The 47,827-nt window shown below is 54.9% G+C and carries 57 protein-coding genes, 6 tRNA genes, 1 other RNA gene, 1 pseudogene and 1 riboswitch; of the genes and pseudogenes, 5 read left to right on the top strand and 60 right to left on the bottom strand.

Going from position 1 to position 47,827, the window contains the following annotated elements; genetic code table 11:
• The 16 genes and pseudogenes from NWF31_RS13640 to yabG all read right to left on the bottom strand — a co-directional run.
• A partial coding sequence (locus tag NWF31_RS13640) for a FapA family protein (protein ID WP_258361049.1) occupies window positions 1-1,457 on the bottom strand: 1,457 nt, incomplete at its 3' end.
• A 6-nt stretch (window positions 1,458-1,463) separates the two neighbouring features.
• Complete coding sequence (locus NWF31_RS13635) at window positions 1,464-1,784, bottom strand: STAS domain-containing protein (RefSeq protein ID WP_258361048.1); 321 nt, start codon at window positions 1,782-1,784, stop codon at window positions 1,464-1,466.
• Window positions 1,765-2,502, bottom strand: a complete 738-nt coding sequence (locus NWF31_RS13630; protein WP_258361047.1) for a PP2C family protein-serine/threonine phosphatase — start codon at window positions 2,500-2,502, stop codon at window positions 1,765-1,767. The genes NWF31_RS13635 and NWF31_RS13630 overlap by 20 nt, the downstream gene beginning before the upstream one ends.
• A complete protein-coding gene (locus tag NWF31_RS13625; RefSeq protein WP_258361046.1) occupies window positions 2,503-2,832 on the bottom strand; it encodes an STAS domain-containing protein in 330 nt (109 codons plus the stop codon).
• A 25-nt stretch (window positions 2,833-2,857) separates the two neighbouring features.
• Window positions 2,858-4,117, bottom strand: coding sequence for an ATP-binding protein (locus tag NWF31_RS13620; protein WP_258361045.1), 1,260 nt, complete (start codon window positions 4,115-4,117; stop codon window positions 2,858-2,860).
• A gap of 37 nt (window positions 4,118-4,154) precedes the next feature.
• A complete protein-coding gene (locus NWF31_RS13615; protein ID WP_340674384.1) occupies window positions 4,155-4,421 on the bottom strand; it encodes a Spo0E family sporulation regulatory protein-aspartic acid phosphatase in 267 nt (88 codons plus the stop codon).
• A pseudogene (locus tag NWF31_RS13610) lies at window positions 4,413-4,859 on the bottom strand (HD-GYP domain-containing protein); the annotation flags it as partial. The gene NWF31_RS13615 and the pseudogene NWF31_RS13610, both read right to left, overlap by 9 nt.
• 160 nt (window positions 4,860-5,019) lie before the next feature.
• Window positions 5,020-5,107, bottom strand: a riboswitch (cyclic di-GMP riboswitch).
• A gap of 104 nt (window positions 5,108-5,211) precedes the next feature.
• On the bottom strand, window positions 5,212-5,472 hold the full coding sequence (locus NWF31_RS13605; protein ID WP_258361044.1) for a hypothetical protein: 261 nt from the start codon (window positions 5,470-5,472) through the stop codon (window positions 5,212-5,214).
• Window positions 5,473-5,726: 254 nt separating this feature from the next.
• Entirely contained in the window at window positions 5,727-5,966 is a 240-nt protein-coding gene (locus NWF31_RS13600; protein ID WP_258361043.1) for a ferritin-like domain-containing protein, read from the bottom strand.
• Entirely contained in the window at window positions 5,914-6,150 is a 237-nt protein-coding gene (locus NWF31_RS13595; RefSeq protein WP_258361042.1) for a ferritin-like domain-containing protein, read from the bottom strand. The genes NWF31_RS13600 and NWF31_RS13595 overlap by 53 nt, the downstream gene beginning before the upstream one ends.
• Window positions 6,151-6,233: 83 nt before the next feature.
• Window positions 6,234-6,512, bottom strand: coding sequence for a ferredoxin family protein (locus tag NWF31_RS13590; protein ID WP_258361041.1), 279 nt, complete (start codon window positions 6,510-6,512; stop codon window positions 6,234-6,236).
• Complete coding sequence (locus NWF31_RS13585; protein WP_258361040.1) at window positions 6,512-7,810, bottom strand: FAD-dependent oxidoreductase; 1,299 nt, start codon at window positions 7,808-7,810, stop codon at window positions 6,512-6,514. The genes NWF31_RS13590 and NWF31_RS13585 overlap by 1 nt, the downstream gene beginning before the upstream one ends.
• A gap of 67 nt (window positions 7,811-7,877) precedes the next feature.
• Window positions 7,878-8,906 carry an electron transfer flavoprotein subunit alpha/FixB family protein gene (locus tag NWF31_RS13580; RefSeq protein ID WP_258361039.1) on the bottom strand — a complete coding sequence of 343 codons (1,029 nt, stop codon included), beginning with the start codon at window positions 8,904-8,906 and terminating at the stop codon, window positions 7,878-7,880.
• Between the two features lie 13 nt (window positions 8,907-8,919).
• Entirely contained in the window at window positions 8,920-9,729 is an 810-nt protein-coding gene (locus NWF31_RS13575) for an electron transfer flavoprotein subunit beta/FixA family protein (protein WP_422880288.1), read from the bottom strand.
• A 98-nt stretch (window positions 9,730-9,827) separates the two neighbouring features.
• Window positions 9,828-10,103 (bottom strand): Veg family protein, encoded by a 276-nt coding sequence (locus NWF31_RS13570; RefSeq protein WP_258361038.1) that lies wholly within the window; start codon window positions 10,101-10,103, stop codon window positions 9,828-9,830.
• Between the two features lie 144 nt (window positions 10,104-10,247).
• Entirely contained in the window at window positions 10,248-11,156 is a 909-nt protein-coding gene (gene yabG, locus NWF31_RS13565) for a sporulation peptidase YabG (protein WP_258361037.1), read from the bottom strand.
• A gap of 233 nt (window positions 11,157-11,389) precedes the next feature.
• Here yabG and NWF31_RS13560 point away from each other — a divergent pair, with 233 nt between their 5' ends.
• Window positions 11,390-12,169 (top strand): LysM peptidoglycan-binding domain-containing protein, encoded by a 780-nt coding sequence (locus tag NWF31_RS13560; protein WP_258361036.1) that lies wholly within the window; start codon window positions 11,390-11,392, stop codon window positions 12,167-12,169.
• Between the two features lie 96 nt (window positions 12,170-12,265).
• Here NWF31_RS13560 and NWF31_RS13555 read toward each other — a convergent pair whose 3' ends face one another.
• The 4 genes from NWF31_RS13555 to NWF31_RS14700 all read right to left on the bottom strand — a co-directional run bounded on the left by NWF31_RS13555 (window position 12,266) and on the right by NWF31_RS14700 (window position 15,885).
• Entirely contained in the window at window positions 12,266-12,742 is a 477-nt protein-coding gene (locus tag NWF31_RS13555; RefSeq protein ID WP_258361035.1) for a ribonuclease H-like YkuK family protein, read from the bottom strand.
• A 5-nt stretch (window positions 12,743-12,747) separates the two neighbouring features.
• Window positions 12,748-13,629 (bottom strand): 16S rRNA (adenine(1518)-N(6)/adenine(1519)-N(6))-dimethyltransferase RsmA, encoded by an 882-nt coding sequence (gene rsmA / locus NWF31_RS13550; RefSeq protein WP_258361034.1) that lies wholly within the window; start codon window positions 13,627-13,629, stop codon window positions 12,748-12,750.
• A gap of 177 nt (window positions 13,630-13,806) precedes the next feature.
• A complete protein-coding gene (locus NWF31_RS13540; protein WP_277999047.1) occupies window positions 13,807-14,808 on the bottom strand; it encodes a resuscitation-promoting factor in 1,002 nt (333 codons plus the stop codon).
• Between the two features lie 90 nt (window positions 14,809-14,898).
• A complete protein-coding gene (locus tag NWF31_RS14700) occupies window positions 14,899-15,885 on the bottom strand; it encodes a 3D domain-containing protein (RefSeq protein ID WP_277999046.1) in 987 nt (328 codons plus the stop codon).
• A 198-nt stretch (window positions 15,886-16,083) separates the two neighbouring features.
• Here NWF31_RS14700 and NWF31_RS13525 point away from each other — a divergent pair, with 198 nt between their 5' ends.
• From NWF31_RS13525 to NWF31_RS13515, 3 genes are all read left to right on the top strand, one after another.
• The gene (locus NWF31_RS13525; RefSeq protein WP_258361033.1) at window positions 16,084-16,215 is read left to right on the top strand and encodes a hypothetical protein; all 132 of its coding nucleotides are present in this window, start codon (window positions 16,084-16,086) and stop codon (window positions 16,213-16,215) included.
• A gap of 103 nt (window positions 16,216-16,318) precedes the next feature.
• Entirely contained in the window at window positions 16,319-16,459 is a 141-nt protein-coding gene (locus tag NWF31_RS13520) for a hypothetical protein (protein WP_258361032.1), read from the top strand.
• 98 nt (window positions 16,460-16,557) lie between these two features.
• Window positions 16,558-17,685 carry an AAA family ATPase gene (locus NWF31_RS13515; RefSeq protein WP_258361031.1) on the top strand — a complete coding sequence of 376 codons (1,128 nt, stop codon included), beginning with the start codon at window positions 16,558-16,560 and terminating at the stop codon, window positions 17,683-17,685.
• Here the strand turns inward: NWF31_RS13515 and NWF31_RS13510 are convergent, their stop codons facing one another.
• Window positions 17,686-18,456: a TatD family hydrolase gene (locus tag NWF31_RS13510; RefSeq protein WP_258361051.1), complete on the bottom strand. Its 771-nt coding sequence runs from the start codon at window positions 18,454-18,456 to the stop codon at window positions 17,686-17,688.
• A 198-nt stretch (window positions 18,457-18,654) separates the two neighbouring features.
• Window positions 18,655-20,610: a methionine--tRNA ligase gene (metG, locus tag NWF31_RS13505; RefSeq protein WP_258361030.1), complete on the bottom strand. Its 1,956-nt coding sequence runs from the start codon at window positions 20,608-20,610 to the stop codon at window positions 18,655-18,657.
• A 184-nt stretch (window positions 20,611-20,794) separates the two neighbouring features.
• On the opposite strand from metG, the gene NWF31_RS13500 reads away from it, so the two are divergent.
• Window positions 20,795-21,052 (top strand): AbrB/MazE/SpoVT family DNA-binding domain-containing protein, encoded by a 258-nt coding sequence (locus NWF31_RS13500; protein ID WP_258361029.1) that lies wholly within the window; start codon window positions 20,795-20,797, stop codon window positions 21,050-21,052.
• 59 nt (window positions 21,053-21,111) lie between these two features.
• On the opposite strand, the gene rsmI is transcribed toward NWF31_RS13500, so the two are convergent.
• From rsmI to NWF31_RS13310, 38 genes are all read right to left on the bottom strand, one after another.
• A complete protein-coding gene (gene rsmI, locus NWF31_RS13495; RefSeq protein WP_258361028.1) occupies window positions 21,112-21,951 on the bottom strand; it encodes a 16S rRNA (cytidine(1402)-2'-O)-methyltransferase in 840 nt (279 codons plus the stop codon).
• Window positions 21,944-22,261: an initiation control protein YabA gene (locus NWF31_RS13490; protein ID WP_258361027.1), complete on the bottom strand. Its 318-nt coding sequence runs from the start codon at window positions 22,259-22,261 to the stop codon at window positions 21,944-21,946. The genes rsmI and NWF31_RS13490 overlap by 8 nt, the downstream gene beginning before the upstream one ends.
• Window positions 22,251-23,060, bottom strand: coding sequence for a PSP1 domain-containing protein (locus tag NWF31_RS13485; protein WP_258361050.1), 810 nt, complete (start codon window positions 23,058-23,060; stop codon window positions 22,251-22,253). The genes NWF31_RS13490 and NWF31_RS13485 overlap by 11 nt, the downstream gene beginning before the upstream one ends.
• A 58-nt stretch (window positions 23,061-23,118) precedes the next feature.
• Window positions 23,119-24,012, bottom strand: a complete 894-nt coding sequence (holB, locus tag NWF31_RS13480; RefSeq protein ID WP_258361026.1) for a DNA polymerase III subunit delta' — start codon at window positions 24,010-24,012, stop codon at window positions 23,119-23,121.
• Window positions 24,012-24,659 carry a dTMP kinase gene (gene tmk / locus NWF31_RS13475; protein ID WP_258361025.1) on the bottom strand — a complete coding sequence of 216 codons (648 nt, stop codon included), beginning with the start codon at window positions 24,657-24,659 and terminating at the stop codon, window positions 24,012-24,014. The genes holB and tmk overlap by 1 nt, the downstream gene beginning before the upstream one ends.
• 27 nt (window positions 24,660-24,686) lie before the next feature.
• Window positions 24,687-26,117 carry an aminotransferase class I/II-fold pyridoxal phosphate-dependent enzyme gene (locus NWF31_RS14850; RefSeq protein ID WP_258361024.1) on the bottom strand — a complete coding sequence of 477 codons (1,431 nt, stop codon included), beginning with the start codon at window positions 26,115-26,117 and terminating at the stop codon, window positions 24,687-24,689.
• A 50-nt stretch (window positions 26,118-26,167) separates the two neighbouring features.
• Window positions 26,168-26,944: a polysaccharide deacetylase family protein gene (locus tag NWF31_RS13465; RefSeq protein ID WP_258361023.1), complete on the bottom strand. Its 777-nt coding sequence runs from the start codon at window positions 26,942-26,944 to the stop codon at window positions 26,168-26,170.
• 110 nt (window positions 26,945-27,054) lie between these two features.
• Window positions 27,055-28,350: a (Fe-S)-binding protein gene (locus NWF31_RS13460; protein ID WP_258361022.1), complete on the bottom strand. Its 1,296-nt coding sequence runs from the start codon at window positions 28,348-28,350 to the stop codon at window positions 27,055-27,057.
• An 18-nt stretch (window positions 28,351-28,368) separates the two neighbouring features.
• The gene (locus tag NWF31_RS13455; RefSeq protein ID WP_258361021.1) at window positions 28,369-29,727 is read right to left on the bottom strand and encodes an FAD-binding oxidoreductase; all 1,359 of its coding nucleotides are present in this window, start codon (window positions 29,725-29,727) and stop codon (window positions 28,369-28,371) included.
• 13 nt (window positions 29,728-29,740) lie between these two features.
• Entirely contained in the window at window positions 29,741-31,135 is a 1,395-nt protein-coding gene (locus NWF31_RS13450) for an FAD-binding oxidoreductase (RefSeq protein ID WP_258361020.1), read from the bottom strand.
• Between the two features lie 316 nt (window positions 31,136-31,451).
• Window positions 31,452-32,375 (bottom strand): methionyl-tRNA formyltransferase, encoded by a 924-nt coding sequence (gene fmt, locus NWF31_RS13445; protein ID WP_258361019.1) that lies wholly within the window; start codon window positions 32,373-32,375, stop codon window positions 31,452-31,454.
• A 300-nt stretch (window positions 32,376-32,675) separates the two neighbouring features.
• Window positions 32,676-33,086 carry a putative toxin-antitoxin system toxin component, PIN family gene (locus NWF31_RS13440; RefSeq protein WP_258361018.1) on the bottom strand — a complete coding sequence of 137 codons (411 nt, stop codon included), beginning with the start codon at window positions 33,084-33,086 and terminating at the stop codon, window positions 32,676-32,678.
• Window positions 33,083-33,370 (bottom strand): type II toxin-antitoxin system Phd/YefM family antitoxin, encoded by a 288-nt coding sequence (locus NWF31_RS13435; protein WP_258361017.1) that lies wholly within the window; start codon window positions 33,368-33,370, stop codon window positions 33,083-33,085. The genes NWF31_RS13440 and NWF31_RS13435 overlap by 4 nt, the downstream gene beginning before the upstream one ends.
• A 140-nt stretch (window positions 33,371-33,510) precedes the next feature.
• Window positions 33,511-33,624, bottom strand: coding sequence for an isochorismatase family protein (locus tag NWF31_RS13430; protein WP_258361016.1), 114 nt, complete (start codon window positions 33,622-33,624; stop codon window positions 33,511-33,513).
• A 72-nt stretch (window positions 33,625-33,696) separates the two neighbouring features.
• Window positions 33,697-34,308, bottom strand: a complete 612-nt coding sequence (locus tag NWF31_RS13425) for a DedA family protein (RefSeq protein ID WP_258361015.1) — start codon at window positions 34,306-34,308, stop codon at window positions 33,697-33,699.
• 253 nt (window positions 34,309-34,561) lie between these two features.
• A complete protein-coding gene (locus NWF31_RS13420; RefSeq protein ID WP_258361014.1) occupies window positions 34,562-34,867 on the bottom strand; it encodes a 4Fe-4S dicluster domain-containing protein in 306 nt (101 codons plus the stop codon).
• A 72-nt stretch (window positions 34,868-34,939) separates the two neighbouring features.
• On the bottom strand, window positions 34,940-35,536 hold the full coding sequence (locus tag NWF31_RS13415; protein ID WP_258361013.1) for a 2-oxoacid:ferredoxin oxidoreductase subunit gamma family protein: 597 nt from the start codon (window positions 35,534-35,536) through the stop codon (window positions 34,940-34,942).
• Window positions 35,526-36,314, bottom strand: coding sequence for a thiamine pyrophosphate-dependent enzyme (locus NWF31_RS13410; protein WP_258361012.1), 789 nt, complete (start codon window positions 36,312-36,314; stop codon window positions 35,526-35,528). Before NWF31_RS13410 ends, NWF31_RS13415 begins: the two co-directional genes overlap by 11 nt.
• Before the next feature lie 41 nt (window positions 36,315-36,355).
• The gene (locus tag NWF31_RS13405) at window positions 36,356-37,447 is read right to left on the bottom strand and encodes a ferredoxin oxidoreductase (protein ID WP_258361011.1); all 1,092 of its coding nucleotides are present in this window, start codon (window positions 37,445-37,447) and stop codon (window positions 36,356-36,358) included.
• Window positions 37,448-37,474: 27 nt separating this feature from the next.
• The gene (locus tag NWF31_RS13400; RefSeq protein WP_258361010.1) at window positions 37,475-37,966 is read right to left on the bottom strand and encodes a hypothetical protein; all 492 of its coding nucleotides are present in this window, start codon (window positions 37,964-37,966) and stop codon (window positions 37,475-37,477) included.
• A 393-nt stretch (window positions 37,967-38,359) separates the two neighbouring features.
• Window positions 38,360-38,635, bottom strand: a complete 276-nt coding sequence (locus NWF31_RS13395; RefSeq protein ID WP_258361009.1) for a pro-sigmaK processing inhibitor BofA family protein — start codon at window positions 38,633-38,635, stop codon at window positions 38,360-38,362.
• A 68-nt stretch (window positions 38,636-38,703) separates the two neighbouring features.
• Window positions 38,704-38,922, bottom strand: a complete 219-nt coding sequence (locus NWF31_RS13390) for a YaaL family protein (protein ID WP_258361008.1) — start codon at window positions 38,920-38,922, stop codon at window positions 38,704-38,706.
• A gap of 67 nt (window positions 38,923-38,989) precedes the next feature.
• Window positions 38,990-39,589, bottom strand: a complete 600-nt coding sequence (recR, locus tag NWF31_RS13385; RefSeq protein WP_258361007.1) for a recombination mediator RecR — start codon at window positions 39,587-39,589, stop codon at window positions 38,990-38,992.
• A 2-nt stretch (window positions 39,590-39,591) separates the two neighbouring features.
• Window positions 39,592-39,906, bottom strand: a complete 315-nt coding sequence (locus NWF31_RS13380; RefSeq protein WP_258361006.1) for a YbaB/EbfC family nucleoid-associated protein — start codon at window positions 39,904-39,906, stop codon at window positions 39,592-39,594.
• 20 nt (window positions 39,907-39,926) lie between these two features.
• Window positions 39,927-41,636, bottom strand: coding sequence for a DNA polymerase III subunit gamma/tau (dnaX, locus tag NWF31_RS13375; RefSeq protein ID WP_258361005.1), 1,710 nt, complete (start codon window positions 41,634-41,636; stop codon window positions 39,927-39,929).
• Window positions 41,637-41,730: 94 nt separating this feature from the next.
• Window positions 41,731-41,995: signal recognition particle sRNA large type (gene ffs, locus NWF31_RS13370), an RNA gene on the bottom strand.
• A gap of 20 nt (window positions 41,996-42,015) precedes the next feature.
• Window positions 42,016-42,111, bottom strand: a tRNA-Ser gene (locus NWF31_RS13365).
• 132 nt (window positions 42,112-42,243) lie between these two features.
• Window positions 42,244-42,339 (bottom strand) — tRNA-Ser (locus tag NWF31_RS13360).
• Window positions 42,326-42,781, bottom strand: a complete 456-nt coding sequence (gene tadA, locus NWF31_RS13355) for a tRNA adenosine(34) deaminase TadA (protein WP_258361004.1) — start codon at window positions 42,779-42,781, stop codon at window positions 42,326-42,328. Before tadA ends, NWF31_RS13360 begins: the two co-directional genes overlap by 14 nt.
• Window positions 42,782-42,804: 23 nt before the next feature.
• Window positions 42,805-42,881 (bottom strand) — tRNA-Arg (locus tag NWF31_RS13350).
• A 12-nt stretch (window positions 42,882-42,893) separates the two neighbouring features.
• A tRNA-Arg gene (locus tag NWF31_RS13345) sits at window positions 42,894-42,970 on the bottom strand.
• Between the two features lie 161 nt (window positions 42,971-43,131).
• Window positions 43,132-43,226 (bottom strand) — tRNA-Ser (locus NWF31_RS13340).
• 20 nt (window positions 43,227-43,246) lie between these two features.
• Window positions 43,247-43,337, bottom strand: a tRNA-Ser gene (locus NWF31_RS13335).
• A gap of 138 nt (window positions 43,338-43,475) precedes the next feature.
• Window positions 43,476-43,991 (bottom strand): DoxX family membrane protein, encoded by a 516-nt coding sequence (locus NWF31_RS13330; RefSeq protein WP_258361003.1) that lies wholly within the window; start codon window positions 43,989-43,991, stop codon window positions 43,476-43,478.
• Between the two features lie 116 nt (window positions 43,992-44,107).
• The gene (locus NWF31_RS13325; protein ID WP_258361002.1) at window positions 44,108-44,773 is read right to left on the bottom strand and encodes a response regulator; all 666 of its coding nucleotides are present in this window, start codon (window positions 44,771-44,773) and stop codon (window positions 44,108-44,110) included.
• Window positions 44,745-46,208, bottom strand: coding sequence for a sensor histidine kinase (locus NWF31_RS13320; protein WP_258361001.1), 1,464 nt, complete (start codon window positions 46,206-46,208; stop codon window positions 44,745-44,747). The genes NWF31_RS13325 and NWF31_RS13320 overlap by 29 nt, the downstream gene beginning before the upstream one ends.
• Before the next feature lie 11 nt (window positions 46,209-46,219).
• Window positions 46,220-47,497: a serine--tRNA ligase gene (gene serS / locus NWF31_RS13315; protein ID WP_258361000.1), complete on the bottom strand. Its 1,278-nt coding sequence runs from the start codon at window positions 47,495-47,497 to the stop codon at window positions 46,220-46,222.
• A 122-nt stretch (window positions 47,498-47,619) separates the two neighbouring features.
• The coding region (locus tag NWF31_RS13310; RefSeq protein ID WP_258360999.1) for an ACT domain-containing protein at window positions 47,620-47,827 on the bottom strand (208 nt) is incomplete at its 5' end.

The following is a 47,827-nucleotide window of genomic DNA, read 5'->3' as shown; positions in this document are numbered from 1 at the left end:
ATTATAATGTCGGCCCCACCTTGAGGCGGTGTATTAACCTCATCCCGCCAGGCTATAATTTCTTTCAACATTGATTCCAGTTGCTTTAAACTATTGATGGTTAATGGTGTCCTTACCAGGCGTTCCAGATCATTCATCAATGCCGTCAAACCATTCATTGATATAGCAGGAAGGCTGTGGGCTTCCTTTTTTAGTAATTCTACAGCCGCAGGAAGATCGCGAAATTTCTTCTCTAAAAGCAATAATACCAGGGGACCAATACCACCTTTAAGGTCATCCTTTTTGAAGGAAGGATGATGGAAAAGCTGGGTAGCAGCGGCAACAAATTGCTCCAGGATGGCAGCAACCCTGGCAAGTATCGAGCCGAATTTCTGCTGCAAAGCCACCGTACTCCCGGCGGCCAGCAGGGAAGAAAAAACGTTTCCGCGTACCTCAATTAAGCCCCCGGCCCGGACCATAGCCCTGGATACAGCTCCCGCTATATAAATATTACCACCAGCTTCAACACTCATCCCTTCTTCAACCTGGCCGGCAATCATTACATCGCCGGTGAAAGAAATGTTTCCCGAGGTAATATCAACATTACCAGTATGCATAAGGGCAGAAACCACACTGATAATAACCCGCCCTTTCCCCCCCTTTGCTACAGGGCGGCCAGCTGTAGTAGCTATGATCTCCAAACCATCATCGCTTAAAACTGCCCCGGAACCGGCTGTAATTTCAATATCCCTGGGCTCGGGGGGCATGATTATTTCCCCAGTTACCGCCTTCCCCGGCTGCCCAACTTCAGCCGGGTGTTTCCTGGCCAGGACCATTCCGGCTTCAACAGCGGTGAAACGAAATCTTTCCCGGAAGTTCACCGTCTCTTCTTCTCCGACTGTTACTGGAACCTTTTGCTGGGTAGTAAAGAATAATTCTACCGAGGCGTCTTTACCTGGTACGGGTGGTTGCCCCCGGGCAATGGTTAAAGTACCCTCAGTTGAGGCTTCCAGTCCCCGGGCACAGGCCTGCCAGTCGATACCATACTTGATACCCTGGCGCCCCATCTCCCGGGTTAAATCTTCCAGGGTAAAAGGTTTATAGAAATCTTCGTGCTCCAGGACCTCCAGGTATAAAACCCGCGCCGGTGGCAGGTCCCGCACTTGCCGCCGGACTAATACCCAGGGTTTTACCTGTAAAAGTGCCTCCTGTTTATCCGCACTAACCTTTACCTGCCAGTATCCTTCCCGCCTTTCATCCAGGACGATTATTTCCACCCTGTCCTTCTCATTTACAGGCGTCGGTTCGCTTCGTTCTTCCCCATTTACTACCAGGCGCAACCCCGGGCAGGGCACTATCACCGGATAAGGGCCTCCGGGCGGGTGTTTTATTACCAGCTGCCCGTCTATAATGGCCGCCCGGGATGCCGCGCCGTATTCCCCGGGCTGCTCAAGGGCACCAGCCTTTAAAGATTCCATCTGCAATCACTCCCCTCCACTTTGAGGGGCGCCTTTAAGGGTTTCTAAGACGCGGAAAAAGCCGATTATTTCCAGGTCATGGCGAATATTTTCGGGTATATGGGTAATTTTCAAAACGCGGTTCTGCCGGCTCAACAACCTGGCCTGGCTGAGAAGCATCCCGGCACCGGAGGAATCCATGAACTGCAAGTCCTTAAGAACTACCTCCACCAGGGGAGCCTCCTGCCTTTCAATCTCTTGCTGCAACTGGGCAACATTGCTATAATCCAGTTCCCCCGCTACCAGCAGGGTGGCCTTTTCCTTTTCATTATTTACCCTGATCTCCATGACACTCACCCCCCCTTTCCCGGTCTTTCTTAAGTATTACCAGGGTTACATCATCCCTTTGCTGCCTGCAGCCGGTAAAGGTAAATAAGTCATTTAAGATAACCTCCTGGAGTTCAACTGCATCCAGGCAGGTATTGGCGGCAACTATCTCTTTGAGGCGATTTAAACCATAATTTTGACCGTTGGCATCGCGGGCTTCTACCAGGCCATCGGTATACAGGATAACTACATCGCCGCGAGACAGGACAACTTGTTCTGGTCGAGTACCCTGGTATTCCTCCAGGAAACCCAGGGCCACCCCCCTTACCCGGGGTACGTGGATATTACGGCCTGAAAATATTACCGGAGACGGGTGTCCGGCGCTGAGGCAGGTTAAACAATTATGCTGCTGTTCATAAGAAATAAGGCACAGGGTGGCAAAGGAACCGGCGCGATGCAGCTGCTTTCCCCCGGTTGCAGCTAGCTGATTTATGATTTCTAATAGGGACAGATCTTTACTGGTACAGGCATGTAAGATTGTACAAAGCTCCTTCATTTGCCCGGCAGCACGCATACCTTTACCCATTACATCTCCGATAGCAACAATAAGTTGATCTTCCCCCAGGGGAATAAAAGCAAAAAAGTCGCCGCCTTCCAGGCCTGCTGGAATACTACACCCGGCACCCTGTATACCGGCATGTATTATTTGTTTCCCCTTGCCACCGGTATCCAGGGACATTTAATATTCACCCCCGGTTGCCTTGCTCTGGTCACTACAATCTAAAAGTTCTTCCATACCTACGAGCCGGAAAACTTCGGCAATCTCCGGACAGGGGTTAATAACCCGTACCTCACCTCCCTTCATTGACCACCGGCGCTGTATTTCTAATAAACCCCTGAGACCTGTAGAATCTATAAAGGATACCCCTGCCAGGTTTATTTCCAATTGCCCCTCTCCTTCCTGTACTTCTGCTGCTCGCTCCAGCGTGGCCAGGGTTTCCATGTCTAACTCCCCTTTAAGGTTTAAACAGCGCCCATAATCGCCCTTGGTTACAGAGATTGCCAGCATAATAGCGCTCCTCCTCTTTCTTTACTTAAGAAGCTGGAGAACAGATTTCTTCACCTGCTGATTGATGGAAATCCAGGACCAGGGTGGTTCCCCTGGAACCGGTAGTTAGATAAACTTGATCAGCATAATAAAGCATTAAAGTAAACCCGCAACCAAGAGAATTTTGGGTGGAGTAATGTCGCATTAAAGCCGCTTTGGGTAAATCTTTTATCTTAATTCCCTGGCCCTGGTCTTGAATAATTACCCGGATGGCCTCATCCGTCTGCCGGACCACCCATTCACCACCCGTAGCATGTTTTAAAGTATTGGTCAAAGCCTCAGTTAAAGATACGGCCATCCCGTACGCGCGGGCGCTAAAAGCCGCGGGTAGCAGACTGCACAACTTGCTGCGAGCTAAAGCTATGTCAGCAGCCTTGTTAACTACTCCCCGTGCCAGTTCCTTCCCCTGGGATAATACAGCTACCATTTCTCCTGAAGTCAAAAGCTGCAGGCGCCCATTGGTGACGGCAGCCACGGCTTCCCGGTAGGCCTGCATCTCCTGGCGGCGCATCTGCCTTTCCTTTTCAACAATTTCGGTAAGATCAAAGGCCAGCAGGCCCCCTGACCGGGAGTCAAGGGGTATACCGTGCAGGTCAAAAATCCTTTTACCGTCATCACTTACTATCACTTCCCGGCAGTGGGTTCCCCGGTGTATTGCCTGGCGCATTAAATTTTCTATTGCCGGCAGGGGCAGTTCCAGGTCAGCCTGTCCTGTCAGATGGCGAAAACGCCCCTTTTCGTAACGCATTACCTTGCCCAACCGCATGGCATTGAAAATCTCCGAGCTTTGTAACTCCGCAAGTAGGCGTTCTTTAACCAGGTCCTGTAAATGGGCGGGAACTAATTGGGATACTTGCTCGATGAAGTCCCCAGTACTACCCGTCAGTAAACGGTATTCTTCATTACCCAGACGGCTGGCTGTTTCCTCACCCCGGTAAACGGCTATGATATCAAAGAGGTGGATGTTACCCTTGCCCTTTGTCGGTACCCCTGCTACATCCAGGCTAAGATGCTGCTTTAAATAAATCCGGTATTGACCGGGAACGGGAGCTTTGGTTTCCAGGCCCAGTTCCATGGTATTCAGTACGAGAATACGGCCGGCATAACGTTTCCCATCGGCGGCAACCAGGCTAATGCCTATGGGCGCCGGTGGCTTGCGGCGTAAAGGGCCGGGACTCATGAAATAATCGCAATCGACACAAGAACGATTTGGGGTCTTGCGGGTACACTGGCTGCACTCTTGCATACCTGCCCCCCTCTACTGCTCTGGCTTTAAACCAGGTTTAAAGATTCTCTTTTTCCCATAAAGAGAGATTTTTCCATCGTTTCCCTTCTTGTAACTTATAACTACTTACTATCAACTTATCCAACCAGTGACTTTGGGCAATTACTAAAGGATGGACAAGATCGCCGTAAATCTTAATTAACCTCGCGAGCCATTCTTTTTCTACCTGGATTTGCCTGGCAAGGGTGCGGGGATCCTGGTAGGTTGCCGGTTCGTAGGTGGCCTTTTGACTTAAGACGGTTATTATGTCTGGGTCAAATTGCAATCCTTTCCCGCTATATATTTCCATCAGGGCTTCACTAACCGCAATCGCCTTACGGTAGGGTCGCGACGCCGTCATGGCATCTAAGGCGTCGGCAATTGTTACTATTCTGGCCAGCAAGGGAATCTGTTCATATTTAAGGCCGGCATAACCGTTTCCATTCCACCATTCATGATGGTAGCGAATAACTGCTACCACCTCATCGTTGCCCCCTCTTTGCTCCACCCAGTCCGCCCCTTAGTCGGTATGCTTTTTTATTTGCCCCCATTCCGCCTCTGTCAGTGGCCCTGGTTTCGTCAATATCTCATAACGTACATGCATTTTGCCGGCATCATGCAAGAGGGCACCCCTCAACACATCCCGGCAATGACGGTCTTCTATTCCTAGATCCATGGCTATCCTTAAAGCAAAGTTGGCCACCGCAGCTGAGTGTAAGTACAGTACCGGCCAGTATTGCCGAATCTCCAGTTAAATTTTAGTAACCGTATCCCTTTGCATTAACCCGCCCCCCTTCGTTCCATCTAGAAATAGCAGAGGCAGCCACGAGTATTTTGCATGGCTGCCCTTTAAAAGTTAAGGTAAAATTAAAAACCGACTTTAAAGTGGCAGCCTGGCAGTCATACCAGCATAGTGGCTACAGACCCATGGCTTTGCGTCCCACCCTTTCGAGTGGTTTGCCCTTAAACACTTTAATTTATTTGCTTAAGAGATAGATATCTCTTAGGGAACCCTGAGAGCGGGGGAAGGAACGGTGACGTTAGTCCAGTCACCCCCGGATATTTTTCCCAAAAAATTACATGGAGATTCTCGTTCCTGGAGGTGTTATAGAAGGTAGCACTAGAGAGGTTGGAAGGAGTGTTATTGGCAATAATTTTAAGGGGGCCAATAGAGGGGAAGTTTCTTTCCAATTATTTACAATCAAGGCATATAATCCCCCCCCCCCCCCCCATTGGCTATTTTTGTTTTTTATGTTAATTTCTGTTATGCCCTTTGCCGGCACAGGAATTATCCTCCCATAATTTGCTATAATATTTTTATATTCGACCCCGCTCAACAAATTCCTTCTCTCAGGTAAAAGTAATGGTTAATTTACCCCTGCCGCAATTACCAGATGCGCGGGTTTTCCAGGCCGGCCGGGCGCCAAGGCTGCGGGGACGTTATCATCGACAGGGCTATAGGTCGAGTCCTGGGCCGTGGGGTCATAATAAATGGTGGACAAAAAACGCCATGGAAACTGGCAGCATTATCCATGGCATAGGTGCTCTTTAGGCAACGGGAAAGCGGGTCGCGGGCGTGTTAAAAGTAGTGTTATCTTACCTTCTGGATACCCAAGGACTTTTCCAGGTCGATAATGTGTCCTTGCTCCACCAGCGCTATTTCCCTGATGACCTGGGCGACGTCGTACAATTTCAAGGCTTCCAGTTGCTCAATACGCTGCAGGTACCGGTTCAGAGCCTCATACTCGGCTTCCAGGTCCTGGCGCAGCATTTCGACGTTATTGAGGGAAGTCTTGATTTCCTGCACCTGGACGGTAGGGATGCCGCCCATGTACTGGATCTTGTCGCTTTACGGCATGATCGTGCTCATCCTGGGCATGCTGGAGTTCTTCATCGATAATAGCAAAATACTGGGGGCCGGTAAGCATGCTGGCGTGCTGGATGTACTGGATCATGGCGGCGTATTCCCAGGACAGGTCCAGGTTGAGGAGCTTGATTACTTGCTCGATGGTCATAAGCCTCCAGGAGTATGCTTATACTACATAATATTAGTTTTCCTGGTAAGTGTGCCCATACAGAGTAAGTCCAGGTATGGGTTTTAACCATACTTATACAGGATGCCGAAGCCGCCGCGGGGATAACGCCAGTCAATGTTGTCGTGGGCGCAGCCGTAGCGGCAGGTACCGCATTCCACGCAGCCCTCGTAGGCCGTCTCGATCCGTTCCTCCCCCTCATTCCAGACATATACCCGAGCCGGGCAGATAAAGGTGCAGGGCCTGCCGTCACAGTGGCGGCAGACCTCCCGGTCCTTAATGCGCAGGTGAGGGTGTTTATCTGTCTGGTACCGGTTAAGAAAAAGCTTATCTTCCAGGCGCATCAGCCCATCACCCTCCAGAAGTGGTAAAGGTCCCCGGCCAGTTGTATACGGCTGCGTTCGGCCGTAATTTCCCTCCAAATGCGCTTCTGTTTTTCCCCCTTGGGTACATTATCGACGGTTAAGAACTCCCTGGCGGCCCGGGAAAGGAGCTGCGGGTAAAGGGTAAAGAAGTGGGGATTTTGGTCAAAGAAAAAGGGTGCCCGCTGGTACTTCTGCAAGTCCTGCAAGACAAAGCTCTCTGCCAGCATCTCCCGGTAGGGCGCCAGGTTAGCCGCGCTGTAGTCGCCCTTTTCCCGGGCGGCCAGGATGGTCTTGGCTGCCAGCAGGCCGGAGGTCATGGCGAGATTCGACCCTTCCCGGTGAATCCCGTTGACCAGCATGGCGGCGTCACCGGCTACCAGGACGCCGTTACCATAGAGTTTAGGAATGGCCCGGTAGCCGCCTTCGGGAATCAGATGGCCCTGGTATTCCTTGCTCTCACCCCCGGTTAGCAGCCGCCGCACCATGGGGTGACTTTTCAGGTGCTCCAGGAGGTCGTTGGGGTTCAAACGGCGGCGGACCAGGCTTGACAGGAGGACGCCCACGCCCACAGAGAGGGAATCCTTGTTGGTATAAATAAAGGCCGTTCCCATCATGCCTTTAGTAGCGTCACCCAGGAGTTCAATGGTGCAACCCTGCCCTTCCTCCAGGTTAAAGCGGTCCTCGATCTTTTCCCGGGGCAGGGCAATGATCTCTTTGACGGCCACGGCCAGCTGGTTGGTATTGATGCCGTCCTTTTTCAGGCCGGCCTTCTGGGTTAAAAGGGAATTGGCGCCCTCGGCCAGGATGACTACCTCCGCCCGGACGTCGCCCTCAGCCCGGCCCGCCCTTACCCCGACGACGCGATCCTTCTCCCAAAGGAGGTCCTCGACGACGGTTTCATTAATCAGCAAGGCCCCGGCCGCCACGGCCTGTTCCGCCAGCCAGCGGTCAAAGCGGGCTCTCAGCACGGTAAAGGCATTGTAAGGCTCGCCGGCAAAGGTCATGCTCTTATACCCCAGGGTAAGGGCCGCTTCATCGGTCAGCAACCACAAACGCTGCTCCACCACCGGCCGCTCTAAAGGGGCCTCCTGGTAAAACCTGGGAACTATCGTTTCGGTGGGGTGGCGGTAAAGGACCCCGCCCATGACGTTTTTGCTCCCCGGGTGCTCGCCGCGCTCAAAGATAATTACCTCCACCCCGGCCCGGGCCAGGGTTATGGCCGCCGCCAGCCCTGCCGGCCCGGCGCCCACTATGACGACTTCAAACCTTAGCGCCATCATAATGCCCCCATACAAACTTAACATCAACCAGTGCTAATAACCACCCTGAGCTGCTCTTCCAGGCCTACCCAGGCCCCGGGGCCAGCTGGCGGTGAAATTCTGCCGTTAAAGCCGGGACCACTTCCCGGAAATCGCCGACGATACCATAGGTGGCAATTTTAAAAATAGGGGCCTGCGGGTCATTATTAACGGCTACGATAACGTCTGCACCCTGCATGCCCACTAGGTGCTGGATGGCCCCGGAAATGCCGATGGCAAAATAGACTTTCGGCCGCACGGTAGTCCCTGTTTGGCCCACCTGGTACTCCGGAGGCAGCCACCCGGCCTCCACCGCCGCCCGCGAGGCGCCCAGGGTGCCGCCCAGGACCCCGGCCAGTTCTTCCAGGAGGCGAAAGTTTTCCTTCGACCCCACGCCGCGGCCGCCGGCAACGATGATCTCCGCCCGGTCGAGGTAGATGGCTTTGTTTTTTTCTTCGATGATCTCTATAACCTCAGCCCGGGCCTCGGCTTCATTGAAGGCCATATCCACCCGCACCAGTTCTCCCCGGCGGTCCTCCTGGCGGGACGGCATGGGCATGACCCGCGGTCTCACGGTAGCCATCTGGGGCCGGTGCCGGCGGCAGAGGATGGTGGCCATGACATTACCGCCAAAGGCCGGCCGGGTCTGCTCCAGGAGGCGCGTCTCCGGGTCAATGGTGAGACTGGTGCAGTCTGCCGTCAAGCCGGTCCCCAGGGAGGTGGCCACGGCTCCTGACAGGTCCCGGCCCAGGCTGGTGGCTCCCAGGAGTAGTATCTCCGGTTTGTACTCTTTTACCAGTTGTACCAGGGCCCGGGCATACGGGGCCGTGCGGTAGGGTCCCAGGACGGGGTCCTCGACCAGGTAGACCTTATCCGCCCCATAGGCCCACGCCTCGGTAACCAGGCCGGCCACCCCCTGGCCCAACAGGACCCCGGCCAGCTCTACCCCCAGGGCGTCGGCCAGCTGCCGCCCTGCCCCCAGGAGTTCCCAGGAGACAGGGGCCACTTCTCCCCCCACCTGTTCAATAAAGACCCAGACGCCGCGATAACCGGTATTTGCTGTATCAGCCGGCATGGGTATGCCTCCATTATTTATCAGCTATAATTTTCATCTGCACCAGCCTGGCTACCAGGGTTGCCGCCGCTGCCCGGGGCTCGCCGGGAATTATCTCCCCGCCCGGCCGCGCCGGCGGGGCAAAGATGCGCCGGACGGAAGTAGGGGAGCCTTTGAGGCCAATTTGCGCCGGGTCAAGGTCCAGGTTATCCTTGTTCCAGGTGGTGATGGTTGCCAGGGCCGCCCTGATTAAGGCCGGCAGGGAAAGGTAACTCAGTTCATTCAAGTCCTTAACCACCGTTAACAGGGCCGGCAACCGGCCGCGGATGATTTCCCGCTTTCCTTCCAGCTTGCGCTGGACCTGGATGTACCCCTGTTCCAAATCTACGGCGTCAATGGCCATACAATAGGTCAGCTGGGTGAAACCCAGCCGGGTGGCAATCCCCGGCCCTACCTGGGCCGTATCGCCATCGATAGCCTGCTTGCCGCAAAAGACCAGGTCAACCGGTGTTTCCCGGCTAAGGGCTTCGATGGCCCGGGCCAGGATATAGCTGGTGGCCAGGGTATCGGAACCGGCAAAGGCCCGGTCGGTGAGAAGGATAGCCCGGTCGGCCCCCATGCCCAGGGCCCGCCGCAGGACCTCTTCGGCCTGGAGCGGTCCCATGGACAGGGCCGTAACCCGGCCGCCGTACTTTTCCTTTAGCCGGACCGCGGCCTCGACAGCATGGGCATCAAAGGGGTTGATAATGGCCGGTACCCCGGCCCGGACCAGGGTATTGGTCCGGGGGTCAATCCTGACCTCAGCCGTGTCCGGCACCTGCTTGACACAGACCACCATCTGCAACAAAAAAACCCACCCCTGCTGCTAGTATGGGGTGGGGTAACCCAAAATATGCAATTATTGAGGATAAAAAAAGCTATCAGGTTTGGCCTGATAGCTTTTTAATGTTTGGTACCCAGTTTTTTAATACCGCTCTCACCCTCAACCATTAATTCTACTGTATTGGTAAGGACATCGGTATAGCTGAAGGATATCCGGCGTTCCGGGCTTTTACTCTCTTCCAGTCGGATCACAAAGATGTTGGGGTAAGTCTTTTCCAGTATACCGGTCCTCTCCAGGATCTTTTTTCGTCCCCGGTTGGCCCTCAGCCTTACCTTCTGGCCCACACGGGCCTCCAGGTCCTCTCTGATAGTTGCCAGTACTTCCTTGCCCGCCAAAAAAGACCACCCTCTTTCCGCGTATACTTTATTATACAACAGCAGGAGGGTGGTGTCAAGTTATTCATTTTATTTTACTAAAGAGACAGGTATATTGTCAAGGGGAATATTGGTATAATTTTGGTCGTTGTTATTAAGATATCTTCAATAAGGGGAAGTAGGGAAGCCAAGGCGCAGTTTGCCTTTGATCTCTATGCCTCCTATACCCTCATTACCGGTGACGGTATCTTTAATTATATCTGCAGGGCCCAGGGTCTTTTCAATTGTTGTATAGGCAATACGCTCCACAACAAAAACCGGATCATAGGCATGAATTAAAACCCGGCGGGGCGAACTGGCAAAGGTAGCGCCGGCCTTAAGGAGGGCTTCATAATGGGACTGGCAGGCCCCGGCAAAAATAACAAGGTCGTCATGGGTAGGCCTTAATGTCCTGGCCGCCCTTACTGCCGCTGCAAAGTGTTTTGAATGGCGGTAGCTGTCAAGGTTGGCATAATCGCCGCCTTCCCTTAACAGGCCGTCATGACCCGTAAGAACCAGGATATCGGGTGTGTATTCCTTTAAAAGAGCCTCCACCTTCGCTGCCTGCTGTTCTTCAGGCAGGCACACACCCTGGGCCGGTATTTTCAGCTGCTTGTAAGCATGAAGGCATTTATCAAGGTATTCTTCGTCGCCGTCAATATGCAGCACCCGGCCCGGTACCTCAAAAAAACCCTCTCCGGGAATGCCTTCCCTCTTCTCCGGTTCCCTTTCTTGCCGGTCTGGCCTTTCACCTCGTAGCAACAAAGCCTCCCTTTCGGCTTCCCGGCGCTGCAAAATTCGCCGGAAACAATGTATGTGCTTCTGAATGTCGCAGTGACGATAACGCAGGACTTCCTCCGCCGGCTGCAGTTCCAGGTCCTCAAGGGGGGCATCAGCCACCAGCCTGACATCCAACCCCCTTAAGATAGCTGTAGTTTCCCCTGTATCATTTATGATAAGAGATTTTACTTTAAAGAAAATATCTTTCCCATATTTTTTCCGCGCCACGATGTCCCCGGGCTTAATGTCATTCAACCTTCTCCCCTCCCCATAAGCCCTGTATCAATCTATTTTATGCCCCGGGACTTATGGAGGTGAGGACCGTACTGGACGCTAATCCTTTATCCCGTCCTTGATATTATGTTTAGTTTCCATAATGCTCCGGTACTGGCAACTATTTTGCAGTGACGGGCTATTATAACTAAATGTATAATGGTTGACAGCTGGATGACAGGCCCGAGAAATACAAAAAATACTCGAAGGAGTTGATGGCAATTTCTAGGACAATCTGTCCCGGCCTGCGATTATTTTGCCTGGCTTTGCTCCTGCTAACCGGTATTCTCGCCTTTACCAGCACGGCGAGTGCCGCCACTTACACCGTCCAACCCGGTGATACCCTCTATTTAATCGGCCTGCGCTACGGGATCAGCGCCTGGGATCTCCAACAAGCAAATAACCTGAGCAGCACATGGATCTATCCCGGCCAGACCCTCTGGGTGCCCGACCGGGGAGGGAATACTTACGTCGTCCAGCGGGGCGATACCCTCTACCTTATAGGTCAACGCTACGGCCTGTCTTACCAGCAAATCATGGCTGCCAACAACCTGACCAGCGATGTTATTTACCCCGGACAAATCTTACGCATCCCGGCAGGATCCTACCAGCCCGTAGCTTCCCGGGAGGCAAGTTACAGTGCCGGCGATCTGGACCTGCTGGCCCGTCTGGTCTACGGCGAAGCCCGCGGGGAACCCTATGCCGGCCAGGTAGCAGTGGCAGCGGTAGCCATTAACCGTGCCAAAGACGCGCGTTTTCCCAGCACCATTGCCGGTGTCATCTATGACCCCGACGCCTTTACCTGTGTTAACGACGGCCAGTTTTACCTGACTCCCGACGCAACTGCCTACCAGGCAGCCCGTGAAGCCCTGCGGGGCTACGATCCCACCGGCGGGGCCCTCTATTTCTGGAATCCGGCGTTAGTACCCGCAAACTCCTGGGTTTGGACCCGTACCATTATTACCCAAATTGGCAACCACGTATTTGCCCGTTAAAACACCATAAATAAATTAAGGTGGCGGCCTAAAAATCAGGCCATGCCACCTTTTTTACATAACTACACTACCGGAAGAAAAAACAAACCCGTGCTTTTAACCACTCTTGGTATATTTGTCGGCTACCTTGGAGGCCCCGCAGGAATAGGGTTTAATCCTGGCCGCAAAACCGCTGCCCACTACCATACCGACAATTTCCCGGATTAAGTCCCTGGTATCACCGTTGGGCCCGATGTCCAGATGGATCTCCAGGTTAAGGTCCGCATGGCCGCTGGCTGATAGCTTCTGGGCGATAAAGGTAGCCGTTTCCAGGCTTAAAGCCGTTTCATAAAAGATCTTCTGTCTTAGGGAAGTAATCTTGCGCTGGTATCTCTTCCTGTAGTAGTAACGTGCGCCCCTGCCGACCTGGTGAACTATTACCGCCGTAACAAAGCAGGTGCGGAGCCTGGCCTGGGAATCCGTACCAATAATGATTTTATACTGGGCTTCAGGATTGGCCTCAACAAACTGCATCATATCAGCAAACATTTCTTCAGCCGTCAGGCGACCCCTGGTAGGATTGATATAATACACCGTTTTCACCTTCTTTCTATTTGTTGCTGCAATATTTTACTTAGTACCGCGAAATCTTCAATCGACAAGGTTTCTCCCCTTCTCCGGGGATCGATTCCGGCAGCCATCACGGCGTTCAACAACTGCGGGCGATCCAGCCCCAGGCTCCCCAGGGCGTTTACCAGGGTCTTACGTCGCTGGTTAAAGGCGGCCCGGACCACCCGGAAAAAGAATTCTTCATCCTCTACCTGTACCGGAGGATCGGTGCGGCGGGTCAATTTTACCACCAGGGAATCAACTTCCGGCCGCGGGTAGAATACAGTGCGTGGTACCTTAAAGATTATGGCCGGCTCCGTATAATACTGGACTGCCACACTCAAAGCTCCGTAATCCTTACTTCCCGGTAGAGCCAGCATGCGGTAGCCCACTTCCGCCTGGACCATTAGCACAGATTCCGTAATATTAAATTTGCCGGTCAGTAAATGCATCAGGAGGGGAGTGGTTATATAATAAGGAAGGTTGGCCACAAGTTTATAAGTGGGCAACCTTCCTCCTTCTTCTCCCTTATATCGGGCAACTAGCTCGTCAAAATTTATTTTTAAGGCGTCACCGGCCACCAGGCGCAGGTTATCTTTATCCTTTAGATTTTCTTCTAAAGCAGATATTAAATCCCCATCGATTTCAACGGCAATTACCATACCCGCCTGTTTCAGCAGCTCCTGGGTAAGGGCTCCCAGGCCGGGTCCTATCTCGATAACAATATCATCAGGGCCAAGGCCGGCGGCCACGGCTATCTTCCTTACGATGTTGCTATCCACAAGAAAATTCTGCCCCCGGGATTTCCGGGGTACCAGCCCTTTTTCCCGGATCAGGGCCAGGGTTTTACCTGGCGTAGCAACCGAATTCACCCCAATCCCTCCACTAGAGTATTATACTACATCTGTATTCGCGATACAAATATCTGTAAATGGAAAAGCCCCGGGAGATGTGGGAAAGTAAAAATAAACACCACCCCGCCGGAATGGTGTTTATTTAGTCCATTTATGCCACCTACCCCGGGAGTAAACCGGGGTCGTTAAAAGCATTTATTTTAAAACGTAAACCTTCACCCGGCGGACGCCCCAGCGGATCGTAGCCGCCTCCGTGTCCAGGAAGACATCAATACGGTTACCCTTGATAGCGCTGCCTACATCCTGGGCAACGCCAAAACCGTAGCCTTCAACGTAGAGCCTGGTACCCAGGGGAATTACGCTGGGGTCTACAGCTATCGTCCCAACCCGCGGGTAAACCCCAGTCGCCGTAAGTTTGCCTGTATGGGTATATGCCGTCGCGACGGCGTAAATAACCCGCTCAAAGCGAAAACTCTGGCCCCCGCGGGAAGCTGTATCCAGGGTTCCTGCAGCTATTATCTCCGGTACGGGTTCTTTAACCACCCTGGTTGCTACCAGCTCGCGGCCGGTTTCTTGCCCGTCTTCATATATAATCCGGTATGTTTCTTCCTGGATACCCTTCTGCCCTTTCTGTACCAGGCGGGTGATGCCTTTTTCTATTTCCCTGTCCGGGCGACGCTCCACCCGGTAATCAATTTCCCTCTTAACCGTTTCTGTTTTATAAGTGACCCTGGTAATTTTAATTATATCCCCTGCCTTAACGGTAGCAGCAAGATCCGGGGTAACCCGGTCTTGGGACTGCAGGGTTAAACCCGATTTAGCTAAAACCTCGGCCACCGTCACCGGGGGAGTCCAGATCTCCCTTTCCTGTCCGTCGGCGACTATCTTTACCGGAACGGCCCTTTTGACCGTTATCACCATACCTTTAATTACCGGTGCATCCAGGGCGGGTTCGACAACGTCCTCCAGACCGAGGGTAACCTGCTGCTCATTTAAAAACTGGCCTACCTGCCCGGCAAAGGTCCGGGCCTCTATTTCCTGCCCATCTACCTGCAGGGTTACCTGTTTCCAGGCAACGTTAATAACTCCCCAACCGGTACCGGTAAAAAGCAGCAATAGCGCCACCAGCAGCCAGGGCCAGGTCCGGCGGCGCCACCGGTAATCCTTCCGGTGCCAGTTAGCTATCCACCCGTCCATGGGTCACCTCCCATTAGTCATTATAACTATGAAATAAAAACTTCGACGCGGGAGCAGGATTTTCCTGCCCCCGCGTCTGGTAATTTTAGCTTATTGCCCTAAAATGCGTACAGTTACCTGGCGCCGGCCCCACTGGATGGCTTCGGCTTCACTATCTAAAAAAACGTCAATGCGGTTGCCTTTAATCAATCCGCCTGTATCCTGGGCCACGGCATAGCCGTAGCCTTCCACATAGAGCCTTGTCCCCAGGGGAATAACCCGGGGGTCAACGGCTACTACTCCCCGGTAAGGCCAGATACCTGTGGCCGTCCGGTTGCCGGTATGGGTATAAGCCGTAGCAATTACTTCCAGGGTATCCCCGGCCCGGGCCGCCGTGACCGCCGGGTAGGCCCGGCTGCCGTAGGCCACTATCTGCGGCTGGGGCTGGACTTCGATCCAGGTATCCAGAAGCTGGCGTTCTATTTCGACGCCATTCTCTTTCTTGACCTGGTATTTATAATAACGTACGCCAGGCTGGCCTTCCTGAACCACCTTTTCCTTTCCCGGCTGTAAAGTCCGATCCGGCCGGCGCACCAGGGGAGGCGGTACCGGTTCCTGGCTCACTTCAATAACGTTTTCTACCCTGACGACCCGTACGTACTGGTATGGAGTATCGCTGCCCAGATTGCTTTCAATCCGGTCTTCAGGCCCCAGGGTTATCCCTTCCTGGACCAGGATCCCAGCTACTAAGGGTAATGGTACCTGGGACCATAGCTCCTTCCCGGCAATCTCAGCCGCTAACGGCACACCGCCGGCCATTATCAGTTTTAAACCCGGCCAGAACCATGCGCCGGGCAGGGGTAAAACCCAGTCACCGGTTCCCGGCCGGCTGCCATCAGGGTCCTGGCCTTCCCCAAAGAACCACTGGCTGGTAACCACCTGCCTGGCGCTACCATCGACAAAAATATCAACCCGGTTACCGGTCCAGCCTACCAGCAGCAATGACTGGAGCCCCAGCAACAAGCAGACCAGCGCCAGCAATAATTTTCTCCGGCCAGGACAAGGCCGCTGGCCGGAAGGGAGTAACAACTTGAACATGGGGTCACTCCTTCCATATCATGCCAGCTATAGCCTTGCCAGAATATTCCTCTTTTATACTCGTAAAAAAATCCTGCCCTGGAGGCAGGAAGGATTATACTTATTTCAAGCGGTATGCCTCTATTTCCTGGAGCGAGTTTTGGGGGTTAAAGCCAGGCTATCGTTCCGACCGGGGGTAAAGCCGGCGGGTAACCAGATATGGCCTTCAAAATCGAGGCCAAAAGGGCAGAAAAGCCCCGCTTTAACGGCATGATGCTCTATGATGAACTGGTCAAAGATGGAGGGGTACTCATGATAAGGTTTCTCTATCAACCTTTTACCGTTATTTGAACCAGCATCCCTGTCCGCCCTCTCCTGCCGAAGCCAGCCAGGAAAAAAGGAAATTAAACACTTTTCTCACCAGCGGGTGAATGAGCTCTGACAAGGGGATATCATGTACCGCCCTTACCTTAAGGTAGGCCGGGGTAAAAGGCAGACTTACCTCATCGCCTTTATCGATGACGCCTCGCGCCTCATCACCCACGCCCAGTTCTTCTATGAGCAGAACTATACCACCGAGCGGCAAGTTTTATGAAAGGTTTGTCGGGACAATATTGCTTTATTACGCCTTGTGTAATATAATATTACATAATAAGTAATAATCATAGATAATAATATCTAGGGGCGTTGATAATGCCAGGTAAGCTATTTCCCATCGGCGGTCCTGTTGCGGAAGAAGATATCGTCGACAGGGAGGACTTCATTACCTCCCTTATAACTAGGCTCTCTGAGGGTCAAAGCGTCATGCTTTACGGCCCACGGCGCATAGGAAAAACCTCATTGGCTCATGAGGTGCTAAGGCAGCTAAAGATAAAAGGTTTTTATATCGCTTCAGTTGATCTTTTCCGGCTTTCCAGCAAGCGCGATCTGGCCGTTGCGCTGATTAACGCTTGCCTGGAAAACAGGACTGGCATTCGCAAGACAATCGACGCGTGGAAAGACCGGACTAAAACCATTGTCGGCACTGCGAAACTGGCAATTAAGCTCCAGGACCTTGAGCTCGATTTGGGGCTTTCGCAAGGCGACCAAAGTGATGAAGCCTTGCTTGACTATGCGCTGAACTTGCCCGGGGTGTTGGCCAAACGGGATAAAAAGCCGGTAGTTATCCTGTTCGATGAATTTCAAGATGCTTCCCGGGTAGCAGGGACGGAAATCTATAAAAAGATGCGTTCCTATTTTCAAAATCAAGAAGATGTGGCCTACTTGTTCCTGGGATCAAAAGGGGGCATGATGAAAACCCTATTCGCTGACAAAAAGGAAGCCTTTTACCGGTTCGCCACCATTCTTCCCATACCCTCGATTCCCGAAACGGCCTGGGTGGAATATATTGCCAAAAAGTTCCGCACCAGGGGAATAACATCTACCCCGGAAGCAATACAGGAGATTACCCGGAAAACCGGAGGGCACCCCCAGGACACGATGGTTGTATGTTCCGAACTATACTACGCATTGCTTGAAGCCGGGCAGGACACCATATCTCTTGAGATTGTACGCTTGGGATATGATCGCGCCCTGCTGACTCTTGCACCCATCTACGATGAATTACTGGACGATCTAAACCTGAGTTTCACCGGACGCCAGGTATTAAAGCGCATTGCCACAGGAACCAGCATTTATAGCATAGAAAACGCCAATCCTAATGAAATTAAGCGGACGATAGATCATTTGCTGGCTAAAACAGTGATCGAGAAGAAGGGGCGCGGGTCTTATGCATTCGTTGAGCCGATGTTCCGTGATTATGTGCTGCGGGAATTTTTTTGATCAAATCCCAAACAGGCGCCGGGCGTTGGCCGCGGTGGCTTCGCCAACGGCTTCCGGCGCCAGGCCGCGGGCGGCAGCGATGGCCGCGGCCACCAGGCCCACGTAAGCCGGCTCGTTGCGCCGGCCGCGGTAGGGCTCCGGGGTGAGGTAGGGGCAGTCCGTCTCGATGAGTAACTGCTCCAGGGGTACCCTTACAGCTATTTCCCGCAGCCTGGTAGCGTTTTTAAAGGTCACCGGCCCGGCAAGGGAAATATAAAAGCCCATCTCCAGGCACTCCCGGGCCATTTCCCAGCTGCCGGAGAAACAGTGGAGGACGCCGCCGGCCGGCAAAGGCCCAGCCTTTTTTAAAATCCGCAGGGTATCTCCATGGGCGTCGCGGTCATGAATAATTACCGGCAAGCGCAAAGAACGGGCCAGCTCCAGGTGCCAGCGAAAGACCTCCTGCTGGCGCTGCCGGGGCGATAGGTTGCGATAGTAGTCAAGGCCCGTTTCGCCAATGGCCACTACCCGTCCGTCCCTCGCCAGGCCACCGATGACCGCCTCTGCTTCGGCATCGAAAGTAACCGCATCGTGGGGATGGACGGCCACGGCAGCGTAGATGAAGGACCAACCGTGGGCCTGCTCCACCGCCCGCCGCGAAGAGGCTATATCATAACCCACGTTGATTACGGCCTTTACGCCGGCCTCCTGCAAACGGGTCAGGACCGCCTGCAGGTCGTTGGCAAAAGCAGGGTCGTTAATGTGGGCATGGGAATCAATAAGTCCTGTCATCAAAAACTTCCTTCCCCTGCCGCCCGGGGTGTAACCCGGGCACCTGGAATTTCAGGTTAAAACCCGGGAATCTTTGCCGGCGGTACTCCGCCTTAAAGCATCATTTACGGCGGCGCGCCGCCGGCAAGTATATAATAGCCAGCATTATAATAAATGTCAGCGTAAATTCCCCGAAAGAGTACCTGTGCCGCCGGCGGTCTACCTTACCTGGGCGCCGTCTTTAATTACCCGCTCTGGCGTAATCAGGCTTAAATTCTCGCCGTCCACGGCAGCCAGGACCATGCCCTGGGAGACAATACCCCGCAGTTTGGCCGGCTTCAAGTTGGCGACGATGATCACCTTCTTGCCCACCAGTTCCTCCGGCCGGTAGTGGCGGGCAATGCCGGCCACTATGGTGCGCCGCTCGTCACCGACTTTAACTTCCAGCTTCAGTAGCTTATCGGCGTTGGCCACTTTTTCGGCCGCCAGAACTTCGGCCACCTTTAGTTTAATGCGGGCGAATTCCTCGATGGATATCTCTTCTTCCCCGGGGTTAATTTCTGTGCCTTCTTTAACTCCAGCCGGCATCGCCGCCGGCTTCTCCTGTACTGCCACCGGTCCCTCTCCTTCCTGTTCGTTAAGTTCAATGCGGGGGAAGAGGGCTGGACCTCTTTTCACCCGGGTACCGGCAGGGATGCCCCCCCAGGTGGCCAGGCTCTCCCAGGTGAGGGCAGCGGGGACATCCGAAAGCCCCAGTTGCTCCCACACCCGGGCCGGTACGCCAGGCATAAAGGGCCCCACCATGATAGTAGCCTGGCGCATGGCCTCGGCCAGGTTGTAAAGGACCGTCTGCAGGCGCGGTTTCTTTAAGGGGTCTTTCGCCAGGGCCCAGGGAGCCGTCTCTTCAATGTATTTATTGGCCCGGTTCACCAGGCGCCAGATGGCTGCGAGGGCCCGTGCAAACTCGAAATTGTTCAGGGCTGCGTCTACCTCATCAGGTACGGCCCTGGCCGTGGCTATTAATTCCTCGTCCAGGGGCTCCGGTGCTCCAGGTGCGGCAATCACCCCGCCGTTGAACTTTTCAATCATGGCCGTCGTCCGGCTGAGGAGGTTGCCAAAGTCGTTGGCCAGGTCGGTATTAATACGGGTGATTAAAGCCTCTTCACTGTAGTAACCGTCGGCGCCGTAAGGCATTTCTCGCAGGAGGAAATAACGGATGGCGTCGGCGCCGTAGCGGTCGATGAGCACCATGGGATCGACGACATTGCCCTTGGATTTGGACATCTTGCCCCCGTCTACCAGGAGCCAGCCATGGCCGAAAACCTGGCGGGGCGGCTCAATGCCTGCAGCCATGAGGATGATGGGCCAGATAATGGTATGGAAACGGACGATATCTTTACCCACCAGGTGCACGGCCGCCGGCCAGTATCTATGGAAAAGGTGATCGTCTTCCGTACCGTAGCCCAGGGCGGAAATGTAGTTGGTAAGGGCATCAAACCAGACGTAAATGACGTGCCCGGGGTCCATGGGTACCGGTATGCCCCAGTCAAAGGTGGTCCGGGAAATACACAGGTCTTCCAGCCCGCCCTCGATAAAGCTGATCATCTCATTGCGGCGGGAAACCGGCAAAATAAAATCAGGGTGTTCTTTTATATACTGCAGCAATTTGCCGGCATACTTGCTCATCCGGAAGAAATAGCTTTCTTCCCTTACCAGTTCTACCGGCCGCCCACAGTCAGGACAGCTGCCGTCCTTGAGCTGCCGTTCCGTCCAAAAGGTTTCACAGGGGGTGCAGTACCAGCCCTCATAAGTGGACTTATAGATATCACCCTGATCGTAAATTTTCTGCAACAGCTGCTGGACTACACGCGTATGGCGCGGCTCGGTGGTGCGAATAAAATCGTTATAAGAAATATTAAGACGGCGCCAGAGTTCCTGGAAAGTGGCCACAATCCGGTCCACATATTCCTGGGGCGGCAGGCCTGCTTCCCGGGCTTTGCGCTGGATCTTCTGGCCATGCTCGTCGGAACCAGTGAGGAAATAGACATCGTAGCCCCTTAAGCGCTTGTAACGGGCCAGGGTATCGGCCATGGTGGTCGTCAGGGCATGACCAATATGCAGTTTATCGCTGGGGTAATAAATAGGGGTGGTAACGTAAAAAACCTTATCCCCCATCCTAGTCGTCCCCCTTCGGCAAATTCAGGAGTATTATATTAAAAAAAAGAGCAAGTTGTCAAGTTTTGGCTCTAATGGCGCGAGAAGGCTAATTTTTTGTCCAAAATATGGTTGACTTTTACTGGAAACACTGGTACCATATAGACAGGTTGTCGAAACATGTTGAAATAGGGAGGGGAAAGCCATGATTAAATCTACAGGCGTTGTACGTAAAGTGGACGAGCTCGGCCGGGTAGTTATTCCCATCGAGTTACGGCGTACCCTGGGCATCGATGAAAAGGACGCCCTGGAAATTTACGTCGATCACGAGAAAATTATCCTGAAAAAGTATGAGCCCGGCTGTATTTTCTGCGGCAACGCGGAAGATGTCGTCAATTTCCACGGCAAGAACGTCTGCCGGGTATGCCTGGAAGCCATGAGCCAGCAGGCTAAAGCTGTTTAAAAAAATAGCTTGGGCAGGATAGCAAAGTAAAAAACAACAGGGGCGCCTTCAGGCGCCTTTTATAACTTTGACTCCCTGCTATTAAGGCAGGCACGGTAAATCTCCCGCCGGGGCTGGCCGTAACGCCTGGCTACCCTGGCCATAGCCGTCTTGCGGTCAACGCCCCTCGCCTCCAGTTCCGCCACTTCCGCCACCGCCCGGGCCGGATCATAAGCCGGCAGGGGAGGCGGCCCGGCGCCGGCAACTACCAGGGTAATCTCTCCCCGCGGTGGATTGGCCTGGAAATGGGCTACTGCTTCCGGGAGCAATCCCCTCCAAATGGTCTCAAATTTTTTGGTCAGTTCCCGGCCAACGGCAACCCGCCGTTCTCCCAGGGCTGTCGTTAAATCTTTGAGGGTCGCCACCAGGCGATGGGGAGCCTCATAGAAAATCAGGGTCCTTTCCTCGGCTACCAGGGCAGCCAGACGTTCCCGGCGTTCCTTCCCGGTCCGGGGCAGAAAACCCTCGAAGGCGAAACGGCCGGCCGGCAATCCTGAAGCCACCAGGGCCGCAAGGGCAGCGTTGGCGCCGGGAACGGGTACTACCGTGATGCCGGCAGCTATCGCCTGCCGCACCAGCTCTTCGCCAGGGTCGCTGATGCCCGGCAGGCCGGCGTCGGAGACAATGGCAATCTCCTTGCCTTCCTGGAGCATCCTTAATAAATAAGGAGTTTTGCTGGCCTGGTTGTGCCGGTGATAACTGGTCAGGGGCGTGTGCAGGTCATAATGGGCGAGGAGCTCCCGGGTACGCCGGGTATCCTCGGCAGCGATTAAGTCGACCGCCCCCAGGACCTTGAGGGCCCGCAGGGTAATGTCTTCCAGGTTGCCAATGGGGGTTGCCACCAAGTACAAGCTAGCCATGGGGAGGTAATCCCTTCTTCTCCAAGAAGCTCAGGCAGAAAAGGCAGCCATCACTATCCCGCACCCGGGCAAAATGGGGCGGGCAAACGTGAAAACCCTCCTCGTAAAAGCGTAAGAGCTGCTGGTGCCCCCCTTCCCCGGCCTGTCCGGAAAACATAATCGTCCTGAGGCGCTGGTTTTCTTCCTCCAGGGCCCGCGCCAGGGCCCGGAGACGCCGCACTTCCTTTAAAACCTCGCCCAGGCGCCCTTCCAGTTCCGCCAGGTTTATGGCCAATGTGTCACCCCGGGGATCTGCGAAATTACCGCTCATGTTCTTCTCTCCCGATACTTTTCAGGGGAAATTCCATAGTACCTTGCTCGGGCAGCTCGACTATTACGGTTTCCTTAAGGATATTGTGCCCTGTAACCCGGCCTTGCCCCGCCGGTGTCTGGACCATCACGCCGTAGGGTGGGAAGAAGCGACGCGCTTCTTCATATACCTCATTCTCATAACGCAGGCAACACATAAGCCGCCCGCACAGGCCAGAAATCTTCGTAGGATTTAAGGAAAGATTTTGTTCTTTGGCCATGCGAATGGAAACCGGATCAAACTCACCCAGAAAAGTTGCACAGCAAACCGGCCGGCCGCAACAACCCAACCCGCCCAGGGTCTTGGCTTCATCCCGGACACCAATCTGGCGTAGTTCTATCCGGGTACGAAAGATAGCTGCCAGGTTTTTTACCAGCTCGCGAAAGTCGACCCGTCCTTCGGCTGTAAAGTAGAATATGATTTTGCTCACATCAAAGGTAAACTCGACGTCAACTAATTTCATGGGCAAACCGTGTTCGGCGATTTTTTCCCGGCATATGGTAAATGCTTCCTTCTCTTTCTGGCGGTTGATATGCGCCTGTTCGGTATCTGCCGCCGTTGCCCGGCGGACAACCGGCCGCAACGGCTGCACCACCTGGTCTTCCGCAACCTGGCGGGGAGGGATAACTATCTCCCCGTATTCCAATCCCCGGGCAGTCTCCACTATAACGTGGTCACCCCTGGCAAGCTCCAATTCGCCAGGGTCAAAGTAATATATCTTCCCTGCCTTTTTAAACCGGACGCCAACAACAGTAACTATCTTCTTTCACCTCCCTGTTTTTCACCCTTTTTAATAATTACGATGCTATAGCCAGGTATCACGAGGAGCTACCACTCCAACCCGGCGTGTGTGCCAGTTCCCGGTCCAGGTTGAAGATTAACACTTCCAGGGCCAGGCGGCGATTACCGTTGCGCTCAACGGCCGCCTGCGCGGCCTGGATGAACCGGAAACAGCGCCATAGCCGTCCCGGAGGCACGGGTACCGGTAAAAAATCCTCCGGCTGCAGTAATAGTGTTGCCGTTCCCGTTAATTGCCAGACCAGTTGATCCCGGCAGGCCAGGGCCATGGCCTGGAGCACGCCCGGGAGATCGTCTTCCTTTTCCATTTCCGGCAGGATACCCTGTAACTTTGCCGCTAAACCGGCCTTCGCCAGGCGGTTCCAGTAGGCTACCCCGGCGGGTGAAACCCCGCCTTCCCGGGCAAGGTGCAGTTCCTGGCAGCGGGACCGGATGGTAGGCAACAGCATGTCCGGCCTGGCTGCCAGTAAAATAAGATAAGCTCCTTGCGGAGGCTCTTCCAGGGTTTTTAGCAGGCAGTTGGCTGCCGCGTCAGTCATGGCATCGGCCCCGGCCAGGACGGCCACCCTGGCCCCTCCCTGGAAGGCCCTGAAGGTTAAAAGCTTTTCGAGTTCCCGGATCTGGTCAATTTTCAGAGTGCTTCCCTGGGGCTGAATGAGATAAAAATCCGGGTGATTGCCGCCGGCCATTTGCCGGCAGGAGCGACAAGAGCCGCAGGGTTCCCCTTCCCGTGGTTCCCGGCAATTCAAGGCTGCAGCCAGGTACCCGGCCAGTTCCAACCGGGCGGCTTCACTACCCCCCGCCAGGAGATAAGCATGGGCCAGTTTGCCATTTTGCAAGGCCTGCTGCAACTGCCTGCGGGCGGCTGTTAAAGAACTGGTATCTGCTGCCGGCAGTTGCTCTCCTGCCATCATTAGTCTCCTCCCCTTGCTTCCAGCCAGGGTACTATTACGTCTTTAATCTGCCACCAAACGGCATCCGGGGAACCGGTGCCATCAATAAGGCAGATGCGCCTGGGTTCCAGGTGCCATAACTCCAGGTAACCCTGACGCACCCGCCGGTGAAAGGCAAGGGCCTCCCCCTCTATGCGGTCGGCAGCTCCCTTACCCCGGAGCCGGGCTAAACCCAGCTCCACCGGCACATCGATTAAGAGGGTAAGGTCCGGTAATAGACCGCTGGTAGCCAGCCTGTTAACCTGGCGCACCATCTCTATCCCCAGCCCGCGACCGTAACCCTGGTAGGCGATGCTGGAATCGGTAAAACGATCGCAGAGGACTATTTTCCCTGCATCCAAGGCCGGACGGATGCGTTCGGCTACATGCTGGGCCCTGGCGGCGGCATAAAGGAGCATTTCCGTCCGGGCATCAACCGGGCCGTAACAGGGTTCCAGGAGCAATCGCCTGATGGCTTCAGCCAGGGGAGTCCCGCCGGGTTCCCGGGTGCATTCAACAGCAAAGCCCCGCCGGCTTAAAAAATCCTCCAGGCGTTCCATCTGGGTCGTCTTGCCGGCACCGTCCGGTCCTTCAAGGGTAATGAACAGGCCGCCGGGCACGAAATTCACCTGCACTTTTCTTTACCAGGATTATTATTATCCATCTACTACCAGGACCTTGCCATCCGGTCCCCGCAAAGATAAAAGCCTGGCAACAACTTCCCCCTCCAGGGCCTCGCCCGGGACCGCCAGGGCGAGGCCGGGAGGGCAGGGGGCGATCAGTTCAGCACAAATCCGGCCTTCGGCCTCCTTTAAGGGGATCTCCCGCCGGGGGGCCAGCCAGGCTTCCCGGGGCGTCAGGACTTGCCGGGGATATACAGGCCACGGGCCGGGCCATGCTCCCCCCCGTTCCCCGGACGCCGCTGGTAACAGGCCGCTCCCCCGCCGCAGGGCCAGCAGGGCCTCCAGGAGAGATTCTATCTTGGCCTCGCCGTCGCCGGGGTTGATGATTAACAGGATATAGTCCGGCACGGCCAGCTCTATTTCCTGGCCGGCGCGGCGTAAAAAGCCGGCTACTTCTGGCCCGCAGGCACCGAAGGGTTCCGCCGGCAACAGTAGGCGGGTAACATCCAGACCGGCGGCCGCCGGTGACATCACATCTGCCGGGCCCAGGCAGGGTATGCCGGCTGCCACCAGTTTTTCCCGCAACCGTAAGGCCCCGGCCACGGCCCGGCCCCAATCCCGCCGGCCCCTCTCCTCCGCCAGCAGCCGGGCCACATCCAGGGAAGCTAGCAGTAGATAGGAAGGACTGGTGGTCTGTAAAAGGTTTAAAGCCGCCGCAATTGTATCACCCTCCCCGGCGTGCCGCAGGTGCAGCATGGCCGCCTGGGTAAGGGCACCCATGGTCTTGTGGGTGCTCTGGACCACATAGTCCCCTCCCAGGTCCAGGGGTGATGGCGGCAGCAACGGATCGAGGCCGAAATGGGCACCGTGGGCGGCGTCGACCAGGACGGCCAGGCCGTAGTCATGGGCCAGGGTTATCAGTTCCCGGCTATGGGGGACAATCCCCTCATAGGTAGGGTGGACCAGGAGCAGGAGCCTGGCCCGGGGATGGGCCTTAAGGGTCCTGGCTAAAACCGCCGGGGGCACTCCCAGGGGGATGGCCGGTGAGGACAGCCATTCCGTTTCCATATAAACCGGCCTGGCACCGCTCAAGATCAAACCGTTAAAAACGGAACGGTGGGCATAACGGGGCAGTATGACCTCATCCCCGGGCCGGCAGGTAGCCAGGATAACGGCCATCAGGCCGCTACTGGCCCCGTTGACCAGGAAGAAAGTCCGCGCCGCGCCATAAAAGGCAGCGGCCTTCTCCTGGGCCGCCTTGATGGCCCCGCAGGGATAGGCCAGGCTATCCAGACCCGGCACCTCGGTGAGATCCAAACCCAGGGTTTCCTCCCCCAGGACCTGTTGCCAGGAGGGCCAGGTATAGGCCCCATCTTTATGCCCGGGTGTATGCCAGGAATTAAGTCGCTGGCGCCGGTAATTTAAAAGCGCCTCCCAGAGAGGCGCCTGCCCTTGGGTCTTCACATTGTTATTGTAACACACATCCCGGGGTTACAAAATATTTTTTCATTCCCTTACAGCCCAGGGTGCTGCACGCCGGCGTGGTCAATATAATAATCCCCTTTAATAATCAATTCCCCCACCGGCACCACCTGGTAACCGTCGGCCTTAAGCTTTTCTAGTAGAGGTCCCAAAACGTCGGCCGTATAGCGACCGTTATTGTGAAAGAGAACAATGGACCCCGGCTTTATATTTTTCAATACCCGTTCCAGAATAGCGTCGGCCGTCATGTGTTCCTGCCAGTCCAGGGAATCCACGTCCCACTGGATAACCCTGTACCCCAGCCGCTCTGCGGTCCGGATCACCGTGTCGTTATAATCGCCGAAGGGCGGCCGGAAGAGTTCTGCCTTGTAGCCCGTTATTTCCTGCACCTTCCGGTTGTTTTCCTGGAGTTCTTTTTCCATCTCCGCCTCGCTCAAGGCGGTAAAATGGGGATGGGTGGCCGAATGCAAGCCGATTTCATGGCCGGCAGCGGCAATTTGTTTGGCTACTTCGGGGTATTTATCAAGCCAGATGTTGGTCAGAAAGAAAGTCGTTTTGACATTATGTTGCTTTAAGATCGCCAGCAATTTAGGTGTGTACTCTGCCCCCCAGGTGGCATCAAAGGAAAGGGCCACCTTTTTTTCCGTGGTGTAAACGCTGTATATAGGCAATAATCTTTTGGCCCGCCCCACCATGGATGCTAGGGGCTGGTAATCGGCCAACCGGGCACCCAGGTAGAGGCCAAGGAAAAACAACAGCGCCGGGATAAAAATGCTGCCCAACCGGCGCCGGCGCCATAACAGGATCATCTCCTCACCCCCTGAGATGATCCTATTCAAACCCGTACTGCCGTATGAAATAAAAAGGTAAATAAGTAAGCCCCCTACTCTAAAGAACAGGGGGCTCATTTGCCGGTTCATTATACAGCCCTGGCATCACTTTTTGCCGACCGGTTCTGGTAGGCCTGATCCAGGAGTTGCATGACATGAACTGTCCGGGCCGGTAACCGGTGGACATCCAGACCATGGGCCAGCTGCATCATGCAGGCCGGGCAGGAAGTTGCCAGGTACTGGGCCCCGGTTTTTTTAAAGTTGTCCATCTTGCGGGCCAGGATGCGTTGCGATAAATCATAATGGGTTACGTTATAGGAGCCGGCACCGCCGCAGCACCAGTCGGCTTCATTCATTTCCACGAATTTGAGTCCCGGGATGCTCTTTAAAATCTGGCGCGGTTCATCTTTGACTTTAAGGCCCCGGACGGCATGGCAGGGGTCGTGGTAGGTGACGGTAGCGTTGACCGGTCCCATCTCCTTCTTAAAGCCCACTCCCGCCAGGTACTGGGAAGCTTCCTTGACCTTGGCTGAAAACTCCTTAGCCAGAGGCCCATACTCCGGGTCATCTTTCAGGAGTTCGGCATAATAATGAAGACCATGGGCGCAGCTGGCACAATCGGTAACCACCGCTTCGACGTTAAAGCGTTTAAAGGAATCCAGGTTTTCTTTGGCCAGCTTAATATGCATTTCCGTCTCGCCGTAAGCTTCGTGGGGGATGCCGCAGCAGTTGGAAACCGGTACGACAACTTCAATATCGTTTTCTTGCAAGACCCGCAGGGTGGCTTCGGCGACCTGGGGGAAGAAGTTGTTCATCATACAGCCGGCAAAATAAGCCACTTTATGACGGGGTTTCAGGGGCTTCTTTAAAACTTCCGGTAAGCGCTCCCTCAAGGTGCGGGCCGGGATGTCGGGCAGCAGCCCTTCCGCCTTGCCCAGGGAGCCCAGCAGGCCAAGAAAGCCGGTATGACGGGCAAGCCACCGGGCGCCGCTGCGCTGGTAGAAACGCAGGGCTTTAGCTCCCAGGGTCAGGCGCCGCTGCCTGGCCAGGACGCCGTGCAGGGCCATGCGAATAGGGAAGGGGTTGCCGTTGGCGCGGGTAATTTCCGCCCGTGCCGCCTTGACCAGGGTATCGGTAATAACCGAAGAAGGGCAGGTGACGACGCAGGCGCCGCAGAGGAGGCAGGAATAAATATGATGGTTTATCTCCCTCTCTTTGGTTAAATCAAAGTGCCCTTCCATGGACTGGCGCATCAGGCGGTTGCGCCCCCGGGCCAGGGAAAACTCCTCGCCGGTTACCTTATACGTCGGGCATACCTCTTCGCAAAAGCCGCACCGGTTACAACGGACGATATCTTCTTCATACTGCCGGAAAGTCTTGACCATGACCTGTTCCTCCTCGTCTCAGGATGCAGCCCTGCTGTTATCAATAACATACGCCAGGACCTTGCTGTTGGGAGCCATGATCCCCCGTGGGTCGAAGGCCGCCTTGATCCGGGACAGCAACTCCATAATGGCCTTCCCCCGCGCCTCAACCCAGCGCCGCGTTAAGGCCAGGTCATCGATATTATCTACAACCAGGAGCCCCCCCAGGTCCCCGGCTAGTGTTGCCAGGCGATTTATAGTTTCCTGTACACCATCATAGGCCTCCGGAGCTTCTCCCAGGAGAATATGGACGTGACAGTTGCCGAAATGGGATGCCAGGGCTGCTTCTTTGCCGCTCCGGTCCAGCTCGTCACGGGCCCGGGTTAAAAATTCCTCCATGGCAGTAAAAGGCACGGCTGCGCTGGCCATAACGGCCCCGGACTCGCCGGCGAAAACAGGGAATAGCTGCCGGCGGGCCTGCCAGGCGGCCGCCGCCGCTTCCTCTTCCATTACGGTAGCAGCAGGATAGTGTTTTTTTACATAATCAACCTGAGAATCTACCTGTTCCCTGAAACCGTTATAGACAACCAGGACGCCGGAACCTTCAGCTGCAGGCTTCCACCCGGCCCGGTTCAAAACCGCCATGGCAGCACCGTCCAGTAATTCCAGGGCCACGGGTAAAGTTTCATTTCTTATGGCACGGGCCGCTGCTATGGCTTCCGCCAGTTGTTTAAAGGGTAAGAACACCGTCGTTTCTTTCTCCGGCACTGGTCGCAATTTTAACATGGCCCTGGTGATTATCCCCAGGGAACCCCACGAACCGGCCAGAAAGCGGGTGTTATCGTAGTCCTGGACGTTTTTAACGGTTTTCCCCCCGGTATGGATAATTTCTCCGGTAGGCAGGACGACTTCCAGCCCTAAAATGTGGAATTTAACGTCGCCATAACCGAGCTTGCTGGGGCCCGACGCGCCGGCGGCTATGCACCCGCCCACAGTGCAGGTATCCGGTTCTACGGGCTCAACAGGCCAGTAAAGGTTGTGGGTCCGCAATATCTTTTGCAGTTCACCCAGGGAGATGCCGGCTTCTACATAAGCGGTCATATTCTCATAATCATATTCAACAACCTTATTCATGCGGGTAAGGTTTATTATCAATCCTCCCGCCAGCGGCAGCAAACCCCGCCGGGCCATGGTACCGGCTCCCCAGGGTACTACGGGTATGCCCTCTTCACCGGCGAGTTTTAAAACCGCAGCCACCTGCTGGCTGTTCTCCGGGTAAACTACAGCGTCCGGCATTGCCGTCTTGCTTAAGCTGTGCCGGCGCCGGATGTCCTGATCAACCTGGCAATTCCCGCTGCCAAGGATCTGCTCCAGCTTATGAATAATTTCTTGCCGCATATTGTCGTCCTCCTCAGGCCGCCGTGTCGGTATCGGGTACAGTTTTACCGGCGTTTAAAATCTCGCCGGGATCAAAGGCCAGGCGTTCCCGGCGTAAAAACTGGAGCTCCTCCGGGTTGAAGGCCCAGCGCATAAATTCCAGTTTGGCCAGGCCGATACCATGCTCGCCCGACAGGGTGCCCCCCAGATCGAGAGCCTTGCGGAAAAGGGCGGCCCTGACTTTTTCCACCCGCTCCATTTGTTCTTTATTCCGCTCATCGAAAAGAACCAGGGGATGCAGGTTGCCGTCGCCGGCGTGGGCCAGCATACCAATGGCCAGGTTATATTCCTGACTTAAGCGATTTACTTCCTTCAAAATCTCTGGAAGTTTGGTGCGGGGTACTGTGGCATCTTCCATATCGTAATTGGGGGCCAGGCGGCCAATGGCGCCTATGGCGCTACGTCGTGCCAACCACAGGTTGTCCCTTTCCCTGGCATTCTGGGCCAGCTTGACGTCGGTAGCCCCGTTCTCCCGGCAGATCTGCATTATCTGCTGCGCCTGGCGGTCCAGGCCGGCATCCCAGCCGTCCACCTCAATCAAGAGGATAGCCCCGGCATCTACCGGCAGGCCGATATGCAGCCAGTCTTCAACGGCATTGATAATCTTGTTATCCATGAGCTCCAGGGTACAGGGGATGATACCGTGGGCGATAATGGCGGAAACCGTAGTGCCTGCGTCTTCAAGGGTCTTGTATGAAGCCAGCACGGTGCGGTTGGCCCGGGGCGCGGGCGTCAGTTTGCAGATTATCTTGGTGGCAATACCCAGGTTGCCTTCCGAGCCGATAATCAGGGCGTTAAGGTTTAATTCCTGGGCTATCGGCTCCAGCTTGCCCCCGATTTGGACAATTTCCCCGTTCGACAAAACCAGTTCCATGCCGATAATGTGGTCTTTGGTAAGTCCGTATTTAATCCCGCGCATGCCGCCTGAGTTCTCCCCCAGGTTGCCGCCCATGGTAGACACCTTCTGGCTGGCCGGGTCGGGCATATAAACTAAACCATAAGGGGCTACGGCCTTCTGCAGTTCCATATTGGTAACGCCAGGTTCCACCACTGCGATACGGTTTTCGGGATCAATCTCCAGGATGCGGTTCATCCTGGTCATGACTATGACTATCCCGCCGCGCTGCGGTACGGCGCCGCCGCTCAGGCAGGTACCGCCTCCCCGGGGAGTTACCGGTATCTTTTTACTGCCGGCCAGCTTGAGAATGGCAGATATTTGTTGGGCATTCTGCACGTAAACAATAACTTCGGGCTGGCCGTAAACCAGGGAAGCATCGTACATATAGGTATTTAGCGATACTTTAGACGTTAAGACATTCTCCCTGCCGACGATTTTCACCAGCTCGTTAAGGGTTGCTTGATCTACCATTATTAAACCCTTCTCCCTTCCCCATAAAAAATTATGGCCGGAGCATTTTTCATATCCAGATGCCTCATAAACGGTGGGCCACAAGAAGTGTTTTTATATTAGCGCCGGCATCAGCTCCCCGTTATTTTGTTAATAATATCACAAAGATATAATATTCGCTAATTTAACTCTATCAATAATCTTGGACGGGTGTCAAGAATTGTCTGGTTTATAATATCCTTTAAATCGTCAAATAAAGCGCCGGCAAATTGCCTTTTCTCTTCTTTTTATTAAATGGCTGCCTGTCTTATGGTCTAACCAGTAGACATAAAAATTATTACTCCCCCACCCTTTCACCCACCTGGACGGCAGCCGCAGTTACCAGCTGGGCGGCCGGCAGTTTATCAGGGGAATTGCCATACTGCACCCGGCGGGCCAGAATAGCCCCGTCACCTGTAGCAATAACCAGGCCTTCGCCGCCGGGTATCTCTACTATGGTACCCGGCTTGCCGTAAGCCCGGTACGGTCTGGCTTCCCATATCTTCAGCTTTTCCCCCCGGAAGGTAGTCCAGGCCCCCGGGCTGGGGTTGGAGCCGCGGACAAGGTTGTATATCTTTTGGGTACTCTGCCGCCAGTCAATCTGCACATCTGCTTCCTTTATTACCGGTTGGAAAGAAGCTTGTCTTTCATCCTGGGGCACAGGATTGGCCTTCCCCTCCCGGATTAAACGAACGGCCTCCGCTACCATTTGCACGCCTAAGGGGTAGAGTTTCCCAAAATATAATGATTTTACCGTATCGTCAGGGTCGATGGAAACTTTTCGCTGCAGGATGATAGGCCCCGTATCAATACCGGCATCAATTTGATGGATGGTGACGCCCGTTTCCGTTTCGCCGCTGATAATGGCCCAGTTTATGGCACTGCCGCCGCGGTATTTAGGCAGTAATGAAGGGTGATAATTAATGCCGCCGTAAGTGGCCAGGTCTATCATGGCCTTGGGAACAATATCGGTTACGAAGGCCAGAACAAGAAGGTCGGGCTTGCGGTTCTCGACCCAGGTTAATGCTTCCGGTTCCTTTAAACGCACCGGCTGTAAAAGGGGCAGGCCGCGCTCCAGGGCCAGCTCTTTGACCGGATTAGGTGCCTTCTGCCCCGGCCGATCCGGCACGGTGAGGACGCCGGCAATTTCTTCCCCCTGGTCAAGGAGGGCCTGCAGGCAGTCTTTCCCAAAAGGCGCCTGGCCGATAAAGACGATACGCAAAAACATCTCCCCTCCCCTTTTTTTCTACCCCTGGCAGGTAGGTGGGGGTTGTTAATTTCCCCTCGACTTTAATATATCCTTATTCCTTCATCCCTGTCAATGTTTTTCCGGCGCAGCCGTCAGGCTGCCAGACCATATACTCTCTTCCATGCTGCTATGCAGTGGTTCTGGTTATACACCTGCTTATGGTTGCCGATTTTTATCCGTTTTCCAGAGCTTCAGGGTGGAGAAAAATTGATCGAGTTCGCGCAGAGCCTTAAGCCCTGTCTCCGGTTAATTGCATCTCTCATCTAAACTGCATTATTCAGGTTTGATATTTCGCCAAAGGGAGATAAATTCCGAAGGATTAAGGATAGTTACCGGAGATTCAGGAAACGTGAAGTGTTTCTTATTGCCTGTAACAAGTATGGCTCCTTTGGCCATAGCAGCTTCTAGAAAAGGTTCGTCATCAGGATCTGGTAATGGCACCGGCAAAGGTTCAGTTGTCACTAAAATACCTTCTGCTTCGATCAGGGTTATGAGGGCGTCAACTTCTGCTTTGGCAAAACCAAATTTGGGACGACAAAGCACTTCGCGGTACTCAGAAAGGATACGGGCATCATAAACAACCTTAATCCTACCGTTAGCAATGAGCCGAACAATGGTACCGGCATAGCTATGGGCTTTCAAAAGTCCCGAAACCAATACGTTTGTATCGAGAACAATTTTCATTGGCTGCGGCTCCGTCTAACGGTTTTAATTTCAGCTTCTATTTCTGCGTCCGTAATTTTATCCAATCCTTTTTCCCGGGCTCTTGCTTGCATATTTTTTACCGCCAGCACTGCCCGGACACGTCGCAGGTTTTGCAAGTACTCTTCCAGATATTTTTCTTCTATGTTGGAAAGTACGGCCACCGGTTTACCATTAGAGGTAATTACTAGCTCCCCCTCTTTTTGTAACTGACGCCATATCTCGCCCGATTTCATCCTTAATTCACGCACGGTCACAAAACGCACCTTTAACCCCCCCCGAAATTATGATACACTAATTGTACGCGTTCGGGCTACATATATCAATAAAGACAATAAAGTTAGCCTTGCGGCTTTTGCATAAAATAGGGTTCCAACTCCCCCTGGCTGCTACAGGTAGGGGCAGATTATGCCTCTTTTATCCTCGCCGCCACTCGCAAGGCCCCGGTTGCCTCAAAGGGCGCCCCCGGCAAACAGAAGTCATTCTGCATGTCAATAATCAAAAGGGCAGTTTTACCCATGGCCATGCCTCCAAACATCCATGAATTCCCTGCCGGCAACGGTCTATTATGCTGTCTTTACGTTAAACTCCTTTACTCTATAAATCTCCTCTTTATTAAAACAACTCCAAGTAACAAAGCAGCCAGTAATAAAGATGCCGCCGCGAGCATTGAATAAAGATTAACATACATGGCAATGGTTTCCCAGGCATTTCCCGCTAATCTGCCCAGGTAAACGAGTACGGTATTCCAGATAAGGGTGCCAAGGGTTGTTAAAGGTAAAAACACACTTAATTTCATTCCGGATATTCCCGCCGGTATAGAAATTAGAGTTCGTACAATCGGTACAAACCTGCATAAGAAAACCGCCATATTGCCGTATTTTATAAACCATTTTTCTGCCTTTCTAACATCCTCTTTTTTTAAGCCCAGCATTCTTCCAAACTTGCTGCCGAACAATCGCTCAAGACGATAGGTATTTAGCACGCGACCCAGATAATATAAGACTATTGCTCCTAAAACCGACCCCAATGTAGCAGATAAGATAACACCCCATACGTTCATGTTGCTAAAAGTGGTTATAAACCCTCCAAAGGTTAAGATTACCTCAGAGGGTATTGGCGGGAAAATGTTTTCTATAGTAATCAGCAAAAAGACGCCGATATAGCCATAGCGATTAATAATTTCTATAATAATATCTTGCATTGTATTACCCCATTTAAAATATCTATAACTTGTAGCATTTCTTTAATTTTATTTGTTACTTGCCAGGCTCCGTTAAACTCCACGGTCTACCCAGTCTACCTTTATAATTCTACCTCCCAAATCCAAGTACCTTCCTTTTTTAAAAAAGCCCTTTAAAAAATTCCCGGTAGCCTTTCGCCTTTAACCATAAAAAACAAACCGCCTGGCAGCAACCGCCGGGCAGTAGCAACAAAGGGGAGGTATTGCCCGGCTTTCACTTACGCCGGACAGGCTTTTCCGGGGCAGCCGTCAGGCTGTCAGATCTGCCCCTGCCGTCGCGCCTTTCGATCCAAATGGCGGCATCGGGGCAGACAAGCTGGCATTTTTTACAGGCAATGCAGGGTTTCCCGTGACCGGGCTCCACCACCGGGGTGCCGAAGATCCCCAGTTGTTTAGCCCAGCCGATGGTGTCTACAGGGCACTTCTCAATGCAGAGGCCGCAGCCCTTGCACAGGTCCGGGAACAGGTGAAAAATCCCTTTGCCGTTTTCCGTGGTGATGGCCTTAAAAACTACGCTCACAAGCTTTCGCCCCTTTAAAATAGCCCTTTCGCAGGCGCAAATACCTATTGCCCGTCTCATTCAAAACAACGGTTATACGGCAAATAAATTTGTGTATACAGCTTCCCGCTTCCCCCTTCCAATATCGTACCCCCGTTCCAGGGCGCGGTAGTTTAATTCCCTGAGGGCCGGGTCCCGGGCAAACTTGTGGCCCAGCTGGCGTTCCAGGGCCTGTTGTACAGCTTCTTCCTTTACAAAACCCGTTATGCCCACCAGCACTCCCAGGATGATGACGTTAAAGACCCGGGGATGCATTTCCTCCTGGGCTATGGCCAGGGCCGGGACGGCCAGGCGTCTCTGCTCTTCCCCGTAAACCCGCCGCACGTCGTCTTCCAGGCCGGCCTCATACACCAGTAATGTTTTGTCGCCTACATACTGCCGTACCCGTTCCACGGCCCGGGGGCTCAAAGCTACCACTATATCGCCGGTAGTAAACTTGGGCGCGCTCACCGGCTCACTGCTTATCTGGACAAAGGCCACCGAAACGCCGCCCCGCTGCTCGACACCGAAATTGGGGATATACAGGGCCTGGAAGCCGGCCCGGTAGGCCGCCTCGGTGATGATCTCGGCGACCGCCTGCACCCCCTGCCCGCCTTCCCCGGCCAGGGCGATTTTAAGGTTAAAATCCACGGGGCGGCACCTCCCGGAGGGGGCTGGACGGTTTTTCATCCGGCGTCCTGAATTCCCTAACAGGAAAATAAGCCGTCATTTCTTCTTCCACAAAGCGCCAGGTAGCGGCGGCATTGGTATGCCAGTTGGTGGGGCAGGACGATAGGGCCTCGATAAAGGCGATGCCCCGGCCTTCCACCTGGTTCTGCAGGCCTTTCTGGATAAAGTTTTTCAACTGGACGATATTGGCGATGCTCCCCCGGGCGACGTAGGCCCCCGGCGGGGCGATGGCCGCCACCAGTTCCGGGCCCAGGATGGGCCGGCCGGTGAGTCCAGCGTCGCGGCCATAGGGAGTGGTTTCCGTCTTCTGGCCCGGCAGGGTGGTCGGGGCCATCTGGCCGCCGGTCATGGCGTAGACGGTGTTGTTGACCACGATAATGGTCACCAGGTCGTTGCGGGCGGCGCTGCTGACCAGATGCTGGGCACCGATGGCGTAGGCGCCGCCGTCGCCCATGTAGGAAACGACCACCAGTTCCGGCCGCGCCCGCTTGATGCCCACCAGCACCGGTGTGGTGCGGCCGTGGTGGGTCTGGACGGTGTCCAGGTTGAAAAAGTCCCAGGAAAGGAGGGAACAGCCGATGTCGCACCCGAAAATGGTGCGTTCCTGGATGCCCAGGGCGTCGATTGCCTCCCCGAGGGCCTTGAGGACAATGCCGTGGCCGCAGCCGGGGCAAAACTTGTGGGGTTTGGTTTCCGCCCGCCAGACCCGGGGCATTTGCGGTTGGGCGGCGATGGCCATTAGATCAGCTCCTTCGAAATGAGATGTGGGTAATGGCCGTTCTAGTTCTTCAGGAGGGAAAGGGCGCATTGGGCGATCTCTTCCGGCGTAATCCCCATTCCCGGCCGCAGGTAGCCGGTGACCGGCGTAGGTATGCCGTAAAGGCCGGCCTGGACATGCCTTTTTAGCTGGCCGTAGGCCGATTCTACCACCAGGAGGTTGCGGGCCCGGTCTGCCAGGGGCCTTAAAGGTTCCGCCGGGAAGGGCCGCAGGGTCACGGGGCGGAAATAGCCGGCTTTGCAACCCCTTTCCCGCAGGGTAACGACGGCCGCCCGGGCGGCCCGGGAAACAACCCCGTGGGCGATAATCAGCAACTCGGCGTCATCGACGGCGTAGGTGTCCCACTCCATCACCTGCGGCGCCACAGATTCATAAGCATTTATGGCGTCCATCAACACCTCGTAGAGCTCATCTTCCAGGTTATAGGTGTTGCGCAGGTGGGCCGGGTCGCGTTCTTCCCCCGGCAGGCCCGGCAGGCCTACCATAGGATGGCATGGTTCCATGGTAATGCCCCGGGCTTCAGGAGCAAAGATGGTTACCGGCTCCCGCATCTTGGACTGATAACCGTCCCCCAGGACAAAAGTTGGGAAACGGTATTTCCAGGCGCTGTTAAAGGCTTTGATGGTATACAGGAACAGTTCATCGTGGGAGGCCGGGGAATAAACGATCCGCAAACCCTCGCCATTGCCACCGAAGCAGGTGAGATTGAGTTCCTGCTGGGAGTAGATGACCGTGGCCGTAGACGGCCCGCCGCGCTGGGTTACCACCACTACCGTGGGCAGGCGCATCATCTCGGCCATGGCCATGGCTTCCTGCATCAATACGTTGCCCGGGCCGGCGGTAGCCGTAAAGGCCCGCTTCCCGGCCAGGACGCCCCCGACGGTGGCAAAGCCGGCGGAGATTTCATCCTCCGTCTGGAGAAAACCCCGTTCATATTTAGGTGCCATCCGCGTCCAGTAGTGCATGATTTCATTCTGCGGCGTAATGGGATAGCCGTACATGATGTCGGCCCCGGCGGCCAGGGCCGCCCAGGCTACCACCTCGTTGCCGGTCATAAAAGCCCGTTGCTCACCCGTAACAGGCCTGGTTGCCATAAATTACACCCCGTTCCTGCAAAAATCTTACCAGAATGCCAGGGGCATGTACCGCTTGATCACCCGGACGGGATTACCGCAGGCGTCGCGCTCGCCTAAATAAGGGGCCAGTTCGTCCATTACGGCCGTGGCCACTACCGGGAGGTTTAATTCCCGGGCCGCGGCTGTTACCTTCCTGGCCCCGGCCTGGATGAGGTCTACCGTTGTCTCTTCCCCCAGGTGGGTATTGTTCAGCAGGCCGTCCACCCGGCCTAAAGAGCGGACGTGGGCGATAATATCCGCAACCGTAGCCGTCGCCGGGCGGGCAGTATTGATCACGGCCAGGGCCCGCAGTTCGGGGGAGGTGTCCGCTCCCTCCAGCAATTGCAGCAGGCCGGCCCCGGCCGCGCCGTAGCCGGCGTCGATGATCACGTCCCCTTCCCGGTGCAGGGCCCAACGGACGGCCGGGTGCAGGACCGTCCCCGCCTCTCCCCAGCCGGTCACCTGCCGCGTCTCCCAGGCCAGAACTTTTATCCCCATGGCTTCCAGCTTGTGCTTCAGGGGGCGCAGGGTATAGCACGGCTCTACCGTATCCAGGTCGGCCAGGGTTACCTGCCGTCCCTGCTCCCGTAAAAAAACGGCCCGGTTAACCGCGTTCTCCGACTTGCCACTGCCGTACTCGCCCAGGTAAACCTCAACGATACGCGCTTTTCTTCACCCCGGTGGTTAGTATGCACTCGAGCAGGAATAGCATACCTGGGTTTAAAGTATTCCCCACCTCGTCGCGTCCTACCTGAAAAATAAAAATAGCCGGCTTTAACCCTACCGCCGGCGCTGCACGCTATCGATTGTGACGGGAATGCTCTAACGCTCTCCCGGTGCCCTGTCATACCGGAAGCCGCTCCTTGGTTCGTCCCTATTTCGTCCCGGTCATCATGTCCCCAGGACCACGCGCAAAAAAACCAGCAGGATTAACCCCGGCAGGCCCAGAAAACCGGCGATTAAAACCGTGAGCCAGTTCAAAGGGATTAAAAAGTTAAAATAGGAGCCGAAAAAATTAAAGGCCCAGAGCAGGAGAAGCCCGAACAGGGAGTTAAAAACAATCTTAAAAATAAGCTTCAAGGGTTTTAATAACAGGCTGCCTACAAGATAGAATAGGAAGACCAGGAATATACCGGCCAGGACTAGCTGTACGGTATCGCTACCCACAGGCATCACTCCTCAACAGGCTTTTAATGGCGACCATGCACACCTGGCCCCGTCTTTTCTGCCGGGGCTTACAGTTGCAGGTCGTCTTTTTGTTGCCGGTTACGGGCCAGCTTCCACAGGTACATATATTTCCTTTCTGCCGCTTCCAGCCGGTAAATGGCCTGATCCACCAGATCGGGTTCCGTTACCTCGGCAAAAAAACGCTGGGCCGCCCACCATTCAGCCCGGGCCTCCCTGATAGCTTCGGCCAGTGCTTCCAGGTCTGTCTTCAGGCCCCAGTCCTGCATGCGGCCACCTCCCAACTGCCATTTGCTTATAAAATATGCAGCTGGGAATAATTTCTTGCCTGTTTTTTTATATCATCTCATGGCGACCGCTGAAGGCCCGGGCCAGGGTAATTTCATCGGCGTATTCCAGGTCGCTACCCACCGGCAGGCCGTAGGCCAGGCGCGTCACCTTAATCTCCAGGGGCTTTAACAACCTGGCAAGATAAAGGGCTGTGGCTTCTCCTTCCACGTCGGCGTTGGTGGCCAGGACTACTTCTTTAACCTTTCCTTCCCGGAGGCGCCGTAATAGTTCTTTTACCCTCAGCTGGTCCGGGCCTATCCCGTCCACGGGCGAAATGGCCCCCTGTAAAACGTGATATAGTCCCCGGTACTGATGGGTTTTTTCCAGGGCCACAATATCCCGGGCTTCTTCCACTACACAGATGATGGTACGGTCCCGTTCCGGATCACTGCACAGGTGGCAGGGATCGCGGTCGGTGAGGTTACCGCACACAGAGCAATAATGGGTCTTCCGGCGGGCTTCAATGATGGCAGCAGCCAGGTTTTCCGCCTCTGCCGCCGGGGCGTTCAGAAGATAAAAGGCCAGGCGCTGGGCGGTCTTTGGTCCAACTCCCGGGAGTTTGCCCAGGGCAGCAATCAGTTTGTTCAGGGGTTCCGGGTAATACATCTTTAAAACCCGGGTAGGCGCATATTACCGGTGATTTTGCCCATTTCCCTGGCCACCATTTCCTGGGACTGCCGCAGGGCTTCGTTGACGGCAGCCAGGATCAGGTCCTGGAGCATCTCTACATCTTCCGGATCAACGGCAGCCGGGTCAATTTTGATGCTGACAATTTCCTGGCGCCCGTTGGCCGTAGCCACAACGGCACCGCCGCCGGCGGCTGCCTCTACCGTCTTCTCTCCCAGCTCGTCCTGGAGTTTGGCGATCTGGGCCTGCATCTTTTGCATCTGCTTCATCATCTTGTTGATATTGTTCATACCCATGGCCTTTACAGTCCTCCTTTTTAATCCTTGAACTCCACCTTGTCGGGGCCAAAATATTCTACCAGCTTATCTAATACGTCCTGTTCCCCTTCGCTGGCCTCCTGCTTCCCTGCCGTAATAACGAGCTTGAGGGGGAGGCCGAAAACCCTGGCCAGGACCGTTTCAACCTTCTGCCGGTTGGCCGGCTGTTCCAGCATGCCGCGGTGAAAATCCGTTTTAACTTCCAGGATCAGGCTATCTCCTGTAACAGACGCCGGCTCCCCGGCCCGTAAATAAGCCTGGAGATGGACGCTTTCCCGGCGGGCCTCCGCCAGGACCTCCGGCCAGCGTTCCTGGACGGTAAACAGTTCTAACAAAGGAACGCCGGTAGGTGTAACTTTTTCCTGCTGCCGGTCTTCCGGCCGGAGGCTGGCGGCATGGTCAGCTGCTTTGCCAGTCGCAGTCATGCCTCCCGCCTTTCTCCGGCCAGCCGCCTCCGGGCCTTGCCGGTTACTGCCGTAAAAGGCGGGCCTGTCCGATTTTGCCCCTGCTTTTGCTTCAGGCAGCTGCCTTATTGCAGTAATGTTACCGTCAAGGTCGGCAAGGCGTTTTTCCAGTTCCTCTAACCGGCGTACCAGGTCTTCCATTGAAGGTCCGGGTTCGACCAGATAGCCGGCCAGGGTCATTTCCAGGAGGACCCGGGGCTGGCTGTTCCAGCGCAGGGCAGCAACACCTTCCTGCAGCCGTTCCATAAGTTCCAGCAGGCGCCGGGGAGTAAATTTTTGCGCCTGCCTGGCCACCTCATCCACTTCTTCCGGCAGGAGACCGGTAAACTCACCGGCCCGGGGATCCATGCGCAAAAGAAGGAGATTGCGGCTATGCTCCAGCAGGTCCTCCAGCAGCCTTGGGGGTTCTACTCCTGCTTGCAGGGCCGTATCTACCAGGCGCAGCATATTGGCCCCGTCGCCGGCGGCCAGGGAATCAGTTATGGCCAGGAGGGTATCCAGCTGCGCCGTGCCCAGGATCGCGGCCACCTGCTCGGCCGTAACAACCTCTTGATTACCACCGGACAGGATCTGGTCCAGGAAGCTTAAAGCATCGCGTAAACCGCCGGCAGCCTTGCGGGCCAAAAGGCTCAAGGCCCCCGGCTCAATCCGGACATTATTAGCCGCCGCCACCTGCTGCAGGCGCCCGCTGATGGCTGCTGCCGTCAGGGGACGAAAATCAAAACGCTGGCAGCGGGAAAGAATGGTCGGCAGTACTTTACGCGGCTCGGTAGTAGCCAGGATAAACAGGGCGTGGGCCGGGGGTTCTTCCAGGGTTTTCAGCAGGGCATTAAAGGCCTCCGGCGTCAGCATGTGGACTTCATCGATAATATAAACCTTGTAACGGCCCTCTACCGGACCAAGGGGAATTTTTTCAATTAATTCCCGGATTTCGTCGATGCCCCGGTTGGAGGCGGCGTCGATTTCCAGGACATCCAGGGAGTTACCGGCATTGATACGCCGGCAATTGGCGCACTCATTGCACGGTTCTCCTTCCCGGGGTGACCGGCAGTTGACGGCTTTGGCCAGGATTTTGGCAGTACTGGTTTTCCCGGTACCCCGGGGTCCGCAGAAAAGGTAGGCGTGGACCAGGCGATGGTTACGCAGGGCATTGAGGAGGGTACGGGTAATATGTTCCTGTCCTACTACCTCGGCAAAGGTACGCGGCCGCCATTGCCGGTACAGGGCCTGGTAATGGGCCAACATCCTCACCTTCTTATCCGGGGAGGAAAAAATTAATTAAATATATAAAAAGGGATTATTCCCCGCTCGAATAATCCCTTCATCTCTCATTAGGTGACCGTGCACCCACTGTTGAACATGGCCTCCGGGCGTTACCGGTGCAGGTAACTCCAACCAGGCACTCCCGCGGCACCCGAGGGGGCTCACTTACCGCTGCTTCCTCCCGGACCTGACGGGGTTCATGAGTCCTCGTCGCGCAGGACCCGGCTCTCTTCGCCCCTTACACCGGCCGGACCCCACAGGTCAGGCCCGCCAGTGGGACTTCGACCCCGCTATAGCGGTTTGCGGGCTACAGGGCACCGCTACCTCCCCGTCTAGCACGGTCAAAGCTATAAAATTAAAATGGCGGAGAGAGTGGGATTCGAACCCACGAGACGAGTTTGTGACCCGTCTACTCGCTCTCCAGGCGAGCGCCTTCGACCAACTCAGCCATCTCTCCGCGCAAATCTGTTGTTTATATAAAAATTATACAGCGTAGTGCGGCTTAATGCAAGCCGTTTCAAGAAAGCATATAATGGCGTTTATAAAAGGATGGCTTGTATAACAGCAACACCCGTTAATTAACTTTTTCTGGCGGAGAGAGTGGGATTCGAACCCACGAGGCGACCTCTTCAGCCGCCTACTCGATTTCGAGTCGAGCGCCTTCAACCAGCTCAGCCATCTCTCCGCAGCTGCTGGAAAAAAAGTTTTAATAATTCCCGGCACTCCACCTCACGGATGCCGGCAATTACCTCTACCCGGTGGTCAAAACGTTGGTTCTCCACCAGGTTGACTACAGAATCTACGGCCCCGGCACGGAAATCCGGGGCGCCATAAACCAGCCTCTTTACCCTGGCCTGCAACAGGGCACCGGCACACATGGGACAGGGTTCCAATGTGACATACAAAGTAATACCTGTAAGCCTCCAGTTGCCCCGTACCCGTGCCGCTTCCCTTAAGGCTATAATCTCGGCGTGGGCCGTGGGGTCGCCCCATGTCTCCCGCCGGTTGCCGGCCCGGGCAATGATGCGTTGCCCTTCTACTGCTACAGCCCCGATGGGTACTTCTCCCAAGGCCAAGGACTTTTTTGCCTCGGCCAGGGCCTCCCCCATATAGAAATGGTGGTCCACATGGGACCCCCTCGCTGGTATGCTGGTGCGCCTGGAGGGACTCGAACCCCCGGCACGCGGTTTAGGAAACCGCTGCTCTATCCACCTGAGCTACAGACGCCCGAATAAAAAATGGCGCGCCCGGAGGGACTCGAACCCCCAACCTCCTGGTTCGTAGCCAGTTACTCTATCCCGTTGAGCTACGGGCGCAATATATCTTTTTCAAACCGCAGTGTTAATTGTACCAGAGATGCAGGAGCAAGTCAAGGGTACGCGATCACATCTGCCGGCCCCGGCCAAAAGACTGCGTATCTGGCGCGCCGGCCCCGCAATGAAAAGTAAAACCGGTACCCTGCGGCACCGGCTTCCTGTGGCGGAGAGAGTGGGATTCGAACCCACGGTACAGGTTTTTACCCGTACAATCGCTTAGCAGGCGATCGCCTTCGACCTACTCGGCCATCTCTCCACGCCTTCTTCCGTTGTTACTGGCGGAGGGGGTGGGATTCGAACCCACGGTGCCCGTAAGAGCATCACTGGTTTTCAAGACCAGCTCCTTAAACCGCTCGGACACCCCTCCACAACTAGCAAGGATAGTATAACATACCTTTGCCGTTGCTGTCAATTTAAAACACAAAACGAACATATGTCGATAATAGCGCGGAAACTGAAGCCCCGGTCATCTATACAGACGCCGGGGCTTTATATCTTAAGCTATTTAACTTTCCACTACCGGTTCTCTTGTTTCCTTTCTGCGCTGCAGGTAGGGTAAAATCACCCGGTCGACACCGTAATAGTAGGCCGAACTTCCTGCCAGCAACAGGATGATGGCCACCGTGTACAATACCGGGTTGGTGCTGGCGGAACCGGCGAGCATAAAATTAAGATTCATGAATGCGCCGATAAACAGGGCAAATACTGTTAACACTCCCAAAATCAGGGCAATACCAGTTAAAATTTCGCCGAATACTACCAGCTTGGCAAACCAGGTGTAGTGACCGCCGTCGTGTAAAGAACGAATGAACGCTTCATACCAGCCATACTTGATGGCCGGCGTGCTACCCGGCAGGATACCGGCCGCTTTAGCCCAATAACCTTTCAAGGCCTCACCGGTTTGCATCCACCTGGGATCACTGACCTTGTGCAGGCCGGCCTCCAGCCACTGCCAACCCAGCCACACCCGTAAAATGGTCCAGACAATGCTAAAACGCCGGTCGCGCAATAAGTCGAGCATCCTTTCTCTCCCCTCTCGTGATTGTGTTCGCATTTATACTATAACTCCGGGGAGTGAAAGAGCCCATAGGTCGGCAACCCGATTCTTTCCTCGGTTATACGCCCTATAAATAACAACTAATCGTCTTCCAGCTTGAGAATGCCCTTTTTAATAGCATACTTAACTAAATCCACCCGGTCGTGGAGGCCCAGTTTTTGCATCAGGTTGGCCCGGTGGGCCTGGACGGTTTTTATGCTGATAAAAAGGCGCCTGGCTATCTCCGCATTGGTCAAACCCTCGGCAGCCAGGCGCAGAACTTCCATTTCCCGGTCGGTCAACTCTGTCTTCATGGCATCATCTTCCCTGGCTGCCGGCAAACCATCCTGCAGGCCGTCGATAACCCGCCGGGCAATCTGGGGGTCGAGAAAGGCCTCCCCTTTTGCTACCAGGCGAATTGCCTGGATAAGTTCCCCTACCCCGGCCCTCTTTAAAACATAGCCCCTGGCGCCCGCCCCCAGGGCTTGAAAGATTAGCTCGCGGTCGTCAAACATGCTTAAAATAACAACTTTAATGTCCGGCCGTTTTTGCAATAAAGAGCGGGTAGCCTCAACGCCGTTCTGACCGTTTCCCAGCTGGAGGTCCATGACTACTACTTCCGGTTGCACTTCATCTACCAGTTCCATTAACTCGGCGGCGCCCCCGGCTTCTCCAACCACCTCAATATCTCTCTCATTGGTTAGAAGGGCCCGCAGGCCCTCCCGGACTACGGCATGATCATCTACCAGCACCACGCGGATAGCCATAGTCTACCTCCCCGTTATCGCCCGTATAGGGCAGCCAGAAAGTTACAGTTGTTCCCCGCCCGGGCGAGCTTTCAAGCTCCAACCAGCCCCCTGCCAGGACCGCCCGCTGCTGCATGTTCTTCAATCCTTGTCCTTCCGTGGGGGCAATCGCATCAAAGCCGGTACCGTTGTCTTTAATCCTGACCCTGCAACCCCTTTCCCCCAGATCTATCCCCGCCCAGATAGTACTGGCACCGGCATGACGGCGGATATTACTTAAAATCTCAACCATCATATAGTAAAAGTGATCCCGCTGTTCGGTATCCAGGTAAGCCTGCCCGTTTCCCTGGACGTGCCATTTAACCTTTATATCCCCATTGCCGAGCACGTGTGCTACCGCTTTTTTCGCCAGGTCGACCGGCTCGGGCGGTAGATCGTGACCCAGTCGCAGGCCGGCCAGATATCCCCGCAGGTCAGATATGACCTTTTCCGCCTGCTGTGACAGGGTCGTGAGTCTTGTCGCCGCTGTCGCCGGGTTGTCCGCCAGCAAGGCGCGGCAGTGTTCAAGGCCCAGGGCCAGACCGTATATAGACTGGATTACACCATCATGGAGATCGCGCCGGATTTTTTCCCTTTCCCGCCAGGCCATTTCCCTCTCCCGGGCTTTCTGCTGCTCGTGTTGTTCTTCGACGTCGTAAACGTCCAGCAGCCGGAAAATGAAGAAGGCCACCAGTATACTGCTGAGGATACGCAAAGCCTGAGCCGGCAGGCCCAGTCGCATTAAAAAGTCTGTATTAAGAACATTGGCCGGGAAAAAGGATGCCGGCGGTACGATTAAACCCCCGCCCAGGGCATAAAGAAATAACGCCGTGGCAGATCCGTTGAGGAAAAATTGCAGGGATTTGCGTTTAAAATGTTGCAGTTCTTCCCCCTGGGCCAGGATGGCCAGCCCGCTCAACACCGATCCCGGTAACGCCAGCAAATAACGTGCCGCGATTTCTATGAGAATCATCCATCCATTAAACGTTCCTTCCCGGTAAGGGAAGGTAAAGGCTGCAAACAATACCCATGCCCCAAAACAGGTAAAGGGTAAAAACCTCATCCAGCCCGGCCAGTTCCTGGTATCCGCCAGGAGAGCAACGCCGAAGACCAGTAGAAAGAGGTAAGATAAAGCCAGGAGCAGGGCATGTCCGCCGTTAAAAACAACCCCCCTTAAAGTCTGCCAGCCTTCGGCTATTGCGGCCGTGGGAATAAAGATATATCCCCACTCAACCAGCCCGTGGGAAAGCCCGAAGAGTGCCAAACATGGCAAACGCCGTCCCAGGTGCAGGTCGCTCCCCCGCCGGGCCTGGAGGAGGATGCCAAAGCCCATGAGGAAGAAAGAAAGCCCGTAAATGAAAAAAAGTAAATTCCCCTGCCAGTTTTCCCTGGTCAGGAAGTGGATGGATGGATTCATATCCTTAATCCTTACAACGGCCGGATGACTTCCTGGCCGCCCATATAAGGTCTTAAAGCTTTAGGAATAAGCACCGTACCGTCTTCCTGCTGGTAATTCTCCAGGATGGCCGCCACCGTCCGGCCCACGGCCACCCCGGAGCCGTTCAAGGTATGGACAAAACGGGGTTTTTCCTTGGAACCCGGCCGGAAGCGAATATCGGCCCTCCGGGCCTGGAAATCCTCGAAATTGCTGCAGGAAGAAATTTCCCGGAAAGTATTCGCACTTGGTAACCATACCTCCAGGTCATAGGTCTTGGCCGCGGAAAAACCCAGGTCACCGGCACAGAGGGCCACTACCCGGTAGGGAAGGCCCAGGAGCTGCAGGACTTCTTCCGCATCCCGTGTTAATTTCTCCAGCTCTTCATAAGATTCCTCCGGGCGGGTGAATTTAACCAGCTCAACCTTATTAAACTGGTGCTGGCGGATGAGGCCCCTGGTATCCCGCCCGGCTGCCCCGGCCTCGGCCCGGAAACAGGCACTGTAGGCCACATGATAGATGGGTAATTGATCGCCGTCCAGGATTTCCCCCTGATATAGATTGGTAACCGGCACCTCGGCCGTCGGTATTAAATAATAATCCGTCCCCTCAACGTGAAACATATCCTCAGCAAATTTGGGCAGCTGGCCGGTCCCCCGCATGCTGGCGCTGTTGACCAGGTAGGGCGGGAAAATCTCTGTATAACCGTGCTTAATGGTATGGATGTCCAGCATAAAATTAATCAGGGCCCTTTCCAGGCGCGCCCCGGCGCCACGGTAGAAGACAAAACGCGCCCCTGCCACCTTGCTGCCGCGCTCAAAATCAAGGATCCCCAGCCGTTCTCCTATTTCCCAGTGGGGCCGTGGTTCAAAATCAAAGCGAGGCAATTCGCCCCAGTGGCGCACCGGTTTGTTATCAGCATCGCTTGAGCCGTCGGGCACAGAATCGTGGGGTATATTGGGAATCCTTAATAGTTCCTGCTGGAGCTCATCTTCCACAGCGCGAATGGCCGCGTCAAGTTCTTTAATGCGGTCGCCAACCTCGCGCATGGCGGCAATTAATTCTGTGGCGTCCTGTCCCTTTTTCTTTAGGCGGGCCACTTCGGCCGATACCTGGTTGCGTTTATTCTTCAATCCTTCGGCTTCGACCAGGAGGTTCCGGCGCCGGGCATCAAGGGCCAAAAAGTGTTCCAGCCCGGCTTCTAAACCCCGGCGGGCCAGACCCCCGGCCACCCTTTCCGGTTCCTGGCGAATTTGTTTAATGTCGAGCAAAATACCACTTCCCTTTCTTCAGGTTAGTGTGGATAATCCTGCCATTATTATGCCACGATTAAAGGCCAGGGGCAAACATGCCGTAAAGAAAATTAAGGGGCGCTACCGCCCCCGTAAAAAACTTATAGGCAAATATAGCGCACGTCAAGGACGCCGTCCACCTGGCGGATGGCCTGCAGTGCTTCCCGTGGCACCTGGGAATCCACGCTGATAAGCATGACGGCTTCGCCGCCTATTTCCTGCCGCCCCACCTGCATGGCGGCGATATTCACTTTATGATCCCCTATGGCCAGGCCTACCGGGCCGATTATCCGCGGCCGGTCCAGGTGT

This window comes from Neomoorella sulfitireducens, assembly GCF_024733845.1.
Classification (GTDB): domain Bacteria; phylum Bacillota; class DSM-521; order Neomoorellales; family Neomoorellaceae; genus Neomoorella; species Neomoorella sulfitireducens.
This window is presented reverse-complemented; position numbering and strand designations above follow the sequence as displayed.

Coding starts and splice junctions, on each gene's coding strand:
- metG (WP_258361030.1), bottom strand. CDS start 20,610: ATGGGGGATAAGGTTTTTTACGTTACCACCCCTATTTATTACCCCAGC.
- rsmI (WP_258361028.1), bottom strand. CDS start 21,951: ATGGCTAGCTTGTACTTGGTGGCAACCCCCATTGGCAACCTGGAAGAC.
- NWF31_RS13510 (WP_258361051.1), bottom strand. CDS start 18,456: ATGACAGGACTTATTGATTCCCATGCCCACATTAACGACCCTGCTTTT.
- NWF31_RS13540 (WP_277999047.1), bottom strand. CDS start 14,808: ATGGACGGGTGGATAGCTAACTGGCACCGGAAGGATTACCGGTGGCGC.
- NWF31_RS13625 (WP_258361046.1), bottom strand. CDS start 2,832: ATGCTGGCAATCTCTGTAACCAAGGGCGATTATGGGCGCTGTTTAAAC.
- dnaX (WP_258361005.1), bottom strand. CDS start 41,636: ATGTTGGCCCATTACCAGGCCCTGTACCGGCAATGGCGGCCGCGTACC.
- NWF31_RS13430 (WP_258361016.1), bottom strand. CDS start 33,624: ATGGGTAAAACTGCCCTTTTGATTATTGACATGCAGAATGACTTCTGT.
- NWF31_RS14700 (WP_277999046.1), bottom strand. CDS start 15,885: ATGTTCAAGTTGTTACTCCCTTCCGGCCAGCGGCCTTGTCCTGGCCGG.
- NWF31_RS13520 (WP_258361032.1), top strand. CDS start 16,319: ATGTACCGCCCTTACCTTAAGGTAGGCCGGGGTAAAAGGCAGACTTAC.
- NWF31_RS13635 (WP_258361048.1), bottom strand. CDS start 1,784: ATGGAGATCAGGGTAAATAATGAAAAGGAAAAGGCCACCCTGCTGGTA.
- NWF31_RS13455 (WP_258361021.1), bottom strand. CDS start 29,727: ATGCGGCAAGAAATTATTCATAAGCTGGAGCAGATCCTTGGCAGCGGG.
- NWF31_RS13620 (WP_258361045.1), bottom strand. CDS start 4,117: ATGCAAGAGTGCAGCCAGTGTACCCGCAAGACCCCAAATCGTTCTTGT.
- NWF31_RS13630 (WP_258361047.1), bottom strand. CDS start 2,502: ATGTCCCTGGATACCGGTGGCAAGGGGAAACAAATAATACATGCCGGT.
- NWF31_RS13490 (WP_258361027.1), bottom strand. CDS start 22,261: ATGAGCGGTAATTTCGCAGATCCCCGGGGTGACACATTGGCCATAAAC.
- NWF31_RS13515 (WP_258361031.1), top strand. CDS start 16,558: ATGCCAGGTAAGCTATTTCCCATCGGCGGTCCTGTTGCGGAAGAAGAT.
- NWF31_RS13325 (WP_258361002.1), bottom strand. CDS start 44,773: ATGGCTATCCGCGTGGTGCTGGTAGATGATCATGCCGTAGTCCGGGAG.
- NWF31_RS13450 (WP_258361020.1), bottom strand. CDS start 31,135: ATGGTAGATCAAGCAACCCTTAACGAGCTGGTGAAAATCGTCGGCAGG.
- NWF31_RS13560 (WP_258361036.1), top strand. CDS start 11,390: ATGGCAATTTCTAGGACAATCTGTCCCGGCCTGCGATTATTTTGCCTG.
- NWF31_RS13440 (WP_258361018.1), bottom strand. CDS start 33,086: ATGAAAATTGTTCTCGATACAAACGTATTGGTTTCGGGACTTTTGAAA.
- NWF31_RS13460 (WP_258361022.1), bottom strand. CDS start 28,350: ATGGTCAAGACTTTCCGGCAGTATGAAGAAGATATCGTCCGTTGTAAC.
- holB (WP_258361026.1), bottom strand. CDS start 24,012: ATGATGGCAGGAGAGCAACTGCCGGCAGCAGATACCAGTTCTTTAACA.
- NWF31_RS13380 (WP_258361006.1), bottom strand. CDS start 39,906: ATGGGTATGAACAATATCAACAAGATGATGAAGCAGATGCAAAAGATG.
- NWF31_RS13410 (WP_258361012.1), bottom strand. CDS start 36,314: ATGGCCATCGCCGCCCAACCGCAAATGCCCCGGGTCTGGCGGGCGGAA.
- NWF31_RS13425 (WP_258361015.1), bottom strand. CDS start 34,308: ATGCAAGATATTATTATAGAAATTATTAATCGCTATGGCTATATCGGC.
- NWF31_RS13330 (WP_258361003.1), bottom strand. CDS start 43,991: ATGCTCGACTTATTGCGCGACCGGCGTTTTAGCATTGTCTGGACCATT.
- NWF31_RS13390 (WP_258361008.1), bottom strand. CDS start 38,922: ATGCAGGACTGGGGCCTGAAGACAGACCTGGAAGCACTGGCCGAAGCT.
- NWF31_RS13400 (WP_258361010.1), bottom strand. CDS start 37,966: ATGGGGATAAAAGTTCTGGCCTGGGAGACGCGGCAGGTGACCGGCTGG.
- recR (WP_258361007.1), bottom strand. CDS start 39,589: ATGTATTACCCGGAACCCCTGAACAAACTGATTGCTGCCCTGGGCAAA.
- NWF31_RS13500 (WP_258361029.1), top strand. CDS start 20,795: ATGATTAAATCTACAGGCGTTGTACGTAAAGTGGACGAGCTCGGCCGG.
- NWF31_RS13585 (WP_258361040.1), bottom strand. CDS start 7,810: ATGGCGCTAAGGTTTGAAGTCGTCATAGTGGGCGCCGGGCCGGCAGGG.
- NWF31_RS13320 (WP_258361001.1), bottom strand. CDS start 46,208: ATGAATCCATCCATCCACTTCCTGACCAGGGAAAACTGGCAGGGGAAT.
- NWF31_RS13405 (WP_258361011.1), bottom strand. CDS start 37,447: ATGGCAACCAGGCCTGTTACGGGTGAGCAACGGGCTTTTATGACCGGC.
- NWF31_RS13590 (WP_258361041.1), bottom strand. CDS start 6,512: ATGCGCCTGGAAGATAAGCTTTTTCTTAACCGGTACCAGACAGATAAA.
- NWF31_RS13465 (WP_258361023.1), bottom strand. CDS start 26,944: ATGATCCTGTTATGGCGCCGGCGCCGGTTGGGCAGCATTTTTATCCCG.
- NWF31_RS13580 (WP_258361039.1), bottom strand. CDS start 8,906: ATGCCGGCTGATACAGCAAATACCGGTTATCGCGGCGTCTGGGTCTTT.
- NWF31_RS13525 (WP_258361033.1), top strand. CDS start 16,084: ATGGCCTTCAAAATCGAGGCCAAAAGGGCAGAAAAGCCCCGCTTTAAC.
- NWF31_RS13595 (WP_258361042.1), bottom strand. CDS start 6,150: ATGACCATCGAGCAAGTAATCAAGCTCCTCAACCTGGACCTGTCCTGG.
- NWF31_RS13600 (WP_258361043.1), bottom strand. CDS start 5,966: ATGGGCGGCATCCCTACCGTCCAGGTGCAGGAAATCAAGACTTCCCTC.